Raw genomic sequence first — 52,918 nt, 5'->3', positions numbered from 1 at the left:
GGGAAGCGATCTTCGCCAGGGCGTCATCGTCGCTGCTCAACCACACTCGTGAACGCCCCATGAAGCGGTCCACCCGCATCGTGCGGTTCCGCTTCTGACACGGCCGATGGCCGTTACTGTGGCCGTTCGCCGCGTTGAAGGCGCCAACGGCTGTCCGCCGGTTCCTCGACCCCGGGATCGGCGCGCACCGCCTGATCGTCCCGGCCATGGGCGCCGCGGCCGGCATCACCCTCCCGGCGTCCATGATCGGCATCTGGCACGTCCCGGAGCCCGTGCGAGCCGCTCCCATCAAGTCGATGATGTGGAGTTCCCGCACGAACGCCGCCAGGTCGGTTCCGAAGGCGGCCCAGTCCTGGACGGTGTCACGCTGGGCTTCGTTCCCCTCGATCCAGCGGTAGAGCCACCTGTCAGCGGTTCGGGAAGTCGCACGAGCAGGTCGTCACCCAGCCGGTACATGGTGTTGTCCGTGCCCGCGCCCGCCGACGACAACGACAGGCCGGCCCACTCGGGGCGCTGCGCCTCCAGCAGCGACCTGACAGTCGCCTCGTCGATCGAAACCTCGTTCTCGTGCAGTGTCACACCGGGGATCCTTCCGCCAGATGAGGTGGCAAGCCAGTGATTTCCTGATGCGACCGAGTAAGACGCTCTCGTCTGCCGCAAGTCGCGCGGCTACCCATTCGATGAGACGCACGCCCGTTCTCGTGAGACAGAGTGCTCCGGAGGGAGACGGTGGATCACGGCTACGGATAACTTGCGGGAAGTCTCCTTCTCGTTAGTTACTGTCTAGGCCGTCTACGCAACAGATCCTCTTTTCTGATTTTCAATTTCTGGAAATTAGAAAGTGCTAGGGTACGGCTGTGGCAGGGGAGACGGTGAGTGGCGGGGCGATCGTGCGTGGCGAGACGCCGGAAGGCGCTTTGGAGGTGGCCGGCGTTGCGGGGGTGACGCCGTGCAGGCACTGCGGAGCGGCGATCGAGCGGCGAGGCGGGCGCGGCCGGCCGAAGGAGTACTGCCCGCAGAGCGACTGCCAGGCGGCGGCCAAGAGAGAACGCGAGCTGCGCCGCGCCACCCCAGGCCTCGAGGGTGCGCTGGCCCGGGCCGAAGATCTGTACGAGCGCATGGAAAAGGGCCTGGCGTCGGCCATCGCCCCACTGGCACAGGTGCTGGCCGACGAGCTGAGCCCGGCCGGGGTCGAGGCCAAGCTGAGCGCGGTTCAGGCCGAGGCGCACACCCGGGTGGCGATAGCTCGTACCGAGCGGGAACAGGCCTTCGAGCAGGTCCGGCTGGCGCGCGAGGCCACCGAGCACGCGCGCAGGGAACGCGAGAACATGCGCGAGCAGGTGCGCGAGGCTCTGGCCGAACGCGAGACGGCGCTCGCCGATTCGGAGAACGCACGCGAGCAGGCCCTGGCCGCCCTCCGGGAGGCCGCCTCGACCGAGCGGCAGGCCAAGCAGATCGCCGAGGAGGCGAACCGGCGCGCCGCGCGGGCGGAAGCCGCCCGCGACCAAGCGGTTCGCGAGATGAACGAGCGGGTCGAGGCCGCGGAGGCCGAGGTGAAGGACGCTCGTTCGAAGGCTTCGCAGGCGGGACGGCTCGCCGAGCAGGCGGCGGGCGAGCGTGACGCGGCACGGACCGAGGCCGAGCTGGCCCGGCGGGCGCGGGTGGAGGCCGAGCATGCGGCGGCGGGGGCCATCGCCCGGGCGCAGGCGGCCGAGGCGGAGCGGGGCCGTGCGCAGGCCCGCGCCGAGGCCGCCGAGCAGGCACGTGCGCAAGCGATGGAGGAGTCCGCCCGGTCCGCGGCCGACGCGGCCCAGGCCATCGCCCGGGTAGCCCAGGTGGAACGCGAGGCCGCGGCGCGCGTCAAGGCCGCCGACGAAAGAGCGTCCTCGGTGACGTCCGAGGCGCTGGCGGGTGAGCGTTCGGCCACAAGCGAGCGCGACCGGCTGGCCGCACTGCTGGAGGTGGAACGGGCCCGGGTGGAAGACCTTCGGGCGCAGATCGAGACACTGCGCGCCGAGTCCGCCCAACTCCGCGAACGCGCGGTCACGGCCGAACTACGCGCCCCGGTCCAGGCACCCGGGTCCGAGTAGCACTCCAACGAGGCCCGTGACTCCCGAAGCCACGGGTGCCCCGAGCCGTTGCCGCCCGCCCGGACGAGCCTTCGCCAGTGACGGCGGCCAGCGTGGTGAGATGCCGCAGTTCGACGTCAGGCATGAGTCCCACCCTCGACATCACATCGACTTTGGCGATTGATTCGATCGAAAACTATCGCTTTTGTCGATGGGTGTCCTGGCCTAACGTGGCGCTCATGACCGATCACCTTGCAACGACGAAAAGCTCGTCGAGATGAGCGATGCCGAGCTGTGCGTCGAGACCTTCGGAAACCCCGCGAACCCGGCGGTCGCCGGACCAGGTGTGAGGCGTACTCCGCGACGGCCCGATAGAGCCTTGAGACATCGATCTCCACATGACCAACGAGAGGATCCAGTGACGGTGACGTCCGACCACACCGACCTGTTCGACTACGACGCGGAGTTGCGCCTGCACAACGAACTCTTCCGCGCCGCTGCCCGCGTCGGCTCCCGCGACCGTGTGCTCGACATCGGCTGCGGTACGGGCCAGTCCACGCGCGAGGCCGCCCGCGCCGCCGTCGGTGGATGCGCGGTGGGCGTCGACCCATCCGCACGAATGCTCGAACGGGCCCGTCAGCTCAGCGACGCCCAGGGACCGCCCAACATCACCTACCAGCAGGCCGACGCCCAGGTTCACCCCTTCCCACCGGCGTATTTCGACCTCTGTATCAGCAGGTTCGGGACGATGTTCTTCGCCGACCCGGTCGCCGCGTTCACCAATATCGGGCGCGCCCTGCGCCCCGCGGCGCGCCTGGTGCTGCTGGTCTGGCAAGACCGCGACCGCAATGAATGGGCCTCCGCGATCCGCCGGCCCCGCACCGCCGCAACCCCCGAACCCACCCCTCCCACCCGCAGTCCAGACCCCTTCTCACTCGCCGACCCGGCCATCACCGAAGGCATCCTTGCTGCGGCAGGCTTCACGGAAGTCGGCTTCACCGACGTGCACGAACCGGTCTACTACGGTCCGGACAGCGCCACCGCCTTCGACAACGTGCTCCACCTCTGGGACCAAGACCTGCTTGCCGACCTCGACGCCGCGACGGCCGAGCAAGCACGCACGCGGCTACGCGCCACCCTCGCCGCCCACACCACCGACAGCGGCGTGTACTTCGACTCGCGCGCCTGGATCATCACAGCCCGCCGTCACTGACCACCGAGTCCAATCCATCCCCACCATCCAGCCGGCCGGCTCAGGGTCGGGGAACGATTCTGCGCTTTCTCCCAGGTTCGTCGGGACAACGCGGTGGGCACGGGCGGTAGTGCTGTAGTGCGGTAGCTCAGGCGTCGCCCTTGTCTCCACGCAGGGTCGCCGCGAAGCGCCGGCCTGGCGTCGGGTCGACCCCGAAGCGCTCGGCGTAACGTTCGTGAATCTCCGCCCACTGCTCGTGTGCTTCCTCTTCGGAGAGGTCCTTGCCGGCGAGATGCGGCTCGAGCCGCGAAAGGTAGGCCTCCCAGCCGGCAGCGGTCTGCGCCGAGATGCCGCGGTCGTCGATGACGTGGGTGAAGACCAGGCGACAGCCGTCTTCGTGAGCGGACAGATCGAAGCTGTACAACTGGCCGGCGAAGGTCCAGGCCAGGCGATGGGGCGGATCGACCTCGGTCACCTCGCCGGTCATGCCGGCGGCCTCGAAGGTCTCACCCGTCGCCGGTGTCCAGTCGGCGGCTGCGGGAAACCAGCGCTCGAGCTCTGCCGGCACACTGACAGCTCGCCACACGCGTTCGATCGGGTAGGCGAGCGTGCGCTCGAAGCGCAGCGCTGGGCGGCCGTCGACGGTTTCCAGGGTTCCGTCAATCATGGGTTCTCCTCCAGGTGTTGTTCCAAGGCGTCGAGGCGGCTCGACCAGTACACGCGATAGGGCTCCAGCCACTGGTCGACCTCGGCGAGGGGTTCTGGGCGCAGCGCGTACACACGCTGCTTGCCATCCGTGCGCACCGCGACGAGCCCGGCCTCGCGTAATACCTTGAGGTGCTTGGACACGCCGGGTTGGCTGAGATCAAGGCGTTCCACCAGCTCCCCGGCGGGCCGCTCGCCGTCACGCAGCAGGTCGAGAATCTGCCTGCGGTGCGGCTCGGCCAGGGCTGCGTAGGCGCTCATTTCCCTCATATTGCCAGATGGAAATATAAGCCCGCAACTCAAGTCCGGGTCGGCGTGATCGTTCGCACGTCTCCATCATCGGCGTGCACGGCCGTTCCGCACCTGGTCGCTACGCGAAAGTAGCGGGCGGCCCGCTGATCCATACGCTCTTCAACGCGTGTGGTCGGCCCGCTCCCACCAGATCGCCGTAGCGGCGACACCCGCTGCCCCCACGAGGACGACCAGCAGGTAGCCCACCACGCCGGGCGGATCGTAGGTGGTGCCGCCGAGTCCCGCGTACAGGCCGGGAACCGACCAGGGGAAGTAGGCGCCGAAGCCGAGCGCGGTGATGATCTGGGCGCAGAAGACGATGACGAACAGCACTCCGACGGCGGCAAGGTAGCCGCGTCCGAGGGAGGCTGCGAGCGACAGCGGCGTGGTCAGCAGCCACGTCATGACGGCGATGACCGGAAGACGCAGCACGTCACCGGCGGTCACCTCCCCGGGCAGGCCGAGCGCCGTGCCGATGACCAGCCCGAGCAGGACCATCTGAACCGTCAGCGTAGCCGCCCAGAGCGCGCCGACGAGGAACTTGGCCAGGACGACGGAGGTCCTGGAGGTGGGGAGCGCGAGCAGGTCCTTGGCCGTGTGGTCGCTGAACTCGCGGCCGAACAGCCAGATGCCGGTCATGCCGTAGATCAGCAGACCGCTGACGCCGGTCGCCTGCCCGAGCAGGCCGAGGAAACCCGGCCAGTCGGCGCTCGCGCCGCTGAGCTGTGCCTTGTCGCAGGTTCTCGCGGACCGTCAGCTCCGGGTACGCGGCGGGCCCCTCCACCAGATAGCCGACCCGCGACCAGAGGTTTCCGGGGGCAGGCGGCTCGCCCAGGACGGTGATGGAGCCGCCGCTCGGGCGGATCATGCCGAGCAGCATCCGGATCAGGGTGGTCTTCCCGGCGCCGTTCAGCCCCAGCAGCGCGTAGATCTCCCCGGCCCGGACGTCGAGCGACACCCCGTCGACGGCGACCACGTCGCCGTAACGTTTGCGGACCTCCCGGGCGCCGATCACATCAGGTACCGCAGCCACAGGTACGGCGTCACCAGGGCGACCGTGACCAGGGTGACAACGAGGCCGTACTTGGTGAACTCCCAGAAGCTGATCGGGTGGCGGTTGCGGGCGGCGATGCCGAGGATGACGACGTTGGCCGCCGCGCCCACCGCCGTGGCGTTGCCGCCCAGGTCGGCGCCGAAGGCCAGCGCCCACCACAGCACCTCCGCGTGCTCGTTGCCGCCGTTGGCCTGCACCAGGTCGGCGACGATGGGGCTCATCGTGGCGACGTAGGGGATGTTGTCGACGATGGCGGAAAGGCCGGTCGAGGCCCACAGCAACACCATCGTGGTCAGGCCGAGCTGTCCCTCGGTGGCGTCGACCGCGAGCCGGGAGATCTGGCCGATGACGCCGGTCTCGACCAGCGCGCCGACCATGACGAACAGGCCCATGAAGAACACCAGGGTCGGCCATTCGACCTCGGAGATGGCGTCCTCGGTGGTGACCTTGGTGGCGGCCACCAGGATGCCGGCACCGAGGATCGCCACGATCGAGGGCTCATAGTGGAGCACCGGGTGCAGCACGAACGCGACCATCACCAGGGCCAGCACGACCAGGCTCTGCCACAGCAGGCGCGGGTCGGCGATCGCCTCCCGCTCGTTGAGCTGCATGATCTCGCGGGCGCGCGCCTCGTCGTACACGAAAGCCTTGCGGAACAGCACCCGGCACAGACCGAGGAACACGATGACCAGCACCACCACCATCGGCGCCATGTGCACCAGGAAGTCGTTGAACGACAACCCGCCCCGGCTGGCGATGATGATATTCGGCGGGTCGCCGACCAGCGTCGAGGCGCCGCCGATGTTGGAGGCCAGCGCCTCGGCGATCAGATAGGGCGCGACCTTCAACCCCAGCCGCTCGCACACCAGGAACGTCACCGGCGCGATCAGCAGGACGGTCGTCACGTTGTCGAGCAACGCCGACGCCCCGGCGGTGATCAGCACCAGCAGGACCATCAGCCGGTACGGCCGCCCGCGCGCCCGTTTCGCCGCCCAGATGGCGAGATATTCGAACACGCCCGTCTTCTTGAGTACACCGACGATGACCATCATCCCGAGCAGCAGGAAGATGACGTTCCAGTCGACCCCGGTGTCGTGGGAGAAGAACGCCGCGCCCGCGTCGCTGGCGTGGATGAGCAGCATGATCCCGGCCCCGCCGAGCGCGGCGGCGACCCGGTGGATCCGTTCGGTGGCGATGAGGGCGTACGCGCCGAGGAAGACCGAGACCGACACCCAGGCGAGAACCGTCACGCGCCCGTGACCTGGTCCATCAGCGCCTGCAGGGTGATCGCGCCCAGCAGCCTGCCATCGTCCACGACGGCGACGAGGGGACTTCTCGTCCGCGCCATCAACGCGGCTATCTCCAGCAGGGTGGCGTCCGGGTCGGTGACCGGCAACTCCCGTGGATTCTTCGGCAGCGCCTGGCGGACCGTGCTGTCGCCGAGCGCGTCGAGGAACCGGTCGGCGTGTTCCTCGTCGACGACTCTGGCCAGCGCCGGATCGTCCTGGCAGTAGCCGGGCACGGCCAGCGCGAGCACCTGCGTGCCGGGCAGGACGCTGTGCGGGCGGCCCTCGTCGGTGACGACGATGAGCCCGGCCAGGTCGCGTTCGGCCATCAGGCGGGCGGCGTCGACGACGAGGGTGTCGAGGGTGACGGTGGGGAACTCGGTGAGCAGGTCACGGGCGCGCATCGCGGCCTCCGGGGTCGGCTGTTGAATCGCCGACCAGGCTTCCCGGCTCACCTGATGGTCAGGCTATCAACCAGGTCGGCCGCCCACCAGAGGCGACGTTCCACAAAGGCGGGCCGGTTGATCAGGGCTGGACGAACCACGGCCTGGCGCACACACTGGCGCGATGCCGACCGTGTACAAGACCCCTGGTGGTCAGCGCGCGGTACGCCGATGGTGTTCCGAAGCCCTGGCGCGAGCGGACTTCCCTCTCACCAATGGGAGGCTGGACACCAGCGCCGGCCGAGTGGAACTCACCTCCGCCGGAACCGGACGGCAGAAGGTCGTTCTGGTGCCCGGGACCGGCTTCAACGCCGCAGTGGCTCTGCCGTGGCTGCGGGCGCTGTCGGCGCGCTGGGCGACCACGGTGGTGGACCTGCCGGGTCAGCCCGGACTGAGCGATCCGCGCCGGCCGCGCCGGGACCGGCTTTCCTGGTATGGCCGAGTGCTGGATGAGGTGCTGGCCGCCCTGGACGCCGACGGTGTCGTGCTGGTGGGCAACTCCCTGGGAGCCGCCGTGGCCCTGGCCGCCGGCTCACCCCGAATCGCGGCGCGGGCCCTGGTCTCACCCGCCGGCTTCATCCGTCTCAGCGTGAACCCGGAACTGGCGGTGGCCTCGGCCGCCTGGCTGCTGCGTCCAACCGCCGAAAGCACCCGCCGGATGCTCCGGTTGTTCGTCGCTCCCGGTACGGAGCCGCCCCAGATCGTGGCGGAATGGATGGCCCTCATGGCCACTTGCTGCCGCACGACTCTGGCCCCGCCGCCCCTGCCAGCCGAGGTGCTGGCCCGCCGCGCCGAACGGCCGTGTGTGGTCGGAGTCGGGGAACACGACCGGTTCCTACCACCCCGGCGGTTGGCTCCTGCGGTACGTCGAACCATGGACGTCGACGTGCGGGTCTTCTCCGGCGTCGGCCACCTGACCACCCCGGATCATCTCGACGAGGTCGTGTCCCTGGTGGCCGAGGTCGCCGAGTCTTCTACCTGACCTTCGATGCGATCGATCCGGCCACTCATGCCATGGCGGCAGTAAACGTCAGCAGCTCCTCGCGCTCCTGCTGTCTGCTCTGACGCTCACCGTCCTAACCGCCAAGACGATGCCCGCTCTCCCTCAGGCGACTCCATCGTCCCCGTGAATCCCCAGGTTGAGCGGCACTCCAACGGTCTTCAATGCTGCGGACGATCTTCTTTGTACCGTCAAGCGGCCAGGTCGGTGACCTGGCCGGTGGTGCTGGTGGCGGCCAGGGCGGTGGCGAACAGGATGAGCTGGTTAGCGATTTTGAGGAACAACAGCATGCCGACCGCGCCGGCGACCACCTGGTAAGCGGGATTGGCAGCGGTGAGGTCGAGGTAGAGCTGGCCGAGCGTTTTGAGGATCTCCAGCCCGAAGACGATCACCAGAGCGGGGGCGATCGCGCGGCGCGGCGGCAGCCGCAACCGGGGCGGCCCGGCCAGCAGCGCCAGGGCCAGCAGCGTGTTCACCGCCAGGCCCAGCAGGACGGCGGCCACGGTCAAGACCCCATGGGCCGGGGCGGCATCGACGCCCACGGTTGCGATGGCCAGCCAGGTCAATATCCTCTGGGCGCCGAAGGACACGGCCAGAGAGGCGGCCAGCAGTAGTCCGAGCCCGGCCAGCACGGCCAGGTCGATCAGCTGACGGACGAAGAAGGTGCCCGGGTACTCCTCCAGCCGCCACATCGCCCGGCTGGCCGAACGCAGCGCGTCCATCCAAAACAGGCCGGTCAGCGGCAGACCGACGAAAGCGATCAAGCCGGCCGTGCTCCGGGCATCGCGCAGCGCCTGGACCTGCAGGCGCGGGAAGTTGTCGCTCAGGTAGCGCTGCACCTGGGCCAGCACCGCCGGGTCGTCCAGGACCCGGCCCACGATGGCGAAACCCAGCAGAGCCAGCGCGAAGGTGGCGAAGAAGGCGTAGTAGGTCAACGCCGCCGACAACCGGCCGCCATCGGCGGCGTCATAGCGGAGCACGGCGCGCACCAGGTGATCCAGCCAGCTATAACGGCTGCGGGCGCGTCCCCAGCCAGCGGCCAGCCGCCCGCCCCAGCGTCGGCCCAGCCGCACGATCTGCCCGGTGGCCGCCATGACCGCGCCTTCTTCTCGCCCGCCCGTTCTATCGCCCATCGCCGTCGCGTGGATCATCCTCCGTACTGACTCGATCAGGACACCTACCCGATCCTTGATCAGGTCGAGCCGGAGGGAAAGCATCAATCGCAGATGAACTCATCACTCAGGCGCGAGGTCGGCCGCCGCTCGGCCGGCCTCCGCCCCGCCCCGCCCCGCCGAGCTGGGCACACTGCGCCGACTGGTCGACGACATCGCAAGATAACGAAGGTTGTCCAAGAACCGGTCATCGGCCCAGGCTCGACTCAGAGGTCTGCCTGCACCGGACCGCCAGGTGGCGGTAACCGTCCTGCGCGCCGTGGACACGGTCAGCGCCTACTTCACCGGCGCGATCAGGCGCGAGATCGCGAATCTGCGGGCCGAGCGGGCCACGGGCCTGTCCAAGCGCGACTGGCAGCGCGCCTCCGGCCCGCATGTGAGGAGGATGCGGCCGTCGGCGGTGAAATACGGTGCGACATAGCGCTCGTAGTGCAGACGGGCCTCCGCCTCGCTGAGGCTCGCGATGAGGGTGTTGACATACCGGACGGCGAGGTCCGGCTCATCGCGGATCGTGCGCAGGGCTCGACGGTCGGCCCGCACGAGGGCCAGTACCGCGGGATCGTTCGACGCTATGTGGGTGGGGTCCACGGCGACGCCCACCGTGGGGATCCTGAAGTGGTCCCCGACGATCGGCGTCGGCGCCCCGTGATCTCCCGTCGCCAGGTTCGGTGTCTCAGGATCTCGCGGCGACGACCGTTTCAGAAGGCCGCCTGGGCGATCGCCAGGCCGATGGACACCGCGCCCAGTCCGGCGACGATCGAGGCGATGACGTTGGCGGCGGCGAGGAACGCCGCGCCGGTCTCGGCCAGACGCAGCGTCTCGTACGAGAACGTCGAGTACGTGGTCAGCGCCCCGCACAGCCCGGTGCCCAGCAGCAGTCGCACGTCGCCGCCCGCCGCCCCGGACAGTGCCGCTCCGGTCAGGAGGCCGAGGATCAGCGAACCGATCACGTTGACGGTTAACGTGCCCCAGGGGAAGACGGTGTCATGGCGGGCCTGCACGGCCCGGTCGGTCAGGTAGCGCAGCGGCGCGCCGATCGCACCCCCGATCAGTACGAGCAGCCAGTTCATCGCGTTCTCCTTGCCGTCGGCGGCGCCAGGAGGCGCCGAGTGCCCCGGGCGCCGGCCGTCACCGCGACCAGAGCCGCCAGCACCGTCGCCGCCAGGTAACCGAGCGCCTGGCCCGTCCGGCCGCCGGAGATGAGGCGCTCGATGTCCAGGCAGTAGGTGGAGAAGGTGGTGAAGCCGCCCAGCACACCGGTGCCGAAGAACGGCCGCATCCAGGCCGGCGCCGTCCGCGCCTCGCTGAGCACCGCGAGGAGGATCCCGATCAGCAGGCATCCGAGGGCGTTGACGCTCAGCGTCGTCCAGGAAAAGGAACCGGTCGTGGTCGGCCACAGCAGGCCGGCGCCGTACCGGGCGCCCGTGCCGGCCGCGCCACCGGCGGCGATCACGGCCAGCACACCGTTGCGGCGGCGGCGTGACTCCCGGCGCGCGCCCGGGAATTCGACATCGGGGTCGACCGGCTCGGTGATGGCAGCGGACCTGTCTTGATCCGGACGCATACCTCTCCCTGCGCGTGGCGTGCCCCGCCTGTTCGCGGGCACGGGGCTGTCACGGGTAGGGACCGTTGGCGGCAGCGGACGACCGCGGTTGGAGTACGGCGGGCCCACCGCTGCGGGCACCCCGCCCACCGGGCGCGATGCCTGGCCCAGTTTACGCGACACCGAAGCGACCTTCTCTTTTAATTCGCCGGCCCCGATCTGTACATCCAGCTTGTCCTCAACCGAGGGTGGACCGCCGACGAGTACGAGACCTGGCTGGGCGACGTCCTGGAAGCGGTTCTGCTCGAACCAGGACATCCAAGACACCCAGATTGAGCGGTGGTGGAGTGGGCGGCCGGTGTCCTAGACTGCCGGTCGCGCCGGCGTGGATACGTTCTGCGAGAGGGAGGACGGGTGACAGTGGCACGAGTACTGGTGGTCGGTCTCGATCCCGCCAAGATCGAGGGCTGGGACCCGGAGCCGGTCCAGGCGGCGCTGGCGCGCGGCCAGGCCCGTTTCGACGATCATGGTATCGGGGCCGACTGGTGCCTGGTGGCACCTGACGAGAACCCCGTAGAAACGATCGTGGAGGCGCTGATCCGCAAAGGCTACGAATGCGTGGTGATCGGGGGCGGCATCCGCACGCACGAGCCGTTGCTCGAACTCTTCGAGATGGTGGTCAACCTGGTCCGGCAGCACGCGCCCGACGCGGCCATCGCCTTCAACAGCAGCCCCGAGAACTGCGTCGACGCAGCTTTACGGTGGCTGCGCTAGCCCTGTTCAATGCGGCCCCGATTCAAGGGGTCGCCGTCGGGCCAGGTGGTCACCAGTTCCTTCAGAGCCCCGGTGCAGGCGGCCGACATGCCCCGCGCCACGGCGCAGGCGTTGTCGCTCTGCTCGGCCGCCCATGAAAGCCCGCTCCCGCCGAAGTCATGGAAGAAGATCTCCGCGGTCTCACCGTAGCTCGGGCCGATCGCTCTGAGCAGGGTCCACCCGTTGTCCTCCCACGGCGGCGGCTCCGCCGGCCAGGGCCGGTCGCCGAGATCCTCGTGCCACCACACCCTGTCCGGAATGTAGCCGCCCTCATTTTCTTTGATCGTGTGATTCCCCTCCCGTATCCGTTCGAGTTGCTTGACGAGATCCGTGCGCGAACCGCACGGTGATGGACAGGCCGCCTTCGGGGTGTGCGCTGGTGGTGAGGGTGGCGTGGTGAGCTTGCGTGACGGCATTGACGATGGCGAGGCCGAGACCGTAGCCGTCGCGGCCGTGACGATCAGGCGCCAGTCTCTGGAAGGGCTGAAAGAGTCGCTGGATCTGGTCGCCGGAGATGACCGGCCCGCTGTTGGCGACCGTAAGGGCCACCTGTGTGCCGGAGGTCTGCGTGGTGATCTTTACGTGCCCGTCCGGGTGGTTGTGGCGGATGGCGTTGTCGATGAGGTTGGCGACCAGGCTTTCGATCAGTCTCGGGTCTGCGGCCGTCACTGCGGGCGTCAGGTCTTCGGTCAGGTGAATGCCCTTTTGCGCTGCTAGGTCGCGGCGGGAGGCGAGCACTGCTTCGACGACGTGGGTCAGGTCGAGGGTGTCCCGGCGGGTGATGCCGCGCTCGCTGGTGGCCAGGGCGAGCAGTGCTTGGACGAGCCGTTCCTGATGTCCGCCAAGGGCGAGGGCCTCCTGGCAGACCGAGCGCAGGGTGTCGGCGTCGGCATCGGGGTCGGCGAGGGCGACCTCGAGGAGGGTCCGCAGACCGGCCAGAGGGGTGCGCAGCTCGTGGGAGGCGTTGGCGACGAAGTGGCGTTGGGCGTCGAAGGAGGCCTGCAATCGGGTGAACAGGTCGTCGAGAGTGTGGCCGAGCTCGGTCAGCTCGTCCGTGGGCTCGCCCAGGTCGAGGCGCCGGTGGAGGTCTCCGGCGGAGATGATTTTGGCGGTGGCGGTGATGGCGCGCAGAGGCCGCAGGAACCGGTCGGCGACGAACCAGCCCAGAGCCAGGGCGATGGGAATCAGCAGGACCAGGGCGACGGCGGATCCGGCGAGGAGTTGGGGCAGGCTGATCCCGGGCCCGGTTTCGGTGATCGCGCTCGATGAGGGGCGGCCGTGGGGTATGGCCGCATTGATGCTGGCGAGCGGGACGGCGACGAAGACGACCACCAGGACCCCGGCGGCGTAGATGCCCGCCGCGTAGGCGAGCGCGAGCCGCGTCTGCAAAGACCTTCTGGCGAGGCGCTGGGAGGTCATGACGGTCCGATGCGGTAGCCGCCTTCGCGGATGGTCTCGATCACGGGTGGGTCGCCGAGTTTGGCCCGTAACCGGTGCATGGTGTGCTTGACGGCGCTGCTGAAGGGGTCGGCGGCCTGGTCCCAGACGCGTTCGAGCAGTTCCTCGGCGGAGATGACCAGGCCGGGTACGGCGAGCAGGCATTCGAGCAGGGCGAACTCCCTGGGGCTCAGCTCAAGGCGCCGGCCGGCCCGGAACGCGATGCGGCGGGCCGGATCGAGGGTGATGTCCCCGCATGCCAGGGTGGGCGGTAGCGGCGGGGTGGCGCGGCGGGCCAGGGCACGGACGCGGGCGACCAGTTCGGCGAACGCGAACGGCTTGGGCAGATAGTCGTCGGCGCCGAGGCTGAGCCCGTCGACGCGGTCCTCGATCGTGCCGGAGGCGGTGAGCATCAGGACGCGGGTCTCACAGCGGCCGTGGGCCAGTCGCCGGCAGATCTCGTCCCCGTGGACGCCGGGCAGGTCGCGGTCGAGGATCACCACGTCGTAGCGGGTGGCGGCCAGGCGCTCGAGGGCGGCGGTTCCATCCAGGACGACGTCGACGGCCATGCCCTCGCGGCGCAGCCCGGTTCCGATGGAGCGGGCCAGGACCTCGAAGTCCTCGACGACGAGGACCCTCACCGCCACTCACCGCAGGTCGTCGTGCGGGCGGGGCGGCCGAGCCGGCCGCCGGGTCGAGGTGCCATGGATCAACGATGCCAGACTCCGGGTTCCAGCCAGGTCGCAGCGGCCGCGACCCGGCTGGAACCGGGTGCCGCGTACAACCGTCGGCATGAATCCATTCACGCTTTACCGATCCAGCCAACGGGCCGGGTGGGACCGTTTCCCTCAGTCGCTGCGCGCGGAGTGGACCAGGTTCCGCTCCGCGCGGGGCTTGGTGCTCCTCATGGCGGCCTCCGTTCTGGTCACCGTGTCGCTTGGACTGCTGGTCGCCGGGGGCGCCCGCAGCACCTGCGTGACGTCGAAGGGTGAGGGCCCCTGCCCCGCGACTTTGGTGGGCCCCGATGGCACGGCGGTGAGAGACAAGTACTACTTCGTGCACCAGCCGCTCAAGGGGAACGGCAGTATCACCGCCCGCGTGTCGGACATGACCGGGCAGATGCGGCTGCCGGACGCCGTACCCGGGGTGCGTAACGTCAAGCAGGGGGTGGTGCCGTGGGCGAAGGCCGGGCTCCTCGTCAGGCAGAGCCTCACGCAGGGCACGCCGTACGCCGCCGTCATGATCACTGGCGGCCACGGCGTGAGGATGCAGCACAACTTCACCCACGATGTGGCCGGCGGTTCTGTGCAGGGGCCACGGTGGCTGAGACTGACCAGGTCAGGCGACACCATCACCGGCTACGAGTCAGACGACGGCAAGACGTGGACCGAGGTCAGCACGGTCGAGCTGACCGGGCTGCCGGAGACGGTCGAGATCGGGCTGTTCGCCACCTCACCAGGCACGTTGTGGGAGATGGCGATGGCCTTCGCCCAGGCCACCGCCGCCTTCGACCAGATCAAGCTGCAGGGCGCGAACGGTTCGTGGCTGCGCGACGACGTCGGCGCCTCCATGGGACCCGACGGCAAGACCCCGCATCACCCGGGCGGGGTCGTCGAGTCCGGCGACAAGCTCCTCGTGACCGGGGGAGGGGATATCGGGCCCGCCACGATGGAGGGCGGTCTGCGCGCCGACCTCACCCTGATCGGGGGGGCTGTGGGGCTGATCCCGGTGCTCGTGGTGGCGGTCTCGTTCTTCACGGCGGAGCACCGGCGGAGGCTGATCGGGACCGGCCTGCCGGCCGAGCCGCATCCAGCGCGGCTGCTGGCGGCCAAAGTCGTGGTGGTCGGCGCGGTCGCGTTCGTGGCGGGGCTGGTCACCTCGGGGGTCGTGGTCCCTGTCGGCCTGGCGATGTTGCGTGGGAATCAGAACCGGATTCAGCCGATCACCCTGGGTACCGAGCTGCGGGTGATCATCGGCTACGCGGCGCTGACCGCGGCCGCCGCCGTGCTGGCTCTGGGCCTGGCCGCGCTGGTCAGGCGGGGCATCGTCGCCATCGGGCTGGCCGTCGCGCTGGTCGTCCTGCCCCACCTGCTGGCGACCGCGGGCCTGGTGCCATGGCTGCTGATGATCACCCCTGCCGCCGGGTTCGCGATCACGCAGAGCGTCCCCACGTTCGCGCATGTGGACGTGGACCCGTCCCTGCTCGGAGGCTACTACCCGCTCCCGCCATGGGCAGGGTTGGCCGTGACCTGCGGATATGCCGCCCTCGCTCTCGGGGTGGCGATCGCCGGTTATCGCAGGAAAGCGCCGGTTCAGGGGCAGTTCATCTAGAGGTGCGGAACCCCGCTCGGCGCGCCTGCACCGTTCGGCCGAAGAAGGGGACAGCCGAATCCGAACGCCACCGAGCGAGAGCGACCGCTCCGGTTGCGTCCACGGGAGTGGTGTAAGAGTTTTCGCTGGTAGAGGCGTGGCGTCGTGAAATGAAGCCGGCCATCGCGTGATCCTTCGGCTCTACACGACGGCGACGGCGTCGATCTCGACGAGGAACCCGGGGCCCAAGCCTGCCACGAAGTGGACCGTGATGGCCGGCGGCGGGTCGGCCCTGTTCCACACTTCCTGGAAGGCGGCCACGCCCTCGTCGAAGGTGTGGCCGTCCACCACGGCGATGGACCAGTGCACGATGTTCGCCAGGCTCGCCCCCTCGCTCTCCAAGATGGTCGCGAGGTTGCGGAACACCTGCCTGGCCTGCTCTCCGAGCGTGGGACCGACGACCTTGCCGTCGGCGTCGACGCCGTTCTGCCCGCCGATGTAGATGGTCTTCGCCGGCTGTTCGACCACGACGGCCTGGCTGAAAGCCGGGCTGCGGTGGAGCCCTTCGGGGTTGATATGCCGTACACCCATGTGCTGCCTCCTCTGCTAATGAAACCAGTTAAACAGGTTTCGGTGGCGCTACCAGTTATAGTGGTTTCATGCGAGCGAACGCAACCGGACGGGTGCTGCACGACCCCAAGGGCGGGTCGTTCCGGTTCGACGCCGGCGCCGTCTGCCTGGACTTCGCCCACACGGGTGGCGAGGGGCAGTACGCGGTGTTCGAGACCCTCCACGAGCCTGCCGACCTCGGCGAATGGCTGGCCCAGCCGCCGCTGGCCGCGGTCATGACGGTCCCCGTGACGGCCCGCGAGCTGACCGCGGCCAAGACCCTCCGCCAGGCGATCTGGGACGCGGCGCACGCCCAGGCGGCGCGTCGCCCCCTCCCCGCCGGGACCATCGCCACCATCAACCGGGCCGCGGCCGCGGCGCCGCTGACCCCCGAGCTCGCCGCCGGCGCCACGACCGTGGGATGGGCGCCGCCGGTGCGGGCAACGCAGGCGCTGTCGACGCTGGCGCGGGAGATGATCGAGCTGCTGTCCGGGCCACTCTCCGAGCGCATCCGCGAGTGCGCGAGCGACAATTGCCCGCTGGTGTTCGTCGACACCTCCCGCCCCGGCGCCCGGCGCTGGTGCGCGATGGAGCGGTGCGGCAACCGTCACAAGCTCCGGGCTCTCCGCGCCCGGCAGGCCACGGCCCCGTGACGCGGCCTCAAGCAGGGCGTGTCATCACAGCCTGTAAGAGCCCCGCGCGTCCTGGGCCGGTCGCCGGTCGCCCCTCGCCATGCAGGCGGAATGTGCGCCGGTACCTCGTCGGGGACGTCCCGACCCTGGGCCCGCAGGTCGATCAAGGTCCGGCCGCCGGGGGCTCGAGGATCCGCCGGAGCACCTGTCCGGTATTTCTTGGCCCGTGTTCGACGCCGAGCTCGGCATCAGTGGGGCCGGTACGGGCGTACGCGGCGCGCCGCCGGTTGGTGAAGGGTTCGTCCGTCCACGCGGACGATGAAGGGAAAGGGGAGTACCCACTCCTTTCCACTCTCAACGTATAGCGCACCGGGGGGCTTGCGGCAAGACCCGGGTCATGCTGCAGAATCGGCGGCCGAGGCCAGAGCCTGCGGGAACTTGGGGGATTCGAAGTGCGTGTATCGCTGTCGACGTATGGGTCGCGCCGCCGCGTGCTCGTCGCCCGAGGCTGGGTCGGCCTGGCGCTGATCGACGAGCGGGACGACTGCTTCGTCGTCGGCGGGGTCGACCAGCAGGTACTGTTCGGACGGGTGGCCGCCGTCGTGCACCACGGCGGCGCGGGCACGACGACGACGGTCGCCCGGGCCGGCGCGCCCCAGGTGGTGGTACCCCGGGCGGCGGACCAGCCGTACTGGGCAGGCCGGGTGGCCGAGCTGGGCATCGGCGCGGCACATGACGGTCCGGCTCCGACCGCCGAGTCCCTGTCAGCCGCGCTCAGGACGGCCCTGACCCCCGAGACCCGCGCACGAGCGACCACCATGGCCGCCGCGATCCGCACCGACGGGGCCACGGTGGCCGCGACGCTGCCGCTCGACGCGGTCAGCCGAGAGATGCCGCCCGTTTCCGTGTGATCCATGCGGGGTTTCGAGCCACGCGCAATGGTCGCTAGCGACCCAAGATCGGAGCCGATGAGGTGAACCCGCTGACCACCAGTGCGTTTGATCTTCCCGACCACCTTTCCTCCAAGGCCGACCCGACGCTGATCGCCGGCGATGAGCAGCACTTCGCGGCCATCGCGGAGAGTCTCGAGCAGTCGATCGCCGACCTGTCCGACCGCCTCGATGCCGAGCGCAAGGCGCCCGGCGGCAAAGGCCGGCAGGCGATGGACCGTGACATGCAGATCCACCGATTGACCGCTCGCCTGCGTGCACTGCGTCGCTTCGGTTTGGACCTGTGCCTCGGACACATGGTCAGCGCGGACGACCCCGAGCCCGTGTACGTCGGACGGCTCGGCCTCACGGACAGCGCGGGTCGTCGGCTGCTGATCGACTGGCGCTCTCCCGCGGCTGAGCCGTTCTTCGGAGCCACCCACGCCAACCCGATGGGTCTGGCAAGCCGCCGCAGGTACCGCTGGACCCGCGGCCGGATCAGCGACTACTGGGACGAGGTGTTCACCTCGGACGGGCTTGAAGGGCACGCCGCGCTCGACGACCAGTCCGCCTTCATCGCCAGCCTGGGCGGCAACCGGTCGGCCCGGATGCGAGACGTGCTCGGCACCATCCAGGCCGACCAGGACGCCATCATCCGCGCGGGATCCCGCGGCGCTCTCGTCGTCGACGGCGGTCCGGGTACGGGGAAGACCGTCGTCGCTCTGCACCGCTCCGCCTACCTCCTGTACTCCGATCCTCGCCTCGGTCACCACCGGGGCGGCGTGCTCTTCGTCGGTCCGCACCAGCCCTACCTGGCCTACGTCGCCGACGTCCTCCCCAGCCTCGGAGAGGAGGGCGTGCAGACCTGCACCCTGCGGGACCTCGTCGCCGAGGGAGCCGCGGCGGCGATCGAGACCGACCCGGACGTGGTCCGCCTGAAGTCGTCCGCGAACGTGGTCAAGGCGATCGAGCCGGCCGTCAGGTTCTACGAGAACCCGCCGAAGAATGGGATGACGGTCACGACCCCCTGGTCCGACATCTGGCTGAGCCCCGACGACTGGGCCGAGGCGTTCGAAGCGGCAGAGCCCGGTACTCCGCACAATGACGCGCGCGACCAGATCTGGAAGGAGCTGCTCACGATCCTGGTGGACAAGCACGAGGGTGACGCCCCGGCTGACCTGCTCCGCAAGTCGCTGCTGCGGAACAGGGAGCTGCTCACGGCCTTCAACCGCGCATGGCCGCTGCTCGAAGCGGCTGACCTGGTCGGAGACCTGTGGTCGGTACCCGCCTACCTGCGAATGTGCGCTCCCTGGCTCAGCCCAGACGACGTTCGGCGCCTGCAGCGCGAGGACGCCCAGGCCTGGACGGCGTCCGACCTGCCGCTCCTGGACGCGGCACGACAGCGGCTCGGCGACCCGGAGGCGTCGCGACGTAAGCGCCGCCATGAAGCCTCGGTCGCCGCCGAGCGCGAGCGCATGGCCACGGTCGTCGACGCCCTGCTCGAGGCCGATGACGACGGTGAAGGTGTGGTGACGATGCTGCACGGACAGGACATGCGGGACGCCCTGGTCGACGAGACCGTAACGGCCGGCATCGAACCGGACCGGCTCGCCGGCCCGTTCGCGCACATCGTCGTGGACGAGGCTCAGGAACTGACCGACGCGGAGTGGCAGATGTTGCTGCTCCGCTGCCCGTCCCGGAGCTTCACCATCGTCGGGGATCGCGCCCAGGCCAGGCACGGGTTCACGGAGTCGTGGCAGGAACGGCTCGAGCGGATCGGGCTCGACCGGGTCGAGTTGGCCTCCCTGAGTGTCAACTACCGGACGCCGGAAGAGATCATGGCGGAAGCCGAGCCGGTCATCCGGGCCGTGCTCCCGGACGCCAACGTGCCGACCTCCATTCGTCGCAGCGACGTCCCCGTCGTCCACGGCCACACTTCGGATCTGCGCTCGATCCTCGACAACTGGCTCGCCGCTCATGCCGACGGCATCGCCTGCGTCATCGGTGATCCCACCTTCCGGACGACGTCCCGCATCCGGTCCCTGACTCCGGAGCTGTCGAAGGGGCTCGAGTTCGACCTGGTCGTTCTCATCGACCCGGAGACGTTCGGCAAGGGCATCGAAGGAGCGGTCGACCGCTATGTCGCCATGACGCGAGCGACCCGGCAACTCGTCATCCTCACAAGCTCCTGACGTCGGCCGGACGGGCGCCTCGCGGCGTCAGCGGGTCGGACATATCTCTAAGACTCCCTAAACTTCCCTAACCTTCCTTGCGTAAGGGATGTTAGGGTGAATTTATGGATAGTGTGCGACTGCTGAAGTACATCAACACGGTGGTGATGTCATGACCGCCATCTACAAGACCGAGGCCGGCGGACAGAGAGTCCGCGAGCGATACGTCCAGACCTTGCGCGCATGGCCCGTTCCCTGCGAGCACCGGCGCGTGCCGACGCGCGAGGGGGAGACGTTCGTCGTGGTCTCCGGCCGTGAGCAGGCACCACCCCTGCTGCTGTTCCACGGCTCGGGCACCAACGCGGCGATGTGGATCGCGGACGTCGCCTCCTGGGCGGAGCACTTCCGCGTCTACGCCGTCGACATGATCGGTGAACCCGGGCTGAGCGCTCCCTCCCGTCCGCCGCTGAACTCCGAGGCGTACGCCCATTGGCTGGACGACGTCCTCCAAGGGCTCGGGGTGACACAGGCGTCCATGGTCGGTGCCTCACTCGGCGGCTGGCTGGCGGTGGACTACGCCATCCGCCGCCCGGACCGTGTGGACCGCCTGACACTGCTGTGCCCCGGCGGCATCGGCAGGCAGAAGTGGGGCTGGATACTCAAGGCTCTGCTGCTCAAGCCGTTCGGGCGGTGGGGGTCGCGCAGAACGCTGAGGTCCGTCGCGGGGCTCGACATGCCGGGTTCCGAGGAGTTCCTCGAAGGCATGGCGCTTACCTTCCGGCACTTTCACCCACGCAAGGAGCCGTTGCCGGTGTTCTCCGATGCCGCGCTGCGACGTCTGACCATGCCCGTGCTGGTCATCGCCGGCGAACGAGACGCCATGCTCGACTCGCGGGACACCGCGCGACGTCTGGCCGGTGCCGTCCCGCACGCAGCGGTGCGCCTGCTGCCGGGGGTCGGGCACTCCGTGGTGGGCCAGAGCGAACCTGTCCTTGCCCACCTGCGGAAGGCGACGGCGTCAGGCAACACGGAGCACCGATAACGGGCACAGGACGGAGGCGGGCGTCAGATGTCGGTGGCGGGAGGTCAGGTCTGGTCCGGGGCCGCCTGCTGGGCCTCGGCGAGGTCCTGGGTGGCCGCCCAGCTGGCGAGCATCTTCAGACCGTCGGCGGCGGGGCTGTTCGGAGCGGCGGTGTAGACGTTGAGGATCAAGCCGGGCTCTGAAGGCAGCTCCATCGACTCGAAGTTCAGGTCGAGCCGGCCGACCACCGGGTGGCGCAGCCGTTTCTGACCGCTGCGGTGGAACTGCACGTCGTGGGAGGGGGACGGCCGGAATACGGCAGAAAGACACCGCGGAGCCTGACGGCCGATCGTTAGGGTGATCGTCATCGTGTTGGTGGCGGTCGCGGAAGATGCCGCGCCGCTTGCGGCAGAACGCGAACAACGATCGTGCCGCGACCAGGACAATCGAGCGGGGAGATCCCTGGAGGTCGTCGAGGACCAAGGCGAGGCCATCCCGGGCGACTTCCCCGCAGGTGGTCGCGTGTAGCGACCTGCGACGATTCCGCTCGGTTGGGGCGTCTGACTCGGTTCATGCCTGCACCACTTCTAGCGCGGACCGAACCTTTCCACTCCTCTCCGGCGTCGTAACGGTCGAGAGGAGTCGTCTTGGATCGCAATGACAGCTTCCGTGAGTTCGTCGCCGCGCACCAGCATGCGCTGATGCGCACGGCGTACCTGCTCACGGGAGACGCCCACCAGGCCGAGGACCTGCTGCAGAGCGTCCTGCTGAAGGTGCTGCGGCGCTGGTCCCGGTTGTCGCACGTCGAGCGCCCCGAGGCGTACGCGCGCAAAGCGCTGGTGAACCAGCACATCTCGTGGCGGCGGCGCCGGGTCTGGACTGAGCTCCTGGCCGCCGAACCTCCCGACCGGCCGCACTCCAGCGAGGACTCCACCCTCGTACGGCTCGTCATGCGCCAGGCCCTCATGGGACTGCCGCCCCGGCAGCGGACGGTGATCGTGCTGCGCTTTTACGAGGACCGCACGGAACGGGAGACCGCTGAGCTGATGAACTGCTCGATCGGGACGGTGAAGAGCCAGACCCACTACGCGCTGGCCCGCCTGCGCAAACTAGCGCCCGGCCTGGCGCCGAAGCTCGCCGGCCTGGAGACCGAGGAGGTCTACGGATGACGTGGCTGCGAGATGTGCTCGTCGAACTGGCCGACGAGGCACCACGGGTGGACCTGGCCGAACGCACGATCGCCACGCGCGACCACAGGCGGCGCACCGCGATCTCGCTCCTGGCGGCGGCCATGGTCGTGGTCATCGCGCTCGGCGGAACGCTCGCCGTGCGGCTGATGCCGCAGGCGCCCACTCCAACCACCTCGGGCAAGGACGACCTGCCCGCGCGTGGGGTGGGGCCGCTGAGCCACGCGTACAAGACCTTCTGCAAGCCAGTCAGCGGGAAGGCTCCGTCACACTGCCGGGACGGGGGTTGGCGAGTGGTCACCCGCAGCGGCAGGACCTACCACGTGCCGGAGGCGCTGCCGAGCCTCAGCCCTGGTCGTACCGGCCTGCGGGACAGCCCGCTGGCGATCAGCCGGGACGGCCGCAAGATCGCATACTACAGCGCGAAGGAAGGCACCTTCCAGGTCCGCGACCTGGCCTCGGGCGCGAAGACCACGGCTCCGATGAAGCTGCCCCCGAACACATGGCTGTACAGCGTGACGCGGCTGATGTTGTCGGACGACGGCCGGTTCGTGGCCTTGAGCAAGGTCCCCGATCTCAAGGATCCCGCGCTGCTCTTCGACATGCGCGACAGGGTCGTCCGCGAACTTCCGGCCCGCTGGGTCCCCATCGGCCTGTCACCGGATGGAGCCACCATCACCCTCGCGGAGTACTCGCCCAACTCTCAGCTGCGCACGATCTCCAACCTGTGGCCGCCCACCTCACCGGGCAACTCCACGGCGGTCATCCTGCCGCAGCACTACGCCTTCAGCCCGCTGGCGCCGGACGGCAAGACCGTCGCAGCCGTCGAAAACCACAGCACCGCCGAGAAACCCTGCCAGATGGGCGACCTCGTCCTGCTGGACCCGCTCACCGGCAAGAAGCGGAAGACCGTCCCCATCCGTGGCCTGTCGGCTGACGTCAGTACGATCTACCTGCGTACGTGGCGCAGCGCCGACGAGGTTACGGCCCTGACGACGTCCGTCCGCTGCAGACCGGCCTCCGAGGTGCCAGACGACGAGCCCGCGCAGATCGATCCGCCGTACCGGACCTTCACGGCCTACGCGGTGAACGTCAGGACCGGCGAGGCCAGGAAACTCACCACGTACCGGGCGCAGGGGATCTTCGGTATCGCCATGCCCGGCCCTCCCGGGGCGATATGACCGCGACCTTCCTGCCTCACAGCAGGCGTCGTTGCACGATGTCGGCGATGACCGCGTTCACGACCTTCCATCGAGGCCTCGGGCGTGATGGCGTCGTCGTCGCTGAGGCCGAGCTGGATGACGATCTCGGTGAGCGGTCCGGCGGGCGAAGTCCCGGGCGCTGATGCGGAGGAAAATGTTTCGGTCGAACCATTTGGTGGACAAAGGTGTCTCTAATCCCAGAGCCGCCTAGAAAGTGATCATGTGGGGTGTCAGCTACAGCGACCGACCCGCCCCGGGCGAGTCGTCGTTGATCGACCAGATCGTCCGGGAAGGCGTCCGTCGGATGCTGGCCGAGGCTCTGCGGGCGGCGTGAGCAGCCAGGCCCTGTGCCCTCAGCTCCACCGGTAACGAGTCTGGGACGACTCGCTACCGGTGGCGAAGGCGAACCCCTTGTCCGCCTGAACCCGGTAGAGCTGAACATTCCCGGTCCGAATGGCGTCGCCCAGTTGATACCAGGTTCCGTCCTCGCGGGTGAGCTGCCAGCCATAGGCCTGTTCGAACGCGGTCGCCACGGCTTCCCTGGTGGCCTGGTCGGTGACCAGGCTCGCAGTGCCTTCGATGACGTAGTCCATGCCGGTCAGGGTGTCGGTTCCGGTGGTCAGCGCGCAGTGCTGGTTGGCGCTGAGATTCTTGGCTTTCTGCTCGTTGTCGCCGGTGGTGAACCACATCGCGCCGAGCGCCCAGATCGCCAGCAACGGTGTCACGTGAGGGCGGCCATCCCGGCGCACCGTGCACAGCTGGAATTTCTGGATCCGGCGCAATGCCCACTCCGTCGCCTCCCACGGCGTCGGACTGGCGCCTGGCGAGGAGAACGGACCGAGGCTGGTCTGCGGCGCGGTCGAGTCGCCGGCCGTATGAGTGGACATGATTTGCTCCTTGTGATCGTCCCGAATTCCGCCCCGGAGCATCCGCGGGGAAAGCTCAGTGGGTCCCGGCAAGATAGTCGGCCAGGATCGTGGTGACCGACAGCGCGGTGTCGAAGTTCGGGACGAGCCGGTTTTTCGTCAGCGCGAAGGCGACCCCCCGCGCGGGGTCCGCGTAGGCGTAACTTCCGCCCCCGCCCGGCCATCCGAATGCCACGGAGTTCTCCTCGGCAGGGGCGCCCATCCTGCCGATCGGGAAGCCCAGCGCCATCCGCGCCGGAGTACCGAAAACCTGATCCACACCCTCGAGCGCGAGCGCGGACAGTTCCGCCAACCGCGCAGAGCCCACAAGCCTGCCCTGCAGAACGGCGTTGAACATAGCGGCAAGACCGTGCGCAGTGGCAATACCCACCGACGGTATATCGGCGCGCAGGATCTCGCCGTTGTTGCCGAAATCGGCACTCGGCCGGTTTTCCCACGGCGCGAGGATCGCATCACCGTCGTCCGGGCCGGCAGGCCATTGCCGTGCCTGCTGCTCCAGGCGCGCCAACCCCGGCAGCGACTCCTTCGGAGCGGCGAAGTACAGCTGCCCCTCGATACCCAGCGGCGCAGTGATCCACTCATGCAGCAGCTCGCACATGGGCCGCCCGGTCGCGCGGCGGGCCAGCTCGCCGACGAGATAGCCAAAGGTGTAGGAGTGATAACCCACGGCGGCGCCCGGCCGCCAGCGCGGCTCAGCCGCGGCCAGCGACTCACATACCCTAAACCAGTCGGAAAGCTCGCCCGGGGTGATCTCGCGCGGCATGGCCGGAAGACCGACCGTGTGGGTCAGCACATGCCGCAGTGTCGCCGTGGCCTTGCCGTGCACACCGAACTCGGGCCAGAGGTCCGTGACCGGGCTGTCGTAACCGAGGAAACCATGCGCTACGAGCAGATGCGCGAGCGTGGCCGCCACGTTCTTGCCAGTGGAGAAACTGAAGATTGACGTACCGGAGGTGACCGGCCGCCCGGTGACCGGGTCGGCCGTGCCGGCCACCGCGTCGACGATCAGCGCGCCATCGTGATACACAGCGACCTGCACACCGGTCTCCGCGCCGGCGCCGACCAGCGTATCGATATGACGCTGAATCTGTTCCTGTATCTCACTCATCGCTACCCTCGCCACTTCCGCGACCGTGCGGAGGAATCGCCCCTCCGGGCGGCGGAGGGTGGTGTGCCGCGGTCACACGAGCTAGCCGGGCGTCCCGTCGCCGCGCCGAGCTGGGCGTGCCAGAGCAGGTGATCCCAATGCGGATGTGTCGAGAAGCCCGCCACGACGGTCTGGCCCGAATCGGACAGGTCGCTTGCGAGGCAGGTCATCTCGTGGTCCTGCACCCCGGGGTCGATGAGCAACACACCGGCGCGGCCGTGCACGACAACGGCGTTGCTCTGGCAGAACTCGCTCTCGTGGACCAGCACACCATCCGCGACCTGCCTCAGCACGGCGGCCCCTTTCCGCTTGTGATCTGCAACCGCTCGTCGAGACGGTAGTACCTGGCGGTGGTAGATTGCAACCACTATGGGCGAAGCGAAGGAACCGCGGTCGGAGTGCCCGATCAACGCCGCCATCGAGGTGTTCGGCGATCGCTGGAGCCTGATCGTCCTGCGCGACATCGTCTTCGCAGACCGCCGCTACTTCCGAGAGCTGCAGGCCGGCTCGATCGAGGGCATCGCCTCGAATATTCTCGCCGACCGACTCAAGCGACTGGTCACGTCGGGACTGCTCACCCGCGAGGACACCCGAGCCGGCCAGCGGGCACGCTACAGCCTGACCGAACCCGCGATCCAACTCATCCCCCTGTTCGCACAGCTGGGCAGCTGGGCACTTCGCCACCGACCCACAAGCAGCGCGCTCAACGCTCGCGCCGAACTGCTCGAACAAGGCGGCCCCACGCTCTGGCACGAGTTCATGGACGAGCTTCGCCACGAGCACCTTGGCTCCAGACGGCGCGTCGGCCTGCGCTGACAGGCCCGGGCAAGGCGAACGGCTATGGTGACCGGCCATGGGATTCCTCATCGTCGGTGGCAGTGGTCTTCTCGGCAGGGAACTCGCTCGGCAGTGTGCGGTGGCCGGGCACGAGGTGGCCGCGACCTACCTGACCCGGCCGGGAGAGACCGCGGGTGTCAAGTGGGTGCCGCTCGATGTGCGTCGACGAGAGGACGTCGACGCGCTGATCGGCGCAGTTCGGCCAGAGGTGGTCATCAACGCCGCGTACCGGCAGACAGATTGGGCGACCACGGCGATCGGAGCCGTGAACGTGGCTCTCGCCGCCACCGCGGCAGGTGGGCGCCTGGTCCATGTGTCCAGTGACGCGGTCTTCTCCGGTGCCGCGATTCACTATGACGAGACGTGCGTCCCTGACCCGATCAGCCCGTATGGTGCGGCCAAAGCCGCCGCCGAGACGGCGGTGAGCGCGATCGCGCCCACCGCGGTGATAGCCCGGACATCCCTGATCATCGGTGACGGTGACTCTCCGCACGAGGCGCTGGTGCACTCACTGGCCACCGGCAGGGCGAGCGGAATGCTGTTCACCGACGACGTGCGATGTCCTGTGCATGTCGGCGATCTCGCCGCGGCGCTCCTCGAACTCGCCGCATCCGAATATCACGGCGTCCACCATGTGGCCGGAGCCGATGCGGTGAGCCGATACGAGCTTGGGCTGCTCATCGCCCGGCGTGATGGACTCGACGCGGACCGATTGCCTTCAGGCCGGCGAGCGGACACCAACGTGCCCGGCCCGCTCGATGTGCGCTTGGAGTGCGGCATGACCCAGCGGCGGCTTCGGACCAGGCTGCGTGGCGCGAGGCGGTTTCTGGGATGAGGTGAACCGGAGGAGCGGTCAGCGGCGGCGTGGCGATGGGTCGAGCAGGGCCGGGGGAGTGTCGAACTTCTCGTGTGCGGCAAGGTCGATGCCCGGCGCGTCGATGGCGTCGAGTACGTCGGCGGACCCCTCCAGGGCTCGCACCGTCACCTCGTGACCCCGGCCCCCGCGCGCCTCTGCGTCATCGAATTTAGCTCTTTACTTATATAAGTCGCCGCGCAATAATGGCGAAGTGCACGCGTTCGATGTTCTCGGGGATCCGGTCCGACGCCGGATCTTGGAGCTGCTCGCCGACGGCGAGCAGACCTCCGGCGCGATCGCCGCGGTCATCCAGGCGGAGTTCGGGATCTCCCAGCCGGGGGTGTCACAACACCTGCGCGTGCTGCGAGAGAGCGGGTTCACGACGGTCCGGGCGCAAGGCGCGCGCCGCCTGTACGCCGTGGACTCCGCCCCCCTGCAGGAGATCGACATGTGGATGGAGCGTTTCCGCAGGTTCTGGAGCCAGCACCTGGACGCGTTGGCCACCGAACTTGCACGAGGGAAGCGCGAACGCCGCACGAACGACGCGGACACCTCAACGGCCACCGAGCCGACCGACAACGACAAGGAAGACAGATGATCGATATCGCCGGCCAACTCCAGGCCATCCACCGCCAGGTCGGAAAGCAGCCGATCGAGGGCGGTGAGGGCATCGGCGTCCTCCTCCGGCGCGGCTACAACGCGTCGATCGAAGACGTCTGGGACGCCATGACCGACCCCGATCGCGTCAAGCGCTGGTTCTACCCGATCAGCGGTGACCTGCGCGTCGGCGGGACGTTCCAGCTCGAAGGCAACGCAGGTGGCGAGATCCTCAGATGCGAGCCGCCCCGCCTGCTCAAGGTGACCTTCGGCGGGCCGACCAGCCTGGTCGAACTGCGCCTTACCCCGGACGGGGACGGCGACACCGTCCTTGAGCTCGAACACACCGTTCCCATCGAGATGGCCGGAAGCGGCGCGGGCGCTCTGTATGTGGGACCCGGGTGGGATGGTGCGTTCTTGGGCTTGGGTCTGTTCCTCCGAGGCGAGATCATCGCCGACCCCGTCGCCGCGGCGAGTTCCCCAGAAGCACAGGAGTTCTTCAAGGGGTCCGTGCACGCCTGGACGGCCGTCATCGAGTCCTCCGGCACCGCCGGTGCCGACGACATCGCCGCGGCGGTCCAAGTCGCGATGGCGCAGTTCGCCCCCGACACCCGCTCTGACCCCAACGGAGGGTAAGAGGCACGGTGGGCGATTGCGCGGCCCGGTGGCGGTCGACGGCTAGCCGACCTCCCCGGGCCGGTGCTCGAGCCGCCCCTGGTGTTTCGCGTACTTACGGGCCGCGAACCCGTGTGCTTCGGCCAGCAACGTCCGGACGGTCTCCAGCGTCGCCTCGCCCGGATTCACCACGGACACCCAGTGCTGGGAGGCGTAGATCGGATGCGGCATGACCGTGTCCACCGCCGCGTAGTCGTACCCCGTGTCCAGCACACCGTCCGCGCCGCGTCGCGTGGGCGGCGCGCCGAACAGGCCGGCGTACGTGGCCTTGGTCAGCCCGATGTTGAGCCGGTAGGCGCCTGGCCCGCTCAGGTCGGAGACGCTGTCGTAGTGATCGCCGGTCACGAGCGTCACGAACGGCATCTGGCGCTCCGCGGGGAGATCGCCGTCCGGGTCGTACATGAAGAACGTGTCACCGGAGGCTTCGACGGCATTGATCCCCTCGAATACCTGGCAGATGTACCGCTTCATCTCGCTAGCATCCATACCTTCAATTTTCTCATTGAAGTGGTGTATGAGGCTTTTGGCGGCTTCTACTGGATTTTATCGCTTAAACCCTCAAATAGGGCGGCAACAGGAGCGCGCGGCCGTGACGCCTGGGGGAGCCGGTCCGCCACTGGGGCCTGTCCGAACCGGGCCTGCAGACGATCCGCCGCGCCACGCGGTGCAGCCGCTGACGGCGATCCAGAACGAGTACAACCTGCTGTGGCGCGGACCGGAAGACCAGGTCCTGCCGACGCGATCAAGATCCGCGGCGAACGACTGCCGGCCCCGGTCCTCGCCGGGACAGGCGTCGAAGCGCCAAGGCCGTGACATACCGCCCAGCAGGCAAGATCTACCGTGCCTGCTCTCCTGCCTGGACCGTGATGCCGGCATTCCTGGTGGCCCACGTGGCGAGCAGTTCGAGGCCGTCACCGGAGGGAGTTCCCGGCTCTGCGGAGTAGGTCAGGACCGTCAGAACCTCATCACCGGGCAGCTCGAACGCTTCGTAGGCCAGGTCGAGCTCGCCGATGGCGGGATGGCGGAAGCGTTTGGTGCCGTGCCGGTGCACGTAGACGTCCTGAGCGGCCCACCAGGCGCGGAAGGACTCGCTGCGCATGGACAGCTCGCCGATGAGGTTCACGAGATGCTGGTCATGCGGGTTCTGGGCGGCGGCGATGTGCAGCGCGGCGACGGCGGAGCGGGCCACTTGCGCCCAGTCCAGATAGAACGCCTTGGCATGCGGGTCCAGGAAGGTGAACCGCATCGAGTTCACCGGCAGAGCCGCGCCCGTGGCGAACATGGGCGCGTAGAGAGCCATGCCCAGCGGGTTCGCGGCCAGGATGTCGAACCGGTGATTGCGCAGGAACGCGGGCACACCGGTCATCGAATCCAGCACACGACGGATCGACGGCCGCACCTCGGGTGTCCTGACGCGGCGGGCGCGGGCCGGCACGGCGCCGGCGGCACGGGCCAGGTGATGCAGGTGCGCCAACTCGGTGTCGTCGAGCCGCAGCGCGCGAGCGACGGCGTCCAGGACGCTGTCGGAAACCCCGGCGAGATTGCCACGCTCCAGACGCGTGTAGTACTCGACGCTGACCCCGGCAAGCGCGGCGACCTCGCCGCGGCGCAACCCAGAGACCCGGCGGCGACCGTACGCGGGGATACCCGCCTGCTCCGGGGTGACCTTCGCCCGGCGTGAGCCGAGGAACGCCCGGACCTCGCTGCGGTTGTCCATATCCCCAAGCTAGACCGCCTGTCCGACGTAAGGGGGTCCCTGCCATTACCCCTTTGCGCGGTGTCTCCCTATCGGCTGCGTCTTGGGGTTTCCTGGTAGCAGAGATCCGCCGACATCCCATCGGCGCAGGGGCAGGGCTCTGACCAACGACGTGCAGACCGGGCCCGGCACCCCATCCCACCGGCCGCATCAGAATCACACCCATGAGGAGCGTCCCGTGCAGACCGTCACTCTGAACAACGGCGTCCAGATGCCGCTCCTGGGGTTCGGGGTGTTCCAGATCCCGCCGGAGCAGACCGAGCAGGCCGTCACCGACGCTCTGGCCGCCGGATACCGCAAGTTCGACACCGCCGCGGCGTACGAGAACGAAGAGGCCGTCGGCCGGGCGCTGGCCGTCAGCGGCATTCCGCGCGAGGAACTGTTCGTCACCACCAAGCTGTGGGTCCAGGACCACCCCGCCGAGGACACCACCCGCCGTGCCTTCGAAACCTCGGCGAAGAAGCTCGGCCTGGACCACCTGGATCTGTACCTGATGCACCAGCCCTACGGAGACGTGTACGGCCAGTGGCGCGCCATGGAAGCCCTGCACCGTGAGGGCAGGATCAAGGCGATCGGGATCTCGAACTTCTATCCCGACCGGGTGGTCGACGTCGTCGACCACAACGAGGTCGTCCCGGCGGTGAACCAGATCGAGGTTCACCCGTTCTTCCAGCGCGCCGCCGACCAGAAGATCAACAGCGAGCGCGGCATCCTGATCGAGTCGTGGGGCCCGTTCGCCGCGGGCAAGAACGACCTGTTCACCGACCCCGTCCTCACCGCGATCGGTGAGACACACGGCAAGACCGTGCCGCAGGTGGTGCTGCGCTGGCTCATCCAGCGGGGCATCCCGGTGAACGCCAAGTCGGTGAGCCCGCAGCGGATGGCGGCCAACCTGGAGGTGTTCGACTTCGAACTCACCCCTGAGCAGATGGACCGCATCGCCGCCCTGGACACCGGCGCCTCCCTGTACTTCGACCACCGCGACCCCGCCATGGTCACCTGGCTGGGCAACCGCCGCACCGGCTAAAGGGGTGGACGCGATGGACCGCCCGACCGGCACGCTCCGGCGCCGTCAGGTCCTGCGCGGCGCACTGCTGGCCGGGCCCATCTGGAACGTCCGAGCCCCCATGATCATGACGGCGTTCACCGAGAAGCTCGACTTCGCCGGCAAGACCGTCCACCCCCTCACCACCTACGCCATGAGCGGCCTCGGAACCACTGAACGTGACTACGCCGCCTCCTGTCCCGGCGCCACCATCGGCGATGGCCTCGCCGTCCGCGGCGAAGAGGTCACCGGCGCCGGCCCTGACATCGACGCGTGGTCGCGCCGCACCGGCCTGTCCCGTAGATGATCAGGGTTGCGAGGAGTCGGAGCCGGCGGCTTTGATGCGTTCGAGCAGGGGCGAGCTCCAATGGGTGCCGTAGGCGGCCTGCAGCCGTGACAGCCGCCAGTCGTCGCCGGTGACGACGCGCCGGCACGAAAGCGTGTCACAACGGCAGGCCATCGACCAGGTTTCGACGCCGGTGTGGGTGGCGTAGTCGATCGTCAGCTCCTCGCCTGGGCTGATGTCGCGTCGTGCGATCACCGTTGTCGCGTCGCGGTGCCAGAGGTTGGGGTCACAGGAGTGGTTGCCGTAGCGCACCGGGTGAGCGGGATCGAGAAGCAGGTGGACGCCTTCCTCGACGGTAATGCTGCTGTAGGGCGGTGCGAGGCGGGCCAGAGTCTCATCGCTGATGACGCGCCCGCCGAGCCGCATCACGACCTCGTCTTGGCGGATCCGCTCGATGGCGAACAGGCCGGTGCCCTGGATCGGGGAGCGCTGAGGCTGAGCGCTTGGGGAGAGCCGGCATTCAAGGGTGTAAGGGCAGCTCGTCATGGGATGTCCTTCCTGGGCTGGATTCGGGCTCGATCAACCGAGTTGACCAGTGGGTGTGGTCGCTTGGGGCGCCGAGCGGCTGAACTGGAGCGGATCGCGGTTTGACCGGCACCGAATTAGTCAACTACGGTTGCTTGTATGTCCGCTGCCGAGGTCCCTCCTTCCCGCGAGCCCGCTGATGCGCTGGCGGCCGTGGTGGCGTTGAGGCGCCTGGCCGATCAGTTGGAGGACGCCGCCGTGGAGGAGGCGATGCGGACGGGCTGGAGCTGGCCGCAGGTCGCCGAGGCGCTCGGGATCACGCGCCAAGCCGTCCATAAAAAGCATGCCAAGCGGCTCATCGCCGCCGGCGTCAAGCTCAGGAGGCGCTGACGATGGCCGCCATCGACGAATACCTCAACTCCATCGTGGAGCAGGGGAGAACCGAAGCCCGCGAGGACGGATCGGCGGTGGTCGAGGCACACCATCTACTCCTGGCCATAGCCGCCGAGGGGGGATCGGCCGCACACCAGGCCCTGGCCTCGGCCGGGCTCGATCGCCAGGCGATCCGCGACGCGCTGGACCGGGAGTTCGAGCGCAGCCTGGGTACGGCCGGTGTGTCTCTGGCCGCTTTCAACCTGCCACAGGCGAGCGCCGCTTCCGAGCGCCCGGCGAACCTCGGGGCGTCGGCCAAGCTCGCGCTCGAACGAGGCTTCGCGTCCGTCTCCCGGAAGAGGGATCTGCGGCCCGCGCATCTCCTGCTCGGGATCCTGCGGGCTCAGGTCGGCACCGTGCCGCGCGCGCTCGCCCTGGCGGGTGTCGACCAGGCCGACCTGACGACGCGCTTACTGCGGACGCTCAGCAGCGAGGGCGACGACGAACAGCACGGCTGACCACGAGGTTCGAGTCATGCATCGCGTGCGTGCGGGTGGGGGATAGGGGCAGGGGGCGGTCGATCACGCCGGGCCGGGACGCGTGTTCCCGCCAGGAGCACCGCACGGCCTGCGGTGGGATCAGGGAGGTGGTCGCGATGCTTGTGGCCGGGAGGCGATCGCACAGATGCGAGAACCTTCCGCCTGGCGCAAGGCCGTCCTCCGACCAGCCGCAACCGGGCCGCGAACCTCGGCTCCCCGCCCCCATGGAAGGCCTTTGATGGACACCGCTTCCACCCCCGCCGCGGACTGCCCGACGTGGTGCACCTCCGCACACGACGCCCCTGCCACCCGCGACTACCACGTGCACTCGGTCGCCTGGATCGACGCACCGGAGGGCCATGACGCCGTCAGCGTCGCGGTGGCCCGCATCGACACCACCCCGCACGGCGCCACCCCGCACATCGTGATCACCGCACATCAGCGGAGCGACACCACCAGCGCGACCCTGCCGCCCGCCGACGCCCGCGCCCTGGCCGTCGCGCTGACCGCGCTGCGGCCCTCCGAGGAGACCTCCGCCCTGGTGCAGGCGCTGACCGAGGCCGCCGACATGATCGACACCATCGTGGCCGGCCAATGACCATCTGGCGCCAAGGGGTACGCCCGCCGCTGCGAGCCGCGGGCGTCGGGGGTGGACCTGCAACGGAACCGGATCGCACGCTAAGCGGGTTCGGGGAGGTCAGGGTGGGGTGCTGAGAGCGGGCTTTCCGGGGTCGTTGGCGTGCGTTCCGGTTCGGATGCAGCCCGGTTGTGATCTTGATGGGGGCTGGATCGCCTGGTCGGGTGGCATTCCGTGATGGTGATCACGGTGTCCGGAAGTCCTCAGTAACGGACAAGACCCGGAAATACTTCGGCCCTAAACGTGGGATGACACTCCTCAACATGATCAATGATCAGGCGTTCGGGACCGGACATAAAGTCGTCGCGGGTACCGATCGTGATTGTCTTCACGCGATGGACCTGTTCTTCGGTTCCGGCACGGCCAATCTTCCCGAGGTGCTCATCACCGATACCGGATCCTACTCGGATCTGGTATTTGGAATCGCGCAACTGTTGGGCGTTGACTATCGGCCCGCGCTGGCTGATCTACCCGAACAGAAAGGATGGCGAACTGATAACGGCGCCGACTACGGACCGTTGAACACCTTCGCTCGGGGGAAACTCGACCTGGGCAAGGTTCGGCGCCACTGGAACGAGATTCTCCGGCTGATCGGTACGGTCTACACCAGCAAGGTCAGCGCGTCCGACGTGGTCAGAGCGCTGCAGCGTGACGGGCATCCCACCGCCCTGGGCGAAGCGATCGCCACCTACGGCCGCATCTTCAAAACCCTTCATATCCTGTCGATCATCGACAGTGAACCCTATCGGCGCTGCATCAAAGGAATGCGCAACCTTCAAGAGGGCCGGCACGCTCTTGCCGAGAAGATATTCCACGGCCGAAGGCGCGAGCTGTTCCAGCGATACCGCGAGGGGATGGAGGATCAGCTTGGCGCTCTGGGTATCGTTTTGAACTGTGTAGTTCTCTGGAATACGGTCTATATCGAAGCGGCACTGCATCAGTTGCGGACCCAGGGATATCCCGTGAAAGACGAAGACGTAGCGCGTCTCAGCCCATTCATGAGAAAGCACGTCAACGTCCACGGGAAATACTCGTACACCGTCCCGAAGTCCGCAGGCCCCTCCAAGGGCGCCACCGCCACGAGACAGCTACGCGACCCCGACGCACGTGACGAGGACGCCGAAGACTACGACGAGGACGACTCCAGGTAGCGCGGGCTGTCGCATCCGCCTGCGGGTTGCCCCTGACGCGCCGCCAACCCACATCAGACCGGCGTCGAATTTCTATTATGCCAATTGACACAACTGGTGATCAGTTCTATCGTCCTCCCCGTGAGTACGGGCAAAGATCGTGGACGGCCGCGTAAAGACCCACACAGCCTGGCGCGGTGGACACCCCCCGAGGATTGGTCCCGGCTGGTCGCCTGGATCTCACCCGAGGAGAAGAAGGCGCTGAAACACGTCGCGATTGACGCCGGGGTGTCCGTCGCCGATCTCGTCCGGGCCTTGGCCGGGGGATTGGCCGGGGGAGCCATCACTCATGAGGAACTACTCGGCCACGTCCAGAAGGGAAGGCACGTAATGGAGAAGATCCCCACGCTCTTCGAGCGCGACGACCGGTTCCGGGTGGTCGACCGGCCCCGGGCCGATTGCGCATGGGTCTTCGACGGCGAGGGGGTGGGGACCGAGAAGCTCGACGGCACCAATGTCCGTCTCACGGTGCGTTCGGGCCAGATCGTCCGGGTGGAGAAGCGACGCAACCCGAGCAAGGCTCAGAAGCAGCAGGGAATCGTGGACGGCTGGTACGTCGACACCGCAGAAGATTCCGCCGAAGACAAGTGGATCCTCGATGCGGCCCGCAACACCGACGTCTCCGGCTGGTCGGACGGTGAGCACTCCTGCGAAGCGCTCGGCCCCCGCATCCAGGGCAACCCGCTGAAACTCGAAGAGCATCGGTGCATCCCGTTCAACCTGCAGGTGCCGGCCTATGAGGATGCGCCCCGCAGCTACAAGGAGCTGCAGGATTTCCTCGCCGCGCTGGACAGCAAGTTCGCTCCCGGACATCTCGCCGAAGGAATCGTCTTCCACCACCCCGACGGCCGCCGCGCCAAAATCAAGCGTAAGGACTTCCCCAGCAGCGCCTGACCTGTCAATTCTCGACGCCGATTACCGAACGGTATCGGGACCACCGTCGCCCGCAGGGTCACGGCCGCTCGAGCGCCCGGTAGATGGTGCCGCGGCCGACACCGAACGCCTTGGCGATCTCGGCCACGGTGACGTCGCGGGCCTCGTACCGGGCTCGGGCGAGCGCGACCTGCTCGTTCGACAGCTTGGCAGGCTGGCCGCCCATGCGACCCCGGGCCCGGGCGGCCTGGCGGCCCACGGCCGCCCGCTCGGCGATGAGCTCCCGCTCGAACTCGGCCAGCGCTGCGAAGATATGGAAGACCAGCCGGCCGGTGCTGGTGCTGGTGTCGATCCCCTCGTGCAGCGAGGCGAACGCCACCCCGCGATCGGCCAGGACGTTCACCATCACGGAACGCCTCCCCACCAGGCGATCCAGCCCCCATCAAGATCACAACCGGGCTGCATCCGAACCGGAACGCACGCCAACGACCCCGGAAAGCCCGCTCTCAGCACCCCACCCTGACCTCCCCGAACCCGCTTAGCGTGCGATCCGGTTCCGTTGCAGGTCCACCCCCGCGTCACGGCGGCGGGCGGCCGCTTGTGTGCGGCCGCCCCATGGGCGGGCATCCGGGCTAGGCGACCTTGGACGACGCGGCGCTCCACGTGTCGCACGAAGCGGGGTCGGCGGACTTGAAGCCGCGGCCGGCCCAGTAGGTGATCGACTTTCGGGTGCCGTTGTACTTGTCCGACCAGTCGCGGAGGTAGTAGAGAAGGTCGTCCCAATCCACCCGAGGGCGGTCGAGAGAGTCCCAGACGCTGCCTATGAAGGCCCCCGCGAAGCAGTCGCCCTGCAGGTTGTATCGGCGGTTCTGCTCGGTCAACTCGGACTTGTTCCGGTACGGAACATCCTGGAAAGCGCGGTAGATGCCGGTGAGGTTCTGCACGTGCTCCCCGTAGTAGACGGCCAGGAGGTTGAGCAAGTACAGGTCGCCGGGCTCCTTCAGAAGGGTTCTCGTGAGGACCATGTGAATCGTTCGCGAGGAGTCACAGTAAATGGTCGTCGAGCCTTTCGGCCATGCCTCTCCGCAGAACCTCTTCGGCGTCTTGGTGGTGTAAACGATCTTCGGCTTGGAGAAGCGCTGGCCCGAGCTGTCCAGCTGGGCGGCCCACGTGCGGTTGAGACACGCGAGTACGCCGTTCAGCGAGCTCTTCGCAGAGCTCGCGCTCAGCTTTTTGATCGGCTTCTCGGAGCACGTGGTCGTGGTAAGAGCTCCCGCCGCGTACAGCGGGTTGTCGGTCAGGGTCTTGCTCTTCACCGGATAGGCGACGGTGGCGGAAGCCGAGCCGATCGGCAGCAGGGCCACGGCGGACAATCCAGCCATAATCATCAAGGCGCGTCTCATGAGGCCTCAGGCTAGGGGGCAGGTAAAGAAATCGTAAAGCCGTCACTGCTCGGACGACGCCATCCAGGCGGCGATCTGCGTACGCGAGTTGAACCCGAGCTTGTTCAGGATGCTGCGGACGTGGCTGTCGACGGTGTGCTCGGATATGAACAGGCGCGTGCCGATCTGCTTGTTGCTCAGGCCGTCGGCGACCAGTCGTGCGACCTCCGCCTCCCGCTTCCCCAGCGGCGCGGTGCCCGCCTCGCCCGAAGCCGTGGCGGCGACGTGAGCCGGCTCGCCGAGCGCCAGCCCGATCGCGGCGCCCCTGCTCAGAAGCTTTCCCGCCTCGAACTCGGCCGTGAACCCGGGTGCCCCGAGCGCCGCCGTGGCCGACTCCTCGGCGCGGGCCAGCAACGGGGCGAGGAACGGCAGGACACTCGCGCCGGCGCCCGTACGCACGGTTTCCGCCGCCCCGAGCAACCGCGCCGCGAGCCGCGCCCGGCCGGAACCTGCGGCGTGGCAGCCCAAGGCGTCGAGCAGGCAGTACTGTCCCACCCGGTCATCGATCCGGTGGGCGATCCTCAGCGCCTCCGCGAGCAGCGGCTTGGACTCGTCGAGGTGGCCGGCGATCAGCGCGGCGGAGCCCAGGTTCATCAGCATCATGTCGAGGCTGTAGAGGTCACCTGTTTCACGGCTGATCCGCGCGCCTTCAGTGGAGGCGGAGCTGACCGTGTCGAGGTCGCCGTCTGAGAGACCGTTGAGTGCTCGCGACTGGAGGAACATCAGCGTGGCCGGAGGGTCGTCGAGCCCCGTCGCGACGGCTTGGGCGTCATCGCCCAGGCGCCGGGCCGACGAGTGATCACCGGCCATGTTCGCGGCGATCGACGCCAGGGAGAGCGACTGCGACTCCAGGCTGAGCAGCCGGGCTTCTCGGGCCGCCGTCACCGCTCGTACGAGCGCCGGCCTGGCGGTCACCGGATCGGACTGCAGCACGGCGAGGAATCCGCGCATGAAGTAGGCCTGGGCGCGGGCCGGGGGATCGCCACCTCCGGACGCGAGCAGCTCATCGAGCCACCGAACGCCCTCACTGGTCGCGCGTGTGATCCAGTAGTAACCGAGGGAGTAGCTGAGAGCGGCCGCGCCTGAGAAATCGTCACGGGTCAGGAGCCGCCGAAGGACCGATCGGACGTTGTCGATCTCCAGATCCAGCCATTCGAGCCACTCGGCAAGCCGGTACCGGGCCTCCGCCGCGGATCGCCGGCACCTCCGCTCGTAGTACTCGGCGCATCGGCGTTCGACGGCCTCCTCCTCGCCGGCCGCTCGCAACTTGAGGCGGGCGTACTCGCGCATCGTCTCGTGCAGGCGGTACCAGGCGAGGTTCCCTGCGTCCTCTTTCATCACCAGCGACTTGTCGACGAGTGATGACAGCACCTCCAGCGCACGCGCCGCCGGTACCTCGTCGCAGGTGCACACCGACTCGATGTCGTCGAGGGCGAACCTTCCCGCGAACACGCACAACCGCCTCAGCAGCGTCTGCTCGCCCGCCGCCAGCAGGTCGTGGCTCCAGTCGATGGTGGTGCGCAGCGTCTGATGTCGCGGCAGCGCGGCGTGGCCCCCTCCGGTGAGCAGACCGAACCGGTCGGTCAGGCGATCGAGGATCTGTTCGGCGGTGAGAACCCGCGTCCTGACGGCCGCCAACTCGATCGCCAGTGGCAGACCGTCCAGGCGACGGCACAGTTTCACCACGGCCGCCTGGTTCGCGGCGGTCAGCTCGAAGCTGCCCGACCCGGCCGCGGCCCGTTCTGTGAACAGCATGACCGCCTCGTTCTGACGTACCCGCGCGAGAGGCGCGGGCGCCGAAGTCAGGTCGAGAGGTGGGACGGGCACCACATGCTCACCCGGCACAGCCAGAGGCTCCCGGCTGGTGGCGATCACCCGTACACCCGGCGCGGCCCTCATGACCTCCGTCAGGAGCCGGGCCGCCGCTGCGAGCAGGTGCTCGCAGTTGTCCACCACCAGCAACAGCTTCTTGTCCCGCAGGTAGGACTGCAGATGGGCCAGGGGGTCGGTCGCGGCCTGGTCTCGCAGGTCCAGAGCGGCCATGACGGCGTCGCCGACCCCAGCGGGATCATGGACCTCGGCCAGCTCGACCAGCCACGCGCCGCCGGGGAACCCGCGTCCGAGACCGGCCGCCATGCGGATCGCCAGGCGTGTCTTGCCGACCCCGCCCGGCCCGATGAGGCTGACCAGGCGGGCCTCGGTGAGCTTCTTCCTGACTTCTGCGAGCTCGCGGCGGCGGCCGATGAAGCTGGTCGTCTCAGCCGGCAGGTTGCCCGAGCGGCGCGGGGGTCTGGCCATCGTTGAGATGGACATTACTACCGCCGCTCGCGCCGCCGACCGGCTATCCAATCACGAATTCCATTGATTTCACCGATCGGCGTGCTGCCTAGGCTGGCGAGCGGCGGAGGAAGACCCGGCCGCTCACGTGTCCGTGGAACCGAGAGATCCAGACATCGAGATTCGGCGAATCGAGGGACCCCATGAAGGCCATCCGCTACCACGCCTACGGCTCGCCTGAGGTTCTCAAGCTCCAGGACGTCGACATGCCCACGGTCGATGACGACGAGGTCCTGGTCCGCGTGCGGGCGGCCTCGGTCAACCCGCTGGACTGGCACAACATGAGGGGCACGCCGTACGTCGTCCGCGTACAGGCCGGCCTGTCCCGCCCCAAGACCGCCGGGCTGGGCGGGGACATGGCGGGATGCGTCGAAGCGGTGGGCAAGAACGTCACCCGGTTCCGGCCCGGTGACGAGGTGTTCGGTGGCCGCGGCAGGTCGCTCATCGAACGCAGTGCGTCGTTCGCCCAGTACCTCAGCATCCACGAGGACGGAATGGTGGTCAGAAAGCCCGGCAACCTGACCTTCGAGCAGGCGGCGTCGGTCCCCGTGGCGGCGCTCACCGCCCTGCAGGCTCTGCGTGACAAGGGGCAGTTGCGGCCCGGTCAGAAGGTTCTGATCAACGGCGCGGCGGGAGGCGTGGGGACGTTCGCGGTGCAGATCGCCAAGGTGCTGGGCGCCGAGGTGACCGGCGTGTGCGGCACCGCCAAGTCGGAGATGGTCCGCTCGATCGGCGCCGACCACGTCATCGACCACACCAAGGAGGACTTCACCAGTGACGGGCGGCGCTACGACCTGCTGATCGACCTGGTGGGGAACCGGACCCCCACCGAATGCAGGCGCGTGCTCGCGACCAGGGGAGTACTCGTGGGATGCGCACCGGCCAAGGGTCTGTGGGCCGGTCCTTTGATCGGGGTGCTCAAGCTGCTCGTGCTCTCACGAGCCGGGAGCCAGAGGATGGTTCCCTTCCTGGCGCGGGAGAGCAAGAACGACCTCGCCGACCTGCACGGCCTCCTTGAGGCCGGAAAGATCACACCGGTCGTCGACAGGACCTTTTCGCTGAGCGAGGTCCCCAAGGCCATCGCCTACCTCGAAGAGGGACACGCCGCGGGAAAGGTCGTCATCACCATTTGAGCCGGCCAGGGCCTGAACGCTCCCGCGGTGTCTCCGGTGACCAGGTCAGAGAAGGTCTTGCAGGGTGATGACGACCTTGCCGGCCGCGTGGCCTTCTCTGACATAGCCGATGGCCTCGCGGACCTCGCTCAGTGGATAGGTCCTGTCGACGATCGGGGTGACCTGGCCGGCCTCGATGTACCCCCTCAGCAGGTGAAGGTCCTGCTCGCGGGCCGTCGACATCAGCCCGCGCAGGTTCTGGCTCATGAACCGTGACAGCATCATGGCCCGGACCTGGCGATCGGAGCCTTGCAACCACCGGCCTCCGCCTTGGGCTCCCACGAGGACGAGGGTTCCCCGTGGGCCGAGGGCGCGCCGGAGGCGTGACAACGAGCGGTTGCCCGCGGTGTCGAGGATGAGGTCGTAGCGGCGCGCCCCGTCCGTGAGGTCTTCGCGGGTGTAGTCGATGATCTCGTCGGCGCCGATCGATCGGACCAGGTCGGTCTTGGTCGTACCGCACACGCCGGTGACGTCCGCTCCAAGGGCCTTGGCCAGTTGCACCGCGAACGTCCCCACGCCTCCGCCCGCACCGATGATCAAGACCTGCTGCCCCGCCCTGAGCCGCCCGGAGTCGCGAAGAGCTTGCAGGGCGGCGAAAGCGGAGGTGGGGACCGCCGCCGCCTGCTCGAACGTGATGTTCGCCGGTTTGGGCGCGAGCATGTCCTGCCGAGCGCACGCGTATTGGGCTAAGGCTCCCGTGCAGGTGCCGAACACCTCGTCACCGGGCCGGAACCGGGTCACGTTCCGGCCGACCGCCTCGACGCGCCCCGCGACATCCAGCCCCGGAACGCGTGCCTTCGGCTTGAACAGCCCGTAGCCGACGAGGCGGACGAGGTACGGCAGCCCCGTGACGAGGTGCCAGACGCCGTGGTCGACACCGGCCGCGTGAACGCGTACGAGCACGTCGTCGTCCCCGGGGACCGGTCTGCCGATGTCGCGGAGTTCCAGGGCGTCAGGTGAGCAGTAGGCGTCTCGTACCACCGCCTTCATCGTCGTCATCCCGCTGCCGGGGGCAGGGTGTGCGTTTCCGGTGAGGCGCTGAGGTGGGCGCATGATCTCTCCTTGGTTTCGGGTGTGGCAGGGGGAGGCCGCGAGGTGGTCTCCTCGCGTGCCGTGTGGAGTCGTGGTGGCTACTCGTCGGCGCCGGGGTACTGGAAGACGTCGTCGAGCGGTACCTGGAACACTCGGGCTATCTGGAATGCCACTTCGAGCGACGGCGAGTAGCGGCCCTGCTCGATGGCGATGATGGTCTGGCGGGTCACGCCGATGCGGTCGGCCAGGTCGGCTTGTGTCATCTCCCCGTGCGCGAACCGCAGCGATCGGATCGAGTTGGTGACCCTGGTGGGCTTGACCATGGCTAGAGGCCCCGGCGGTACGCGACGATCTTCACGACCGAAGAGGTGAGCGCGGCCAGGACGAAGGCCAGGTAGAGCGAGTTGGCGATCCAGAAGTACGCGAACTCCGCCATCGCCAGGCCGAGTGGGACCAGGGTCAAGACGCTCATGACGTAGAACCCTACGTACTCGCCGAACCGGTTGATCTGCTTGTCGCGCTCGTCCTTCTTGCCGGCCTCCTTGGGCGAGGCGATCCCGGCCACGATGGTCGCGACGATGTTCAGGAGCACCGCGACGCCGATGGCCGTGAACAGCGGTCTCACGTAGGCGATGTCCGCGACGTTCGTTGAAGGAACCTGCCTGAGGATGATCGCGAAGTAGACCACCGGGACACCGATCGCGATCACCGCATAGATCCATGCGCGCTTCTCTTCGGATGACATGCCGCTCCTATGTAAAACAAATCAGACATGAGCAATGTAAAGCAACGCGGACACGGCGTCAAATATTCTTTACATGACCTGATCCAGCATGACGACCCGGACGCTTCCTGGCCTTCTGTCCCGACACGGTCCGCTGACGAGGCTGTGCCATGCTGGACCGGTGAGGCCCGAAGAGCTTGTCCACCTCCGGCGCGCCCGTGACCTGATGGACCGTGAGTACTCCCGGCCGCTGGACGTACCGGCGATGGCCCGCGCCGCCTTGATGTCCCCGGCGCACTTCTCCCGCCAGTTCCGTGCCGCCTACGGCGAGACCCCGTACAGCTATCTGATGACCCGGCGGATCGAGCGCGCCAAGGCCCTGTTGCGCCGTGGCGATCTGAGCGTCACCGACGTGTGCATGGCCGTCGGCTGTACCTCCCTCGGCTCGTTCAGCGCCCGCTTCACCGAGCTGGTCGGGGAGAGCCCGAGCGCCTACCGGGCCAGGGACCACGCGGAGCTCGCGGCCATCCCGGCATGCTGGGCCAAGCTCGTGACCAGGCCGAGCAGGAATGGAGAAGCGCAGGTCAGCCCGGTCTCGTAGCGTTCGGGTCATGGATCTCTCAGTCAAGTACACGTTTCTGGAAGTCGACGACCACGAGGCCGCACTGGCCTTCTACCGCGACGCCCTGGGCCTTGAGGTACGCCAGGACGTGGCCATGGAGGGCGCCCGCTGGCTGACCGTAGGACCCGCGGCGCAGCCCGAGCTCGGCATCGTGCTGCAGACCGCGGGCGTGGGCCGCCCGGACGAGGACGGGCAGACCATCAAGGGCCTGCTGGCCAAGGGCTCGCTGGCCGGGCTGGTCTTCGAGACCGGCGACGTCGACGCGACGTTCGAAAGTATCCGCGCGTCCGGCGCGGAGGTGCTGCAGGAGCCGATGGACCAGGCGTACGGCACGCGGGACTGCGCGTTCCGCGACCCGTCGGGAAACATGGTCCGCTTCAACCAGCGCTCCAAGGGCTAGGGCCGGCCACGCCGTACCGCTGGTTCCGAATCTCGTCGCGCCGCAGGTGGACATAGGACCGTTGCGGTGATCGCGCCGACAGCGGAGAAACCAGACGTACGGCTCGGAGCTGGTTAAATCAAGCCAGGCGACGCCGATGGAGACCGCGAAGGTGGTCCCGCCAACAGATGGAGAAACGATGAGCATGGCCACCAGGACCGACACGCAGTCGCCTGGGCAGCACGTTGCCGACAGCCACGATTTGATCCGCGTGCACGGCGCGCGCGTGAACAACCTCAAGGACGTCAGCATCGAGCTGCCGAAGCGCCGGCTCACGGTCTTCACCGGCGTCTCCGGCTCGGGCAAGAGCTCGCTGGTGTTCAACACGATCGCCGCGGAGTCGCAGCGGCTGATCAACGAGACCTACAGCGCCTTCGTGCAAGGCTTCATGCCGACGCTGGCGCGGCCCGAGGTCGACGTTCTCGAAGGGCTGACGACCGCGATCATCATCGACCAACAGCGGATGGGTGCCGACGTCCGCTCCACGGTCGGCACCGCCACCGACGCCAACGCGATGCTGCGCATCCTCTTCAGCCGGCTCGGGCGGCCGCACATCGGCTCGCCCAACGCGTTCTCCTTCAACGTCCCCTCGGTCCGAGCGAGCGGGGCGATCACGGTCGAACGTGGCGGTGCCGGCAAGACCAAGACCGTGAAGAAGACCTTCACCCGCACCGGCGGCATGTGCCCGCACTGTGAAGGCCGGGGCATGGTCTCCGATATCGACCTCACCCAGCTCTACGACGACTCCAAGTCACTCGCCGAGGGCGCGTTCACCATCCCCGGCTGGAAGTCGGACAGCTTCTGGACGGTGCGGGTCTACGCCGAGTCGGGCTTCGTCGACCCGAACAAGCCGATCAGCAAGTACACGAAGAAGGAGCTCCAGGACTTCCTCTACAAGGAGCCGGTCAAGGTGAAGGTCGACGGCGTCAACCTCACCTACGAGGGCCTGATCCCCAAGGTGCAGAAGTCGTTCCTCTCCAAGGACCCCGACGCGCTGCAGCCACACATCCGGGCGTTCGTGGACCGGGCGGTCACCTTCACCACCTGTCCCGAATGCGGCGGCACCCGGCTCAGCGAGGCGGCCCGGTCGTCGCGGATCGGCGGGATCAACATCGCCGATGCGTGCGCGATGCAGATCAGCGACCTGGCCGAATGGGTCGGCGGCCTCGATGAGCCGTCGGTGGCGCCGCTGCTCGCCACGCTGCGGCAGACCCTCGACTCGTTCGTGGAGATCGGGCTGGGCTACCTCTCCCTCGACCGGCCGTCCGGAACGCTGTCGGGCGGCGAGGCACAGCGCGTCAAGATGATCCGCCACCTCGGCTCCTCGCTCACCGACACCACCTACGTCTTCGACGAGCCCACCGCGGGCCTGCACCCCCACGACATCCAGCGGATGAACGACCTGCTGCTGCGCCTGCGGGACAAGGGCAACACGGTGCTCGTCGTGGAGCACAAGCCGGAGACGATCGTGATCGCCGACCACGTCGTCGACCTCGGCCCCGGCGCCGGTACGGCGGGTGGCACCGTCTGCTTCGAGGGCACCGTCGAGGGGCTGCGGGCCAGCGGCACTATCACCGGCCGCCACTTCGACGACCGGGCCGCGCTCAAGGAGAAGGTGCGGACGCCCACCGGCACGCTGGAGATCCGCGGCGCGACGGCGAACAACCTGCGCGACGTCGACGTCGACGTCCCACTTGGGGTGCTTGTGGTCGTCACCGGCGTCGCCGGCTCCGGCAAGAGCTCGCTCGTGCACGGGTCCATCCCCGCCGGGCAGGGTGTGGTGTCGGTCGACCAGGGCGCGATCCGCGGCTCGCGACGGAGCAACCCGGCGACGTACACCGGACTGCTCGACCCCATCCGCAAGGCGTTCGCGAAGGCCAACAACGTGAAGCCGGCGCTGTTCAGCGCCAACTCCGAAGGCGCCTGCCCCAACTGCAACGGCGCCGGCGTCATCTACACCGACCTGGCGATGATGGCCGGCGTCCCCACCACCTGCGAGGAGTGCGACGGAAAGCGGTTCCACTCATCGGTGCTCGAATACCACCTCGGCGGCCGCGACATCAGCGAGGTGCTCGCGATGTCGGTGAGCGAGGCCGAGGAGTTCTTCGGCGCCGGAGAGGCGCGCATTCCGGCCGCGCACGCCATCCTCGACCGGCTCACCGACGTCGGGCTCGGCTACCTCAGCCTCGGCCAGCCGCTCACCACGCTGTCCGGCGGGGAGCGGCAGCGGCTCAAGCTGGCCACCCACATGGCCGAAAAGGGCGGCGTCTACGTCCTCGACGAGCCGACCACCGGCCTCCATCTCGCCGACGTCGAGCATCTGCTCGGCCTGCTCGACCGGCTCGTCGACTCCGGCAAGTCGGTGATCGTCATCGAGCACCACCAGGCGGTCATGGCGCACGCCGACTGGATCATCGACCTCGGCCCCGGCGCCGGCCACGACGGCGGCCGGATCGTCTTCGAGGGCACACCCGCCGACCTCGTCGCCGCCCGCTCCACCCTCACCGGCGAGTACCTCGCGGCCTACGTCGGCACCTGATCTGAGAAACCTCCGCGCCCCTTCAGCGGGACCGTGTTCAGCTGCTACGTCAGACCTGCGGTTGCGTGGGGAGGGGCGAGGGCAGGGCCGGCTGGTGACGAGGTTCGGCAAGGTCGTGAGCGGAGCGGGCCAGCCAGATGATCGTCAGGGCCTGGGTGGCCGCCATGGCGTCGTCGTAGACGTTCCCCTCGCTTGCGAGGAGCGGACCCACCAGCCCGTAGACCATCGGCGCCACCAGAGAGGCGACGCCGTACCGGACGGTGGCCCGCTGCCAGCGGCCGTCCCGCCACTGCGCCCGCAGGACGAGCACCGTCCAGATCAGGCCCGCCAGGCCGCAGATCCAGGACAGGCCGCCGGGCACGGGCCAGTCGAGGAAGTCCATCACCTCGAAGACAGCGGTACCCGCATACGCCAGCACACCCAAGCCCGGCATGTGATCGGCATGCTTCCGGCCGCGTCGCAGCACCGGGTGGAACAGCACCACGACCGCCCACATCACCAGGGCGTCGAGCACCGTCACCCACCATGGCCAGGAGGGCATGAGGAAGTAGAACAACCAGGACGCCACCGCGACGTACAGCCCCACCCGCAGGCGCCGTGCGTCCCGGTCCAGTTCGGGCGGCGGCCCCGCCAGCGGCCCACGCAGGCACTGCCACAGCGCCCAGGCCCACGACATGCCGGCCAGGAGCAGGATGAGCACGTCGGGCCACGCCACCACGGCGTCCTCGTCCAAGTCCGTGAACAACGTCAACCGCTCTAATACGCCGAGATCGCCGGCGGTCGATGCGATCACGGCGGCGACCGCCACCGCAGCGACGTACACACTCATGATGAGCAGGGCGGGAATGCCGAAACGGTGACGACGGAGCACGCGACACTTCCGGGGGGATGGGAGTGAAAGCCCCACCTTAGCGGGCATCGCCGTGAAGTCGATCATGCATCCCGATGGGCCGGATGGTGAGGGCGATCATGAGGACGCAGACGGCCGCGATCACCCCATAACTCCGGGACCGGAGGCGATCATGAAGCGGCTGTTCCGCTGGGGCCTGTTCGTGCAGAGCGTCGACAACGGCCTGCTACCCGCCATATACGCGGCCACCACCCCAAGGCGCAGGGCGGCCGGTTCTACGGACCGGACGGCCTCGGCCAGTTCACCGGCGGCCCGACCGAACTCGCCATCTACCGGCTGCCACGCGGGCAGCGGCGGCGCACCGGCGGGCTGCGCCGCGAGGAGGTGGCCACCCTCAGCCTGGATCCACCGAGCCGATTCTCACGGTGGTCTTTTGTGGTGCCGTCGGCTCATGGCATGTCTGTCGTGCCATATTTGGCGTAACGTGCGCCGGTGATGAACGCCCAATAGCGGTCGCCGTAGGACCAGTGCCACCACTCGGTCGGATAGTTGACGAATCCGGCGGACGTCATGGCTGTGCAGAGGATGCGGCGGTTCTCCATCGCTTCCAGGGAGATATCCGGGTAGGCGGTGTAGCAGGCTTCGTCGCTTTCCGGCGGAGTGGCGTTGACCGATGTACCCATCGGGATCTCGACGCCATCGTCGTCGCACAGGGTTAGGTCGACAGCGCCGCCCGTAGTGTGCGGGGCCACCTCCAGCGGAGCGACGTACCTGCTGGTTTCGATCCGGGCCCGCTCCTCGTCCCAATCGGGGTGCGCGGCTCTATGGCGGGCGAGGGACTCGGCAAAATAGCGGGCTTGCAGGGCAGGTGGACGATAGCCCTCGACGACCAGCAGGTGCAGCGCGCGAGGCAGCTGGGTTTGCGCGACGACGAGGCGATCGGCAACACTCACCCGTACGTGCGCAAAGGCGCCGGTCTGATCGGCGAGCCTCCGGTCCAGCCGGATGACCTCCAGGGTGCGGAGATCCTGCAGCGGCTCCCCGCTCTCCCTCACCAGGAATTCGACAATCCGCTTGTTAGATAAGAGCACTATCTCAGTCATGCAACCTTCACAGTGGACCAGGACGCTCCGGACGAGCGCCAGGCACATGATTGAACAGGGTGCATCAAAATTTCTGTAACCCGCGTTACACCCGATCACCAAGAAAGGGATTCGGCGTACTCGCGTGCGCCGTGCAGGCGGAAGATCTCCATGGCTTCTGACCGGAGACCTTCGGCGGTTGCGTTCTCGCCAAGGGCCTGATGCACCTGGGCGAGGTCACGCAAGGTACGCGCGCGGAACAAGGCATTGCGTAGTTTGTCCCACAGCTGCAGAGACTCCTCCAGAGAGGTCTTGGCCTGGTAAAGCCGCCCCTCGGCCAGATACAGTTCACCCACGACGCGCAAGGTGCAGGCTTCTCCCCAGCGGTCGTTGAGGGTCCGGGTGGCAATGAGCGACTCCTCCAGTGATTCACGGGCCTCGTCGTATCTCTCCTGCCGCACGTACGTCTTGGCCAGCGCACGATGGCAGTAGGCCACCATGAGCCGGTCGCCGATGTCGTGGAAGATCGCCAGTGCGTTTTCGCAGAGCTTCTCGGCGCTGTCGAGCTCACCGCGCGCACGGTGGTACATCGACATGTTGCGCAGGACCATCCCTTCACCGCGACGGTTCTTACCTTGCTGATAAAGCGCCAACGCGGCGGTGAGACCGGCCCACGCCGCGGCGTAGTCGCCACGTTCCAGGTGCACCATGCTCGTCAGCCGTTTGACGTGCGCGAGGGCCGTCGAATCAGCGAGATCTTCCCAGAGATCTTCCGCCTTGACGAGAAAGTGGAGGGCCTCGGGCAGGTAGCCCTGATCGCGGCAGGCGCTGCCGAGCGCGGCGAGGGTGCTGGCCTCACCCCTGATGTCCCCGGCGGTGCGAAACAGGGATAGGGCCTGACTGAGATATTCGCGCGATTCCGCATAGAGGTCGCTTTCGTAGGAGAGATGACCCAGTCCGGCGAGCAGTTTCGCCTCTCCGATCGTGTTGTCCATCCGCCGCGCGACCGCGAGGGCGGCCTGATGCATCCGGTTCCAGGCCGCGAACGGGTTGTCGAGAATGTACTGATTGCCCTCGAAAGCCGCCGCGGACAACGCGGAGGCCAGTTCGACCGCGATCTCGTCGAGATCCATCGCCGCCGCCAACTCGACGGCGACGACCAGCGACTCCTCCTCCCGGCGGATCCAGGCATGCGGGTCGGCGAGCACCACACGCACCACCTCGACATCGACCGGGTAGGTCAGCCCGATTGTGGCCCGCGTCGGGATCATCCCCGTGAGTACGGCCTCGCTCAGCCGCTCCATCAGCCACAGCCAACCGCCCAGCACACGGGTGACCACGGCCATACGCTCCTGTTCCGTCTCCTCAGCCTGTGCGCGTTCCTTGGCGAAAAGCCGGATGAGGTCGTGCAGGCGGTAATGGATCTGCTCCGACGGATCCGCGTCCACGAGGTCGACGAGGGAGGCGTCGACGAGCTGCTCCAGCACCCGCTCGGCAACGTCGAGACTCGTCTCGATGGCGACAGCGGCCACCCAGGCGGTGAAGTGCGGCATCCCGAGCATCCCGAGCCGGCGCAGCGCGGTCGCGGCCAGCGGAGGCAATATCTGGTAGCTCAGTCCGATGCTCGCGCGCACCGCCTGGTCTCCGACGGCCAGCTCGTCCAGCCTGCGGTTCTCGTCGGCCAGCCGCTCGGCCAGCCGGGCCACCGTCCATTGGCGGCGCGACGCCAGCCGTGCTCCTGCGACGCGCAACGCGAGGGGCAGGCCACCGCACTGGCTGACGACACGCCACGCCGCATCCGGATCGGCGGCGGTCCGCTCAGGGCCGATGATGCGTGACAGCAGTTCGTACGCGCACTCCCTCGGCAGCAGGCCCACGTCGACGAACGAGGCGCTGGCCAGGCCGGCGAGCCGGTTGCGCGAGGTAATGATCACCGCGCATTCCCGGCCGCCGGGAAGGAGCGCTCTCACCTGGCTCTCGGAGGCTGCGTCGTCCAGCAATATCAGCTTGCGCCGGCCGGCCAGCAGTGTGCGGTAGCGGACCGCGCGCTCCTCCAAAGTGCCGGGGATCGGCGTGCCTTGCGGGTCGAGCTCGCGCAGGAGCCGTCCCAGAGCCTCCTCTGGAGCGACGGGCGCGTCCGACGTGCCGCGCAGCTCGACGTAGAGCTGTCCGTCGGGGTAGTGGGAGGCGACCTTGTACGCCGTCTGCAGAGCCAGCGCTGACTTCCCTGCACCGCCCTGCCCGGAGATGACGCAGAGTGGTACGGCGGCGGGCCTGGTCAGGTGACCATACAACTCGGCCATCTCATCTGCGCGGCCGGTGAAGTCGGAGACGGGCAAGGGCAACTGGCGGGGCATCCGAATGCCGACCTTGACGCCGTTGAGCAACGCGGGATCGGAACGAAGGATGGCCGCTTGGGCTTGGCGTAACTCAGGTCCCGGCTCGATGCCCAGCTCATCGATCAGGACCTGCCTGCCGTACTGGTAGACGGCCAAGGCATCGGTCTGCCTGCCCGCGCGGTAGAGCGTCACCATGAGATCGCGGCGCAGCCGCTCACGTGCCGGATACAGCGTTACCAGCTCGGTCAGCTCCTCTATGAGCTGCTCGTCCTTGCCCGTTGCCAGGTCCGCGGCGACGCGTTCCTCGATGACCGCCAGCTTGAGTTCTTCCAGCCGGTCGGCCTCCGCGCGCAGGAAGGAGTCGCCGATGCCGCCTAAGGCCGTTCCGTGCCAGAGCGACAGAGCGGCCCGGAAGATCGTCGCCGCCGTTTGCTGGTCGCCCTTCCGCGCCGCGTCGCGCCCCTCGGCGACGTTCTGTTCGAAGACGTCCTTGTCGAGGGACCTTGGGGGGATCTGGGCGAGGTAGCCGACGTGGTGAGACACGATTACGGTGGGCAGCCCAGCGGAGGCGAACGCCCGGCGCAACGAGGCCACGTAGGTGTAGAGAACTCTTCTCGCCGTCGTCGGCGGATCATCGGCCCAGATCGCGTCGATCAACCGCTCGCTGCTGACCACCCGGCCTGGCTCGATCAGCAGCGCCGCGAGCAACGCCCGGGGCTTGGCTCCTCCCAGCGGCACCGGCCGCCCCTCATGCCACACTTCCACAGGTCCGAGCAGACGAAATTTCATTCAATCTCCTGGCTTCGTGACCAACCGACGTTCAGAGTTCCTCATCCCGCGTCCGCAGTGCGCCCGCTCGTATTTGCCCTCTGATGAAATAGGATCTTTTATTATGAGGAGTGCCGTTAACGAACGCATCACGTGCCCCAAACGCCGGTGATCAGGCGGCCTGACCTCGTGTAATGGCTTGTTACGCGGACGCGACGACCTACTCGAGGTCGTCCTGGTCGACGTCTGCGAAGAAGCCCACGCCTTGCATCGTGAGGTGCAGCCACTCCAGGGGAATGAGGTCTACCCCTCCTGGAGGTAGCACCGCCGGGTAGTGGCTGACGAGCCGCTCACGGGATTGGCGCCGTGAGGAGCCGGTCACCGCCGACAGCCCGCACGATCCGCCAAACGCGCAACTTCCACGCCGACATCGTGGCCCGCATCGGTACGCCGACGCGGTGCACGACATCCAGGAGGCCGGGCGCAAGAACGAGGGGTTCCGCGCGATCCCCGACGAACCGGCGGACGGCATCTCCCTGGTCGGTCCGGCGGAGCGCATCCGCGAACGCCTCGGGCCGTGGCAAGACGGACGGGTTCCCTGGCGCCCGCTCTTACAGAACAAGCGGGCGTTTCGCAGAGCGTGCTATTCCATCATCTCGGCATACTCGCGGGAGCCGTACAGGTGGAACACCGTCAGTGCCTCCACTCGCATCCTCTCGGCGGCGACGAGGTCTCCGAGACCTTCGTGCACCTGAGCCAGATCGCGGACGCCCCCCGGGAGCGGAACACCGCCGAGCGGAGCGCGTCCCACACCTTCAGCGACTCCTCCAGATGCTTCCTCGCACTGGTAGAGACGGCGGCCGCGCGCGGCCGTCGGCGGCTGTAAGCAGCGCTACAGAACTTCTACAGCTGATTTGCAAAGCCTGCCTGCAATGTTCAACCGTCGGCACGACCGGCCGCCCGAAAGCGGCAGGGGGAACCACGAGACCCGTGCCGGCGGAACCACGGCAAGATCAGCTCCCCCATCGAAGAAGTACCGCCATGGCCACCTCGGACAACGCCCTCACGGTCTGAACCCTGGCTGAACAACCCCCTAGCGAGGAAATCGATGTCACGTTCAAAAGCCTCTCCACCCCGCCACGCGGATGAGCCCCCGCCCGCCACCGTCCTCATCGCCAACGAGTGCCCGGAAGAGCGCCGCACGACGGGGTGGGGGATGGTGCGCCGCCTGCTGGCGGCGATCCCCGTCCTCGCGGTGCTCCTGACCCTGCTCACGATCACACAGGTCACGAACCCGCCCGCGGCGAAGGCGGACTCCGTCGTCGGCGGACCGATAACCAGGGCCGAGGCGATCGCGCGAGCACGGTTCTGGCTCGGGAAAGGCATCACCTACAGCCAGAACCGCACATATCCCGACCCCGCTGGCAAGCGTTATCGCACGGACTGCTCCGGCTACGTGTCCATGGCCTTGCACATGGACACCTCGGGCACGTGGCTGGACGGCGGACCGAACACCGACCAGCTCCCGGAAGCCAGGTACACCCGCAGGATCAGCAGAGGCGAGTTGCTGCCCGGGGACATTCTCGACAACCCCTCTGACGGGCACGCCGTCCTGTTCGCCGGCTGGGTCAGCGCCACGGAGTTCTCCTACTATTCCTTCGGGTCGACACCGGTCAAGTTCATCTCCCGCAAGTCGTGGAACGACGCCAAGCTGGACGACCATCCGATCGGAAACTACCTTTCGCTGCGGTACGTCAACATCATCGACGCCGAACCCCCGGTGAGGGAACGCGCCGCCCCGATCATGGGGAAGAACGCGGACGGCCGACTGCAGGCGTTCGCCATCGGCGGCAACGGTGCCCTGTACACGACCTGGCAGCCCTCCCCCAACGGTGACTGGAGCGCCTGGAAGACCCTTGGCGGCACCCATCTGCAGGCGATCGCCGTCGCGACCAATGCCGACGGGCGGATGCAGGTGTTCGCGATCGGCGGCGACGGTCGGCTCTACACGATGGTCCAGAACCAGCCCAACGGCGACTGGGGCACTTGGCAGGGCCTCGGCGGCCAGGGGCTTACGCGCAACATGGCCGTCACCGCCAACGCCGACGGGCGCCTCCAGGTGTTCCTCATCGGCGGGGACGGCTCCCTCTACAGCCGCTGGCAACTCACCCCCAACGGCACCTGGAGCGACTGGAAGAACCACGGCGGCACCGACCTGCAGTCCATCGCCGTGAACCGCAACGCC

The 52,918-nt window shown here is 68.1% G+C and carries 59 protein-coding genes and 1 pseudogene; 29 read left to right on the top strand and 31 right to left on the bottom strand.

All coding sequences use genetic code 11. The annotated features are described in order from the left end of the window. Positions 1 to 134: 134 nt before the first annotated feature. The 3 genes from ABD810_RS30045 to ABD810_RS30035 all read left to right on the top strand — a co-directional run bounded on the left by ABD810_RS30045 (position 135) and on the right by ABD810_RS30035 (position 3,282). Positions 135 to 398 (top strand): hypothetical protein, encoded by a 264-nt coding sequence (locus ABD810_RS30045; RefSeq protein ID WP_344948021.1) that lies wholly within the window; start codon positions 135 to 137, stop codon positions 396 to 398. A gap of 459 nt (positions 399 to 857) precedes the next feature. Beyond that, positions 858 to 2,090, top strand: coding sequence for a coiled-coil domain-containing protein (locus tag ABD810_RS30040; protein ID WP_344948018.1), 1,233 nt, complete (start codon positions 858 to 860; stop codon positions 2,088 to 2,090). A gap of 403 nt (positions 2,091 to 2,493) precedes the next feature. Then, positions 2,494 to 3,282: a class I SAM-dependent methyltransferase gene (locus ABD810_RS30035; protein WP_344948015.1), complete on the top strand. Its 789-nt coding sequence runs from the start codon at positions 2,494 to 2,496 to the stop codon at positions 3,280 to 3,282. Positions 3,283 to 3,409: 127 nt separating this feature from the next. On the opposite strand, the gene ABD810_RS30030 is transcribed toward ABD810_RS30035, so the two are convergent. From ABD810_RS30030 to ABD810_RS30010, 6 genes and pseudogenes are all read right to left on the bottom strand, one after another. After that, positions 3,410 to 3,928, bottom strand: a complete 519-nt coding sequence (locus ABD810_RS30030) for an SRPBCC domain-containing protein (protein WP_344948012.1) — start codon at positions 3,926 to 3,928, stop codon at positions 3,410 to 3,412. Beyond that, positions 3,925 to 4,227: an ArsR/SmtB family transcription factor gene (locus ABD810_RS30025; RefSeq protein ID WP_344948010.1), complete on the bottom strand. Its 303-nt coding sequence runs from the start codon at positions 4,225 to 4,227 to the stop codon at positions 3,925 to 3,927. The genes ABD810_RS30030 and ABD810_RS30025 overlap by 4 nt, the downstream gene beginning before the upstream one ends. Before the next feature lie 150 nt (positions 4,228 to 4,377). Beyond that, the gene (locus ABD810_RS30020) at positions 4,378 to 4,905 is read right to left on the bottom strand and encodes an ABC transporter permease (RefSeq protein WP_344948030.1); all 528 of its coding nucleotides are present in this window, start codon (positions 4,903 to 4,905) and stop codon (positions 4,378 to 4,380) included. Positions 4,906 to 4,975: 70 nt separating this feature from the next. Then, positions 4,976 to 5,215 (bottom strand): annotated as a pseudogene (locus ABD810_RS41150) (ATP-binding cassette domain-containing protein); the annotation flags it as partial. Between the two features lie 53 nt (positions 5,216 to 5,268). Next, complete coding sequence (locus ABD810_RS30015) at positions 5,269 to 6,561, bottom strand: ArsB/NhaD family transporter (RefSeq protein WP_344948008.1); 1,293 nt, start codon at positions 6,559 to 6,561, stop codon at positions 5,269 to 5,271. Further along, complete coding sequence (locus ABD810_RS30010) at positions 6,558 to 7,001, bottom strand: CBS domain-containing protein (RefSeq protein WP_344948005.1); 444 nt, start codon at positions 6,999 to 7,001, stop codon at positions 6,558 to 6,560. Before ABD810_RS30010 ends, ABD810_RS30015 begins: the two co-directional genes overlap by 4 nt. Positions 7,002 to 7,329: 328 nt before the next feature. Here ABD810_RS30010 and ABD810_RS30005 point away from each other — a divergent pair, with 328 nt between their 5' ends. Further along, the gene (locus tag ABD810_RS30005) at positions 7,330 to 8,022 is read left to right on the top strand and encodes an alpha/beta fold hydrolase (protein WP_344948002.1); all 693 of its coding nucleotides are present in this window, start codon (positions 7,330 to 7,332) and stop codon (positions 8,020 to 8,022) included. A 209-nt stretch (positions 8,023 to 8,231) separates the two neighbouring features. Here the strand turns inward: ABD810_RS30005 and ABD810_RS30000 are convergent, their stop codons facing one another. From ABD810_RS30000 to ABD810_RS29985, 4 genes are all read right to left on the bottom strand, one after another. Further along, entirely contained in the window at positions 8,232 to 9,134 is a 903-nt protein-coding gene (locus tag ABD810_RS30000; protein ID WP_344947999.1) for a YhjD/YihY/BrkB family envelope integrity protein, read from the bottom strand. Positions 9,135 to 9,488: 354 nt separating this feature from the next. Then, on the bottom strand, positions 9,489 to 9,812 hold the full coding sequence (locus ABD810_RS29995) for a hypothetical protein (protein WP_344947996.1): 324 nt from the start codon (positions 9,810 to 9,812) through the stop codon (positions 9,489 to 9,491). Positions 9,813 to 9,910: 98 nt separating this feature from the next. Further along, a complete protein-coding gene (gene crcB, locus ABD810_RS29990) occupies positions 9,911 to 10,282 on the bottom strand; it encodes a fluoride efflux transporter CrcB (protein ID WP_344947993.1) in 372 nt (123 codons plus the stop codon). Next, positions 10,279 to 10,776, bottom strand: coding sequence for a fluoride efflux transporter FluC (locus ABD810_RS29985; RefSeq protein ID WP_344947990.1), 498 nt, complete (start codon positions 10,774 to 10,776; stop codon positions 10,279 to 10,281). Before ABD810_RS29985 ends, crcB begins: the two co-directional genes overlap by 4 nt. A 393-nt stretch (positions 10,777 to 11,169) precedes the next feature. Here ABD810_RS29985 and ABD810_RS29980 point away from each other — a divergent pair, with 393 nt between their 5' ends. Then, positions 11,170 to 11,529 carry a hypothetical protein gene (locus ABD810_RS29980; protein ID WP_344947988.1) on the top strand — a complete coding sequence of 120 codons (360 nt, stop codon included), beginning with the start codon at positions 11,170 to 11,172 and terminating at the stop codon, positions 11,527 to 11,529. On the opposite strand, the gene ABD810_RS29975 is transcribed toward ABD810_RS29980, so the two are convergent. The 3 genes from ABD810_RS29975 to ABD810_RS29965 are packed head-to-tail and all read right to left on the bottom strand — an operon-like array spanning position 11,526 to position 13,646. Then, positions 11,526 to 11,816, bottom strand: a complete 291-nt coding sequence (locus ABD810_RS29975) for a hypothetical protein (protein WP_344947985.1) — start codon at positions 11,814 to 11,816, stop codon at positions 11,526 to 11,528. The genes ABD810_RS29980 and ABD810_RS29975 overlap by 4 nt on opposite strands. Before the next feature lie 22 nt (positions 11,817 to 11,838). After that, positions 11,839 to 12,987 (bottom strand): sensor histidine kinase, encoded by a 1,149-nt coding sequence (locus ABD810_RS29970; RefSeq protein WP_344947982.1) that lies wholly within the window; start codon positions 12,985 to 12,987, stop codon positions 11,839 to 11,841. Continuing rightward, positions 12,984 to 13,646, bottom strand: coding sequence for a response regulator transcription factor (locus ABD810_RS29965; RefSeq protein ID WP_344947979.1), 663 nt, complete (start codon positions 13,644 to 13,646; stop codon positions 12,984 to 12,986). The genes ABD810_RS29970 and ABD810_RS29965 overlap by 4 nt, the downstream gene beginning before the upstream one ends. A gap of 265 nt (positions 13,647 to 13,911) precedes the next feature. On the opposite strand from ABD810_RS29965, the gene ABD810_RS29960 reads away from it, so the two are divergent. Continuing rightward, positions 13,912 to 15,336: a DUF1349 domain-containing protein gene (locus tag ABD810_RS29960; protein WP_344947976.1), complete on the top strand. Its 1,425-nt coding sequence runs from the start codon at positions 13,912 to 13,914 to the stop codon at positions 15,334 to 15,336. 180 nt (positions 15,337 to 15,516) lie between these two features. Here the strand turns inward: ABD810_RS29960 and ABD810_RS29955 are convergent, their stop codons facing one another. After that, complete coding sequence (locus ABD810_RS29955; RefSeq protein WP_344947973.1) at positions 15,517 to 15,906, bottom strand: RidA family protein; 390 nt, start codon at positions 15,904 to 15,906, stop codon at positions 15,517 to 15,519. A 68-nt stretch (positions 15,907 to 15,974) separates the two neighbouring features. Here ABD810_RS29955 and ABD810_RS29950 point away from each other — a divergent pair, with 68 nt between their 5' ends. The 4 genes from ABD810_RS29950 (at position 15,975) to ABD810_RS29935 (ending at position 20,698) form a co-directional block, all read left to right on the top strand. Further along, positions 15,975 to 16,577: a CGNR zinc finger domain-containing protein gene (locus ABD810_RS29950; protein WP_344947970.1), complete on the top strand. Its 603-nt coding sequence runs from the start codon at positions 15,975 to 15,977 to the stop codon at positions 16,575 to 16,577. A 431-nt stretch (positions 16,578 to 17,008) separates the two neighbouring features. Then, positions 17,009 to 17,467 carry a glycosyltransferase gene (locus ABD810_RS29945; RefSeq protein WP_344947967.1) on the top strand — a complete coding sequence of 153 codons (459 nt, stop codon included), beginning with the start codon at positions 17,009 to 17,011 and terminating at the stop codon, positions 17,465 to 17,467. Positions 17,468 to 17,529: 62 nt separating this feature from the next. Then, on the top strand, positions 17,530 to 19,677 hold the full coding sequence (gene helR / locus ABD810_RS29940; RefSeq protein WP_344947964.1) for an RNA polymerase recycling motor ATPase HelR: 2,148 nt from the start codon (positions 17,530 to 17,532) through the stop codon (positions 19,675 to 19,677). Positions 19,678 to 19,828: 151 nt separating this feature from the next. After that, entirely contained in the window at positions 19,829 to 20,698 is an 870-nt protein-coding gene (locus ABD810_RS29935) for an alpha/beta fold hydrolase (RefSeq protein WP_344947961.1), read from the top strand. A 44-nt stretch (positions 20,699 to 20,742) separates the two neighbouring features. On the opposite strand, the gene ABD810_RS29930 is transcribed toward ABD810_RS29935, so the two are convergent. Then, the gene (locus tag ABD810_RS29930) at positions 20,743 to 21,045 is read right to left on the bottom strand and encodes an MmyB family transcriptional regulator (protein ID WP_344947958.1); all 303 of its coding nucleotides are present in this window, start codon (positions 21,043 to 21,045) and stop codon (positions 20,743 to 20,745) included. Between the two features lie 279 nt (positions 21,046 to 21,324). Here ABD810_RS29930 and ABD810_RS29925 point away from each other — a divergent pair, with 279 nt between their 5' ends. Both ABD810_RS29925 and ABD810_RS29920 read left to right on the top strand, forming a co-directional pair. Then, the gene (locus ABD810_RS29925; protein WP_344947955.1) at positions 21,325 to 21,846 is read left to right on the top strand and encodes a SigE family RNA polymerase sigma factor; all 522 of its coding nucleotides are present in this window, start codon (positions 21,325 to 21,327) and stop codon (positions 21,844 to 21,846) included. Then, complete coding sequence (locus tag ABD810_RS29920; RefSeq protein ID WP_344947952.1) at positions 21,843 to 23,045, top strand: hypothetical protein; 1,203 nt, start codon at positions 21,843 to 21,845, stop codon at positions 23,043 to 23,045. Before ABD810_RS29925 ends, ABD810_RS29920 begins: the two co-directional genes overlap by 4 nt. 374 nt (positions 23,046 to 23,419) lie before the next feature. Here the strand turns inward: ABD810_RS29920 and ABD810_RS29915 are convergent, their stop codons facing one another. From ABD810_RS29915 to ABD810_RS29905, 3 genes are read right to left on the bottom strand one after another with little or no spacing between them, the layout of a single operon-like run. Then, positions 23,420 to 23,953, bottom strand: a complete 534-nt coding sequence (locus ABD810_RS29915) for a pyridoxamine 5'-phosphate oxidase family protein (RefSeq protein WP_344947949.1) — start codon at positions 23,951 to 23,953, stop codon at positions 23,420 to 23,422. Positions 23,954 to 24,008: 55 nt separating this feature from the next. Continuing rightward, complete coding sequence (locus ABD810_RS29910) at positions 24,009 to 25,100, bottom strand: serine hydrolase domain-containing protein (RefSeq protein WP_344947946.1); 1,092 nt, start codon at positions 25,098 to 25,100, stop codon at positions 24,009 to 24,011. A 2-nt stretch (positions 25,101 to 25,102) separates the two neighbouring features. Further along, a complete protein-coding gene (locus ABD810_RS29905) occupies positions 25,103 to 25,432 on the bottom strand; it encodes an MBL fold metallo-hydrolase (protein ID WP_344947942.1) in 330 nt (109 codons plus the stop codon). 76 nt (positions 25,433 to 25,508) lie between these two features. On the opposite strand from ABD810_RS29905, the gene ABD810_RS29900 reads away from it, so the two are divergent. Continuing rightward, on the top strand, positions 25,509 to 25,955 hold the full coding sequence (locus ABD810_RS29900) for a winged helix-turn-helix transcriptional regulator (RefSeq protein ID WP_344947940.1): 447 nt from the start codon (positions 25,509 to 25,511) through the stop codon (positions 25,953 to 25,955). A gap of 37 nt (positions 25,956 to 25,992) precedes the next feature. Continuing rightward, positions 25,993 to 26,811: an SDR family oxidoreductase gene (locus tag ABD810_RS29895; protein WP_344947938.1), complete on the top strand. Its 819-nt coding sequence runs from the start codon at positions 25,993 to 25,995 to the stop codon at positions 26,809 to 26,811. A gap of 18 nt (positions 26,812 to 26,829) precedes the next feature. Here ABD810_RS29895 and ABD810_RS29890 read toward each other — a convergent pair whose 3' ends face one another. Then, positions 26,830 to 26,961, bottom strand: coding sequence for a hypothetical protein (locus ABD810_RS29890; protein ID WP_344947935.1), 132 nt, complete (start codon positions 26,959 to 26,961; stop codon positions 26,830 to 26,832). Between the two features lie 82 nt (positions 26,962 to 27,043). Between ABD810_RS29890 and ABD810_RS29885 the strand changes: the two genes are divergently transcribed. Both ABD810_RS29885 and ABD810_RS29880 read left to right on the top strand, forming a co-directional pair. Continuing rightward, a complete protein-coding gene (locus ABD810_RS29885) occupies positions 27,044 to 27,430 on the top strand; it encodes an ArsR/SmtB family transcription factor (protein WP_344947932.1) in 387 nt (128 codons plus the stop codon). Next, positions 27,427 to 28,065, top strand: coding sequence for an SRPBCC family protein (locus ABD810_RS29880; RefSeq protein ID WP_344947929.1), 639 nt, complete (start codon positions 27,427 to 27,429; stop codon positions 28,063 to 28,065). Before ABD810_RS29885 ends, ABD810_RS29880 begins: the two co-directional genes overlap by 4 nt. A 42-nt stretch (positions 28,066 to 28,107) precedes the next feature. On the opposite strand, the gene ABD810_RS29875 is transcribed toward ABD810_RS29880, so the two are convergent. After that, positions 28,108 to 28,590, bottom strand: coding sequence for a DUF6194 family protein (locus ABD810_RS29875; protein ID WP_344947927.1), 483 nt, complete (start codon positions 28,588 to 28,590; stop codon positions 28,108 to 28,110). A 349-nt stretch (positions 28,591 to 28,939) separates the two neighbouring features. After that, on the bottom strand, positions 28,940 to 29,821 hold the full coding sequence (locus ABD810_RS29870) for a helix-turn-helix transcriptional regulator (RefSeq protein WP_344947925.1): 882 nt from the start codon (positions 29,819 to 29,821) through the stop codon (positions 28,940 to 28,942). 217 nt (positions 29,822 to 30,038) lie between these two features. Here ABD810_RS29870 and ABD810_RS29865 point away from each other — a divergent pair, with 217 nt between their 5' ends. Together ABD810_RS29865 and ABD810_RS29860 are read left to right on the top strand one after the other, a co-directional pair. After that, a complete protein-coding gene (locus ABD810_RS29865; RefSeq protein WP_344947922.1) occupies positions 30,039 to 30,887 on the top strand; it encodes an aldo/keto reductase in 849 nt (282 codons plus the stop codon). Between the two features lie 13 nt (positions 30,888 to 30,900). Beyond that, entirely contained in the window at positions 30,901 to 31,212 is a 312-nt protein-coding gene (locus ABD810_RS29860; protein ID WP_344947919.1) for a flavodoxin, read from the top strand. Here ABD810_RS29860 and ABD810_RS29855 read toward each other — a convergent pair whose 3' ends face one another. Next, complete coding sequence (locus ABD810_RS29855; protein WP_344947917.1) at positions 31,213 to 31,737, bottom strand: SET domain-containing protein; 525 nt, start codon at positions 31,735 to 31,737, stop codon at positions 31,213 to 31,215. A 138-nt stretch (positions 31,738 to 31,875) separates the two neighbouring features. Here ABD810_RS29855 and ABD810_RS29850 point away from each other — a divergent pair, with 138 nt between their 5' ends. The 5 genes from ABD810_RS29850 to ABD810_RS29830 all read left to right on the top strand — a co-directional run bounded on the left by ABD810_RS29850 (position 31,876) and on the right by ABD810_RS29830 (position 35,348). Continuing rightward, positions 31,876 to 32,106 carry a hypothetical protein gene (locus ABD810_RS29850; protein ID WP_344947915.1) on the top strand — a complete coding sequence of 77 codons (231 nt, stop codon included), beginning with the start codon at positions 31,876 to 31,878 and terminating at the stop codon, positions 32,104 to 32,106. A 2-nt stretch (positions 32,107 to 32,108) separates the two neighbouring features. Continuing rightward, positions 32,109 to 32,606, top strand: a complete 498-nt coding sequence (locus tag ABD810_RS29845) for a Clp protease N-terminal domain-containing protein (RefSeq protein ID WP_344947912.1) — start codon at positions 32,109 to 32,111, stop codon at positions 32,604 to 32,606. A gap of 259 nt (positions 32,607 to 32,865) precedes the next feature. After that, positions 32,866 to 33,225, top strand: a complete 360-nt coding sequence (locus tag ABD810_RS29840; RefSeq protein ID WP_344947909.1) for a DUF6907 domain-containing protein — start codon at positions 32,866 to 32,868, stop codon at positions 33,223 to 33,225. Positions 33,226 to 33,404: 179 nt separating this feature from the next. Beyond that, complete coding sequence (locus tag ABD810_RS29835) at positions 33,405 to 34,415, top strand: Tn3 family transposase (protein WP_344948027.1); 1,011 nt, start codon at positions 33,405 to 33,407, stop codon at positions 34,413 to 34,415. A gap of 96 nt (positions 34,416 to 34,511) precedes the next feature. Then, complete coding sequence (locus ABD810_RS29830) at positions 34,512 to 35,348, top strand: hypothetical protein (protein ID WP_344947907.1); 837 nt, start codon at positions 34,512 to 34,514, stop codon at positions 35,346 to 35,348. A gap of 58 nt (positions 35,349 to 35,406) precedes the next feature. On the opposite strand, the gene ABD810_RS29825 is transcribed toward ABD810_RS29830, so the two are convergent. From ABD810_RS29825 to ABD810_RS29815, 3 genes are all read right to left on the bottom strand, one after another. Then, complete coding sequence (locus tag ABD810_RS29825) at positions 35,407 to 35,733, bottom strand: recombinase family protein (RefSeq protein ID WP_425566975.1); 327 nt, start codon at positions 35,731 to 35,733, stop codon at positions 35,407 to 35,409. Positions 35,734 to 35,959: 226 nt separating this feature from the next. Then, the gene (locus tag ABD810_RS29820) at positions 35,960 to 36,709 is read right to left on the bottom strand and encodes a neutral zinc metallopeptidase (RefSeq protein WP_344947902.1); all 750 of its coding nucleotides are present in this window, start codon (positions 36,707 to 36,709) and stop codon (positions 35,960 to 35,962) included. A 63-nt stretch (positions 36,710 to 36,772) separates the two neighbouring features. Then, positions 36,773 to 39,067 (bottom strand): LuxR C-terminal-related transcriptional regulator, encoded by a 2,295-nt coding sequence (locus ABD810_RS29815; RefSeq protein WP_344947899.1) that lies wholly within the window; start codon positions 39,065 to 39,067, stop codon positions 36,773 to 36,775. Between the two features lie 182 nt (positions 39,068 to 39,249). Here ABD810_RS29815 and ABD810_RS29810 point away from each other — a divergent pair, with 182 nt between their 5' ends. Further along, positions 39,250 to 40,239 (top strand): NAD(P)-dependent alcohol dehydrogenase, encoded by a 990-nt coding sequence (locus tag ABD810_RS29810; RefSeq protein ID WP_344947896.1) that lies wholly within the window; start codon positions 39,250 to 39,252, stop codon positions 40,237 to 40,239. Between the two features lie 45 nt (positions 40,240 to 40,284). Here the strand turns inward: ABD810_RS29810 and ABD810_RS29805 are convergent, their stop codons facing one another. The 3 genes from ABD810_RS29805 to ABD810_RS29795 all read right to left on the bottom strand — a co-directional run bounded on the left by ABD810_RS29805 (position 40,285) and on the right by ABD810_RS29795 (position 42,055). After that, the gene (locus tag ABD810_RS29805) at positions 40,285 to 41,331 is read right to left on the bottom strand and encodes an NAD(P)-dependent alcohol dehydrogenase (protein ID WP_344947893.1); all 1,047 of its coding nucleotides are present in this window, start codon (positions 41,329 to 41,331) and stop codon (positions 40,285 to 40,287) included. A gap of 77 nt (positions 41,332 to 41,408) precedes the next feature. After that, positions 41,409 to 41,633, bottom strand: a complete 225-nt coding sequence (locus tag ABD810_RS29800; protein WP_344947890.1) for a helix-turn-helix transcriptional regulator — start codon at positions 41,631 to 41,633, stop codon at positions 41,409 to 41,411. 2 nt (positions 41,634 to 41,635) lie between these two features. Beyond that, positions 41,636 to 42,055 carry a hypothetical protein gene (locus tag ABD810_RS29795; protein ID WP_344947888.1) on the bottom strand — a complete coding sequence of 140 codons (420 nt, stop codon included), beginning with the start codon at positions 42,053 to 42,055 and terminating at the stop codon, positions 41,636 to 41,638. 205 nt (positions 42,056 to 42,260) lie between these two features. On the opposite strand from ABD810_RS29795, the gene ABD810_RS29790 reads away from it, so the two are divergent. From ABD810_RS29790 to ABD810_RS29780, 3 genes are all read left to right on the top strand, one after another. Continuing rightward, positions 42,261 to 42,635, top strand: coding sequence for a helix-turn-helix transcriptional regulator (locus tag ABD810_RS29790; RefSeq protein ID WP_344948024.1), 375 nt, complete (start codon positions 42,261 to 42,263; stop codon positions 42,633 to 42,635). Positions 42,636 to 42,645: 10 nt separating this feature from the next. Further along, positions 42,646 to 43,056, top strand: a complete 411-nt coding sequence (locus ABD810_RS29785; RefSeq protein WP_344947886.1) for a VOC family protein — start codon at positions 42,646 to 42,648, stop codon at positions 43,054 to 43,056. A 178-nt stretch (positions 43,057 to 43,234) separates the two neighbouring features. Next, positions 43,235 to 45,634, top strand: a complete 2,400-nt coding sequence (locus ABD810_RS29780) for an ATP-binding cassette domain-containing protein (protein WP_344947883.1) — start codon at positions 43,235 to 43,237, stop codon at positions 45,632 to 45,634. 49 nt (positions 45,635 to 45,683) lie between these two features. On the opposite strand, the gene ABD810_RS29775 is transcribed toward ABD810_RS29780, so the two are convergent. The 3 genes from ABD810_RS29775 to ABD810_RS29765 form a co-directional block, all read right to left on the bottom strand. After that, positions 45,684 to 46,505, bottom strand: a complete 822-nt coding sequence (locus tag ABD810_RS29775) for a hypothetical protein (RefSeq protein ID WP_344947880.1) — start codon at positions 46,503 to 46,505, stop codon at positions 45,684 to 45,686. Positions 46,506 to 46,933: 428 nt separating this feature from the next. Beyond that, positions 46,934 to 47,587, bottom strand: a complete 654-nt coding sequence (locus ABD810_RS29770; protein WP_344947878.1) for a M15 family metallopeptidase — start codon at positions 47,585 to 47,587, stop codon at positions 46,934 to 46,936. Between the two features lie 95 nt (positions 47,588 to 47,682). Beyond that, positions 47,683 to 50,694 carry an AfsR/SARP family transcriptional regulator gene (locus tag ABD810_RS29765; RefSeq protein WP_344947875.1) on the bottom strand — a complete coding sequence of 1,004 codons (3,012 nt, stop codon included), beginning with the start codon at positions 50,692 to 50,694 and terminating at the stop codon, positions 47,683 to 47,685. Between the two features lie 661 nt (positions 50,695 to 51,355). Between ABD810_RS29765 and ABD810_RS29760 the strand changes: the two genes are divergently transcribed. Next, the gene (locus tag ABD810_RS29760) at positions 51,356 to 51,559 is read left to right on the top strand and encodes a hypothetical protein (protein ID WP_344947872.1); all 204 of its coding nucleotides are present in this window, start codon (positions 51,356 to 51,358) and stop codon (positions 51,557 to 51,559) included. A 222-nt stretch (positions 51,560 to 51,781) separates the two neighbouring features. Further along, positions 51,782 to 52,918: DUF8189 domain-containing protein (locus ABD810_RS29755; protein ID WP_486387628.1), on the top strand; the 1,137-nt coding region annotated here is incomplete at its 3' end.

The organism is Sphaerisporangium flaviroseum, from assembly GCF_039537005.1.
GTDB lineage: Bacteria > Actinomycetota > Actinomycetes > Streptosporangiales > Streptosporangiaceae > Sphaerisporangium > Sphaerisporangium flaviroseum.
This window is presented reverse-complemented; position numbering and strand designations above follow the sequence as displayed.

Excerpts from the sequence above, each read along its gene's own strand:
- ABD810_RS30025 (WP_344948010.1), bottom strand. The coding sequence starts at position 4,227 with ATGAGCGCCTACGCAGCCCTGGCCGAGCCGCACCGCAGGCAGATTCTC.
- ABD810_RS29815 (WP_344947899.1), bottom strand. The coding sequence starts at position 39,067 with ATGGCCAGACCCCCGCGCCGCTCGGGCAACCTGCCGGCTGAGACGACC.
- ABD810_RS29805 (WP_344947893.1), bottom strand. The coding sequence starts at position 41,331 with ATGCGCCCACCTCAGCGCCTCACCGGAAACGCACACCCTGCCCCCGGC.
- ABD810_RS29855 (WP_344947917.1), bottom strand. The coding sequence starts at position 31,737 with ATGACGAGCTGCCCTTACACCCTTGAATGCCGGCTCTCCCCAAGCGCT.
- ABD810_RS29895 (WP_344947938.1), top strand. The coding sequence starts at position 25,993 with ATGGGATTCCTCATCGTCGGTGGCAGTGGTCTTCTCGGCAGGGAACTC.
- ABD810_RS29770 (WP_344947878.1), bottom strand. The coding sequence starts at position 47,587 with ATGACTGAGATAGTGCTCTTATCTAACAAGCGGATTGTCGAATTCCTG.
- ABD810_RS29880 (WP_344947929.1), top strand. The coding sequence starts at position 27,427 with ATGATCGATATCGCCGGCCAACTCCAGGCCATCCACCGCCAGGTCGGA.
- ABD810_RS29985 (WP_344947990.1), bottom strand. The coding sequence starts at position 10,776 with ATGCGTCCGGATCAAGACAGGTCCGCTGCCATCACCGAGCCGGTCGAC.
- ABD810_RS29765 (WP_344947875.1), bottom strand. The coding sequence starts at position 50,694 with ATGAAATTTCGTCTGCTCGGACCTGTGGAAGTGTGGCATGAGGGGCGG.
- ABD810_RS29930 (WP_344947958.1), bottom strand. The coding sequence starts at position 21,045 with ATGACGATCACCCTAACGATCGGCCGTCAGGCTCCGCGGTGTCTTTCT.
- ABD810_RS29860 (WP_344947919.1), top strand. The coding sequence starts at position 30,901 with ATGGACCGCCCGACCGGCACGCTCCGGCGCCGTCAGGTCCTGCGCGGC.
- ABD810_RS29955 (WP_344947973.1), bottom strand. The coding sequence starts at position 15,906 with ATGGGTGTACGGCATATCAACCCCGAAGGGCTCCACCGCAGCCCGGCT.
- ABD810_RS29785 (WP_344947886.1), top strand. The coding sequence starts at position 42,646 with ATGGATCTCTCAGTCAAGTACACGTTTCTGGAAGTCGACGACCACGAG.
- ABD810_RS29835 (WP_344948027.1), top strand. The coding sequence starts at position 33,405 with ATGGGGGCTGGATCGCCTGGTCGGGTGGCATTCCGTGATGGTGATCAC.
- ABD810_RS29800 (WP_344947890.1), bottom strand. The coding sequence starts at position 41,633 with ATGGTCAAGCCCACCAGGGTCACCAACTCGATCCGATCGCTGCGGTTC.
- ABD810_RS29970 (WP_344947982.1), bottom strand. The coding sequence starts at position 12,987 with ATGACCTCCCAGCGCCTCGCCAGAAGGTCTTTGCAGACGCGGCTCGCG.
- ABD810_RS29900 (WP_344947940.1), top strand. The coding sequence starts at position 25,509 with ATGGGCGAAGCGAAGGAACCGCGGTCGGAGTGCCCGATCAACGCCGCC.
- ABD810_RS29870 (WP_344947925.1), bottom strand. The coding sequence starts at position 29,821 with ATGGACAACCGCAGCGAGGTCCGGGCGTTCCTCGGCTCACGCCGGGCG.
- ABD810_RS29850 (WP_344947915.1), top strand. The coding sequence starts at position 31,876 with ATGTCCGCTGCCGAGGTCCCTCCTTCCCGCGAGCCCGCTGATGCGCTG.
- ABD810_RS29810 (WP_344947896.1), top strand. The coding sequence starts at position 39,250 with ATGAAGGCCATCCGCTACCACGCCTACGGCTCGCCTGAGGTTCTCAAG.
- ABD810_RS30030 (WP_344948012.1), bottom strand. The coding sequence starts at position 3,928 with ATGATTGACGGAACCCTGGAAACCGTCGACGGCCGCCCAGCGCTGCGC.
- ABD810_RS30000 (WP_344947999.1), bottom strand. The coding sequence starts at position 9,134 with ATGGCGGCCACCGGGCAGATCGTGCGGCTGGGCCGACGCTGGGGCGGG.
- ABD810_RS29910 (WP_344947946.1), bottom strand. The coding sequence starts at position 25,100 with ATGAGTGAGATACAGGAACAGATTCAGCGTCATATCGATACGCTGGTC.
- ABD810_RS29825 (WP_425566975.1), bottom strand. The coding sequence starts at position 35,733 with ATGGTGAACGTCCTGGCCGATCGCGGGGTGGCGTTCGCCTCGCTGCAC.
- ABD810_RS29935 (WP_344947961.1), top strand. The coding sequence starts at position 19,829 with ATGACCGCCATCTACAAGACCGAGGCCGGCGGACAGAGAGTCCGCGAG.
- ABD810_RS29845 (WP_344947912.1), top strand. The coding sequence starts at position 32,109 with ATGGCCGCCATCGACGAATACCTCAACTCCATCGTGGAGCAGGGGAGA.
- ABD810_RS29840 (WP_344947909.1), top strand. The coding sequence starts at position 32,866 with ATGGACACCGCTTCCACCCCCGCCGCGGACTGCCCGACGTGGTGCACC.
- ABD810_RS29920 (WP_344947952.1), top strand. The coding sequence starts at position 21,843 with ATGACGTGGCTGCGAGATGTGCTCGTCGAACTGGCCGACGAGGCACCA.
- ABD810_RS29795 (WP_344947888.1), bottom strand. The coding sequence starts at position 42,055 with ATGTCATCCGAAGAGAAGCGCGCATGGATCTATGCGGTGATCGCGATC.
- ABD810_RS29915 (WP_344947949.1), bottom strand. The coding sequence starts at position 23,953 with ATGTCCACTCATACGGCCGGCGACTCGACCGCGCCGCAGACCAGCCTC.
- ABD810_RS29790 (WP_344948024.1), top strand. The coding sequence starts at position 42,261 with ATGGACCGTGAGTACTCCCGGCCGCTGGACGTACCGGCGATGGCCCGC.
- ABD810_RS29820 (WP_344947902.1), bottom strand. The coding sequence starts at position 36,709 with ATGGCTGGATTGTCCGCCGTGGCCCTGCTGCCGATCGGCTCGGCTTCC.
- ABD810_RS29960 (WP_344947976.1), top strand. The coding sequence starts at position 13,912 with ATGGCGGCCTCCGTTCTGGTCACCGTGTCGCTTGGACTGCTGGTCGCC.
- ABD810_RS30010 (WP_344948005.1), bottom strand. The coding sequence starts at position 7,001 with ATGCGCGCCCGTGACCTGCTCACCGAGTTCCCCACCGTCACCCTCGAC.
- ABD810_RS29875 (WP_344947927.1), bottom strand. The coding sequence starts at position 28,590 with ATGGATGCTAGCGAGATGAAGCGGTACATCTGCCAGGTATTCGAGGGG.
- ABD810_RS29950 (WP_344947970.1), top strand. The coding sequence starts at position 15,975 with ATGCGAGCGAACGCAACCGGACGGGTGCTGCACGACCCCAAGGGCGGG.
- ABD810_RS29780 (WP_344947883.1), top strand. The coding sequence starts at position 43,235 with ATGAGCATGGCCACCAGGACCGACACGCAGTCGCCTGGGCAGCACGTT.
- crcB (WP_344947993.1), bottom strand. The coding sequence starts at position 10,282 with ATGAACTGGCTGCTCGTACTGATCGGGGGTGCGATCGGCGCGCCGCTG.